Annotated in this window: 50 protein-coding genes, 2 rRNA genes and 2 pseudogenes (2 of these 54 running past the window's edge); 30 read left to right on the top strand and 24 right to left on the bottom strand. The window is 44.8% G+C overall.

Annotation, left to right across the window (positions count from 1 at the left end; all coding sequences use genetic code 11):
* Positions 1 to 393, top strand: the final stretch of a protein-coding gene (locus tag ACOJUO_RS16360) for a GMP reductase (RefSeq protein ID WP_422133070.1). The gene continues 645 nt to the left of window position 1, outside the view; the window shows 393 of its 1,038 coding nt (coding positions 646-1,038); the start codon falls outside the window, past its left edge; the stop codon is at positions 391 to 393.
* Positions 394 to 691: 298 nt separating this feature from the next.
* Here ACOJUO_RS16360 and pflA read toward each other — a convergent pair whose 3' ends face one another.
* Positions 692 to 1,423 carry a pyruvate formate-lyase-activating protein gene (pflA, locus tag ACOJUO_RS16355; RefSeq protein ID WP_422133069.1) on the bottom strand — a complete coding sequence of 244 codons (732 nt, stop codon included), beginning with the start codon at positions 1,421 to 1,423 and terminating at the stop codon, positions 692 to 694.
* A 141-nt stretch (positions 1,424 to 1,564) separates the two neighbouring features.
* Positions 1,565 to 3,847: a formate C-acetyltransferase gene (gene pflB, locus ACOJUO_RS16350; RefSeq protein WP_422137516.1), complete on the bottom strand. Its 2,283-nt coding sequence runs from the start codon at positions 3,845 to 3,847 to the stop codon at positions 1,565 to 1,567.
* An 873-nt stretch (positions 3,848 to 4,720) separates the two neighbouring features.
* On the opposite strand from pflB, the gene ACOJUO_RS16345 reads away from it, so the two are divergent.
* Positions 4,721 to 5,101, top strand: a complete 381-nt coding sequence (locus tag ACOJUO_RS16345; RefSeq protein ID WP_422133067.1) for a hypothetical protein — start codon at positions 4,721 to 4,723, stop codon at positions 5,099 to 5,101.
* A gap of 156 nt (positions 5,102 to 5,257) precedes the next feature.
* On the opposite strand, the gene ACOJUO_RS16340 is transcribed toward ACOJUO_RS16345, so the two are convergent.
* A complete protein-coding gene (locus ACOJUO_RS16340) occupies positions 5,258 to 5,716 on the bottom strand; it encodes a methylglyoxal synthase (protein WP_422133066.1) in 459 nt (152 codons plus the stop codon).
* Between the two features lie 249 nt (positions 5,717 to 5,965).
* On the opposite strand from ACOJUO_RS16340, the gene ACOJUO_RS16335 reads away from it, so the two are divergent.
* Both ACOJUO_RS16335 and mnmC read left to right on the top strand, forming a co-directional pair.
* Positions 5,966 to 6,952 carry a tRNA-dihydrouridine synthase gene (locus ACOJUO_RS16335; protein ID WP_422137515.1) on the top strand — a complete coding sequence of 329 codons (987 nt, stop codon included), beginning with the start codon at positions 5,966 to 5,968 and terminating at the stop codon, positions 6,950 to 6,952.
* Positions 6,949 to 8,961: a bifunctional tRNA (5-methylaminomethyl-2-thiouridine)(34)-methyltransferase MnmD/FAD-dependent 5-carboxymethylaminomethyl-2-thiouridine(34) oxidoreductase MnmC gene (gene mnmC / locus ACOJUO_RS16330; protein WP_422137514.1), complete on the top strand. Its 2,013-nt coding sequence runs from the start codon at positions 6,949 to 6,951 to the stop codon at positions 8,959 to 8,961. Before ACOJUO_RS16335 ends, mnmC begins: the two co-directional genes overlap by 4 nt.
* Positions 8,962 to 9,266: 305 nt before the next feature.
* Here mnmC and msrA read toward each other — a convergent pair whose 3' ends face one another.
* Complete coding sequence (msrA, locus tag ACOJUO_RS16325; protein WP_422137513.1) at positions 9,267 to 9,908, bottom strand: peptide-methionine (S)-S-oxide reductase MsrA; 642 nt, start codon at positions 9,906 to 9,908, stop codon at positions 9,267 to 9,269.
* A 381-nt stretch (positions 9,909 to 10,289) separates the two neighbouring features.
* On the opposite strand from msrA, the gene ACOJUO_RS16320 reads away from it, so the two are divergent.
* Positions 10,290 to 11,582: an ankyrin repeat domain-containing protein gene (locus tag ACOJUO_RS16320; RefSeq protein ID WP_422137512.1), complete on the top strand. Its 1,293-nt coding sequence runs from the start codon at positions 10,290 to 10,292 to the stop codon at positions 11,580 to 11,582.
* 97 nt (positions 11,583 to 11,679) lie between these two features.
* On the opposite strand, the gene ACOJUO_RS16315 is transcribed toward ACOJUO_RS16320, so the two are convergent.
* Together ACOJUO_RS16315 and ACOJUO_RS16310 are read right to left on the bottom strand one after the other, a co-directional pair.
* Positions 11,680 to 12,483: a M23 family metallopeptidase gene (locus ACOJUO_RS16315; RefSeq protein WP_422133060.1), complete on the bottom strand. Its 804-nt coding sequence runs from the start codon at positions 12,481 to 12,483 to the stop codon at positions 11,680 to 11,682.
* Between the two features lie 355 nt (positions 12,484 to 12,838).
* Positions 12,839 to 13,072, bottom strand: coding sequence for a flavodoxin domain-containing protein (locus ACOJUO_RS16310; RefSeq protein WP_422133059.1), 234 nt, complete (start codon positions 13,070 to 13,072; stop codon positions 12,839 to 12,841).
* 200 nt (positions 13,073 to 13,272) lie between these two features.
* Between ACOJUO_RS16310 and ACOJUO_RS16305 the strand changes: the two genes are divergently transcribed.
* A complete protein-coding gene (locus tag ACOJUO_RS16305) occupies positions 13,273 to 14,433 on the top strand; it encodes a glycosyltransferase family 87 protein (RefSeq protein WP_422137511.1) in 1,161 nt (386 codons plus the stop codon).
* A gap of 53 nt (positions 14,434 to 14,486) precedes the next feature.
* On the opposite strand, the gene ACOJUO_RS16300 is transcribed toward ACOJUO_RS16305, so the two are convergent.
* The 11 genes from ACOJUO_RS16300 to ACOJUO_RS16250 form a co-directional block, all read right to left on the bottom strand.
* Positions 14,487 to 15,446 (bottom strand): ABC transporter permease, encoded by a 960-nt coding sequence (locus ACOJUO_RS16300; protein WP_422133057.1) that lies wholly within the window; start codon positions 15,444 to 15,446, stop codon positions 14,487 to 14,489.
* The gene (locus ACOJUO_RS16295) at positions 15,443 to 16,423 is read right to left on the bottom strand and encodes an ABC transporter permease (protein ID WP_422133056.1); all 981 of its coding nucleotides are present in this window, start codon (positions 16,421 to 16,423) and stop codon (positions 15,443 to 15,445) included. Before ACOJUO_RS16295 ends, ACOJUO_RS16300 begins: the two co-directional genes overlap by 4 nt.
* A 128-nt stretch (positions 16,424 to 16,551) precedes the next feature.
* Complete coding sequence (locus ACOJUO_RS16290; RefSeq protein WP_422133055.1) at positions 16,552 to 18,111, bottom strand: ABC transporter substrate-binding protein; 1,560 nt, start codon at positions 18,109 to 18,111, stop codon at positions 16,552 to 16,554.
* A gap of 134 nt (positions 18,112 to 18,245) precedes the next feature.
* Complete coding sequence (locus tag ACOJUO_RS16285; RefSeq protein WP_422133054.1) at positions 18,246 to 19,985, bottom strand: dipeptide ABC transporter ATP-binding protein; 1,740 nt, start codon at positions 19,983 to 19,985, stop codon at positions 18,246 to 18,248.
* A gap of 542 nt (positions 19,986 to 20,527) precedes the next feature.
* Positions 20,528 to 20,959 (bottom strand): L-alanine exporter AlaE, encoded by a 432-nt coding sequence (gene alaE / locus ACOJUO_RS16280; RefSeq protein WP_422133053.1) that lies wholly within the window; start codon positions 20,957 to 20,959, stop codon positions 20,528 to 20,530.
* Between the two features lie 420 nt (positions 20,960 to 21,379).
* On the bottom strand, positions 21,380 to 21,967 hold the full coding sequence (thpR, locus tag ACOJUO_RS16275; protein WP_422133052.1) for an RNA 2',3'-cyclic phosphodiesterase: 588 nt from the start codon (positions 21,965 to 21,967) through the stop codon (positions 21,380 to 21,382).
* Between the two features lie 83 nt (positions 21,968 to 22,050).
* Positions 22,051 to 23,457, bottom strand: coding sequence for an o-succinylbenzoate--CoA ligase (menE, locus tag ACOJUO_RS16270; protein ID WP_422137510.1), 1,407 nt, complete (start codon positions 23,455 to 23,457; stop codon positions 22,051 to 22,053).
* Positions 23,433 to 24,467 (bottom strand): o-succinylbenzoate synthase, encoded by a 1,035-nt coding sequence (gene menC, locus ACOJUO_RS16265; RefSeq protein WP_422137509.1) that lies wholly within the window; start codon positions 24,465 to 24,467, stop codon positions 23,433 to 23,435. The genes menE and menC overlap by 25 nt, the downstream gene beginning before the upstream one ends.
* Before the next feature lie 12 nt (positions 24,468 to 24,479).
* Positions 24,480 to 25,307, bottom strand: coding sequence for a 2-succinyl-6-hydroxy-2,4-cyclohexadiene-1-carboxylate synthase (gene menH, locus ACOJUO_RS16260; protein ID WP_422137508.1), 828 nt, complete (start codon positions 25,305 to 25,307; stop codon positions 24,480 to 24,482).
* Positions 25,304 to 27,046, bottom strand: a complete 1,743-nt coding sequence (gene menD, locus ACOJUO_RS16255) for a 2-succinyl-5-enolpyruvyl-6-hydroxy-3-cyclohexene-1-carboxylic-acid synthase (protein WP_422137507.1) — start codon at positions 27,044 to 27,046, stop codon at positions 25,304 to 25,306. Before menD ends, menH begins: the two co-directional genes overlap by 4 nt.
* A complete protein-coding gene (locus ACOJUO_RS16250) occupies positions 27,021 to 28,439 on the bottom strand; it encodes an isochorismate synthase (protein ID WP_422137506.1) in 1,419 nt (472 codons plus the stop codon). Before ACOJUO_RS16250 ends, menD begins: the two co-directional genes overlap by 26 nt.
* A gap of 146 nt (positions 28,440 to 28,585) precedes the next feature.
* Between ACOJUO_RS16250 and ACOJUO_RS16245 the strand changes: the two genes are divergently transcribed.
* Both ACOJUO_RS16245 and ACOJUO_RS16240 read left to right on the top strand, forming a co-directional pair.
* Positions 28,586 to 28,720, top strand: coding sequence for a hypothetical protein (locus ACOJUO_RS16245; RefSeq protein WP_422137505.1), 135 nt, complete (start codon positions 28,586 to 28,588; stop codon positions 28,718 to 28,720).
* A 286-nt stretch (positions 28,721 to 29,006) separates the two neighbouring features.
* Positions 29,007 to 29,339 carry a hypothetical protein gene (locus tag ACOJUO_RS16240; protein ID WP_422137504.1) on the top strand — a complete coding sequence of 111 codons (333 nt, stop codon included), beginning with the start codon at positions 29,007 to 29,009 and terminating at the stop codon, positions 29,337 to 29,339.
* A gap of 130 nt (positions 29,340 to 29,469) precedes the next feature.
* Here ACOJUO_RS16240 and ACOJUO_RS16235 read toward each other — a convergent pair whose 3' ends face one another.
* Together ACOJUO_RS16235 and putP are read right to left on the bottom strand one after the other, a co-directional pair.
* On the bottom strand, positions 29,470 to 29,697 hold the full coding sequence (locus ACOJUO_RS16235) for a hypothetical protein (protein ID WP_422137503.1): 228 nt from the start codon (positions 29,695 to 29,697) through the stop codon (positions 29,470 to 29,472).
* Positions 29,698 to 29,793: 96 nt separating this feature from the next.
* The gene (putP, locus tag ACOJUO_RS16230) at positions 29,794 to 31,323 is read right to left on the bottom strand and encodes a sodium/proline symporter PutP (RefSeq protein ID WP_422137502.1); all 1,530 of its coding nucleotides are present in this window, start codon (positions 31,321 to 31,323) and stop codon (positions 29,794 to 29,796) included.
* Between the two features lie 280 nt (positions 31,324 to 31,603).
* Here putP and hutI point away from each other — a divergent pair, with 280 nt between their 5' ends.
* From hutI to ACOJUO_RS16155, 15 genes are all read left to right on the top strand, one after another.
* On the top strand, positions 31,604 to 32,845 hold the full coding sequence (gene hutI, locus ACOJUO_RS16225; RefSeq protein WP_422137501.1) for an imidazolonepropionase: 1,242 nt from the start codon (positions 31,604 to 31,606) through the stop codon (positions 32,843 to 32,845).
* Between the two features lie 1,372 nt (positions 32,846 to 34,217).
* The gene (locus tag ACOJUO_RS16220; RefSeq protein ID WP_422137500.1) at positions 34,218 to 35,000 is read left to right on the top strand and encodes an ABC transporter permease; all 783 of its coding nucleotides are present in this window, start codon (positions 34,218 to 34,220) and stop codon (positions 34,998 to 35,000) included.
* A 10-nt stretch (positions 35,001 to 35,010) separates the two neighbouring features.
* Positions 35,011 to 35,709, top strand: a complete 699-nt coding sequence (locus tag ACOJUO_RS16215) for an ABC transporter ATP-binding protein (protein ID WP_422137499.1) — start codon at positions 35,011 to 35,013, stop codon at positions 35,707 to 35,709.
* A 96-nt stretch (positions 35,710 to 35,805) separates the two neighbouring features.
* Complete coding sequence (locus ACOJUO_RS16210; RefSeq protein ID WP_422137498.1) at positions 35,806 to 36,855, top strand: methyltransferase domain-containing protein; 1,050 nt, start codon at positions 35,806 to 35,808, stop codon at positions 36,853 to 36,855.
* Between the two features lie 3 nt (positions 36,856 to 36,858).
* Positions 36,859 to 38,163, top strand: a complete 1,305-nt coding sequence (locus ACOJUO_RS16205) for a glycosyltransferase family 4 protein (RefSeq protein ID WP_422137497.1) — start codon at positions 36,859 to 36,861, stop codon at positions 38,161 to 38,163.
* A gap of 39 nt (positions 38,164 to 38,202) precedes the next feature.
* Positions 38,203 to 38,817: a hypothetical protein gene (locus ACOJUO_RS16200; protein ID WP_422137496.1), complete on the top strand. Its 615-nt coding sequence runs from the start codon at positions 38,203 to 38,205 to the stop codon at positions 38,815 to 38,817.
* A gap of 481 nt (positions 38,818 to 39,298) precedes the next feature.
* A complete protein-coding gene (locus ACOJUO_RS16195) occupies positions 39,299 to 40,465 on the top strand; it encodes a hypothetical protein (RefSeq protein ID WP_422137495.1) in 1,167 nt (388 codons plus the stop codon).
* Positions 40,462 to 41,469 (top strand): GDP-mannose 4,6-dehydratase, encoded by a 1,008-nt coding sequence (locus ACOJUO_RS16190; RefSeq protein WP_422137494.1) that lies wholly within the window; start codon positions 40,462 to 40,464, stop codon positions 41,467 to 41,469. Before ACOJUO_RS16195 ends, ACOJUO_RS16190 begins: the two co-directional genes overlap by 4 nt.
* Before the next feature lie 5 nt (positions 41,470 to 41,474).
* Positions 41,475 to 42,482 (top strand): hypothetical protein, encoded by a 1,008-nt coding sequence (locus ACOJUO_RS16185; protein ID WP_422137493.1) that lies wholly within the window; start codon positions 41,475 to 41,477, stop codon positions 42,480 to 42,482.
* A 2-nt stretch (positions 42,483 to 42,484) separates the two neighbouring features.
* A complete protein-coding gene (locus ACOJUO_RS16180; protein WP_422137492.1) occupies positions 42,485 to 44,647 on the top strand; it encodes a hypothetical protein in 2,163 nt (720 codons plus the stop codon).
* A 146-nt stretch (positions 44,648 to 44,793) separates the two neighbouring features.
* The gene (locus ACOJUO_RS16175; protein ID WP_422137491.1) at positions 44,794 to 45,732 is read left to right on the top strand and encodes a GDP-L-fucose synthase family protein; all 939 of its coding nucleotides are present in this window, start codon (positions 44,794 to 44,796) and stop codon (positions 45,730 to 45,732) included.
* Between the two features lie 119 nt (positions 45,733 to 45,851).
* Entirely contained in the window at positions 45,852 to 46,892 is a 1,041-nt protein-coding gene (locus ACOJUO_RS16170) for a GHMP kinase (RefSeq protein ID WP_422137490.1), read from the top strand.
* Positions 46,889 to 47,479, top strand: a complete 591-nt coding sequence (locus tag ACOJUO_RS16165) for a D-sedoheptulose-7-phosphate isomerase (RefSeq protein WP_422137489.1) — start codon at positions 46,889 to 46,891, stop codon at positions 47,477 to 47,479. Before ACOJUO_RS16170 ends, ACOJUO_RS16165 begins: the two co-directional genes overlap by 4 nt.
* A gap of 5 nt (positions 47,480 to 47,484) precedes the next feature.
* Entirely contained in the window at positions 47,485 to 48,198 is a 714-nt protein-coding gene (locus ACOJUO_RS16160) for a sugar phosphate nucleotidyltransferase (protein ID WP_422137488.1), read from the top strand.
* Between the two features lie 24 nt (positions 48,199 to 48,222).
* A complete protein-coding gene (locus tag ACOJUO_RS16155) occupies positions 48,223 to 49,335 on the top strand; it encodes a glycosyltransferase family 4 protein (RefSeq protein ID WP_422137487.1) in 1,113 nt (370 codons plus the stop codon).
* Positions 49,336 to 49,480: 145 nt separating this feature from the next.
* Here ACOJUO_RS16155 and ACOJUO_RS16150 read toward each other — a convergent pair whose 3' ends face one another.
* Positions 49,481 to 50,086: a hypothetical protein gene (locus tag ACOJUO_RS16150; protein ID WP_422137486.1), complete on the bottom strand. Its 606-nt coding sequence runs from the start codon at positions 50,084 to 50,086 to the stop codon at positions 49,481 to 49,483.
* Positions 50,087 to 50,272: 186 nt separating this feature from the next.
* Here ACOJUO_RS16150 and ACOJUO_RS16145 point away from each other — a divergent pair, with 186 nt between their 5' ends.
* From ACOJUO_RS16145 to ACOJUO_RS16120, 6 genes and pseudogenes are all read left to right on the top strand, one after another.
* Positions 50,273 to 51,241 carry a UDP-glucose 4-epimerase family protein gene (locus ACOJUO_RS16145; protein WP_422137485.1) on the top strand — a complete coding sequence of 323 codons (969 nt, stop codon included), beginning with the start codon at positions 50,273 to 50,275 and terminating at the stop codon, positions 51,239 to 51,241.
* 1 nt (position 51,242) lies between these two features.
* Positions 51,243 to 51,833: a sugar transferase gene (locus tag ACOJUO_RS16140; protein WP_422137484.1), complete on the top strand. Its 591-nt coding sequence runs from the start codon at positions 51,243 to 51,245 to the stop codon at positions 51,831 to 51,833.
* Between the two features lie 679 nt (positions 51,834 to 52,512).
* Positions 52,513 to 52,740: pseudogene (locus tag ACOJUO_RS16135) on the top strand (transposase); the annotation flags it as partial.
* A 94-nt stretch (positions 52,741 to 52,834) separates the two neighbouring features.
* Positions 52,835 to 53,077, top strand: coding sequence for a type II toxin-antitoxin system Phd/YefM family antitoxin (locus ACOJUO_RS16130; protein ID WP_422137483.1), 243 nt, complete (start codon positions 52,835 to 52,837; stop codon positions 53,075 to 53,077).
* Positions 53,074 to 53,337 (top strand): Txe/YoeB family addiction module toxin, encoded by a 264-nt coding sequence (locus ACOJUO_RS16125; protein ID WP_422137482.1) that lies wholly within the window; start codon positions 53,074 to 53,076, stop codon positions 53,335 to 53,337. Before ACOJUO_RS16130 ends, ACOJUO_RS16125 begins: the two co-directional genes overlap by 4 nt.
* 196 nt (positions 53,338 to 53,533) lie before the next feature.
* A pseudogene (locus ACOJUO_RS16120) lies at positions 53,534 to 53,665 on the top strand (transposase family protein); the annotation flags it as partial.
* 318 nt (positions 53,666 to 53,983) lie between these two features.
* Here ACOJUO_RS16120 and ACOJUO_RS16115 read toward each other — a convergent pair.
* Both ACOJUO_RS16115 and ACOJUO_RS16110 read right to left on the bottom strand, forming a co-directional pair.
* Positions 53,984 to 54,205, bottom strand: a complete 222-nt coding sequence (locus ACOJUO_RS16115; protein ID WP_422137481.1) for a hypothetical protein — start codon at positions 54,203 to 54,205, stop codon at positions 53,984 to 53,986.
* Positions 54,206 to 54,458: 253 nt separating this feature from the next.
* Positions 54,459 to 54,770 carry a PIN domain-containing protein gene (locus ACOJUO_RS16110; protein WP_422137480.1) on the bottom strand — a complete coding sequence of 104 codons (312 nt, stop codon included), beginning with the start codon at positions 54,768 to 54,770 and terminating at the stop codon, positions 54,459 to 54,461.
* Positions 54,771 to 55,166: 396 nt separating this feature from the next.
* Between ACOJUO_RS16110 and ACOJUO_RS16105 the strand changes: the two genes are divergently transcribed.
* The gene (locus ACOJUO_RS16105) at positions 55,167 to 55,715 is read left to right on the top strand and encodes a sugar transferase (protein ID WP_422133013.1); all 549 of its coding nucleotides are present in this window, start codon (positions 55,167 to 55,169) and stop codon (positions 55,713 to 55,715) included.
* Between the two features lie 56 nt (positions 55,716 to 55,771).
* Here ACOJUO_RS16105 and rrf read toward each other — a convergent pair.
* Both rrf and ACOJUO_RS16095 read right to left on the bottom strand, forming a co-directional pair.
* Positions 55,772 to 55,887: ribosomal RNA gene (rrf, locus tag ACOJUO_RS16100) — 5S ribosomal RNA — on the bottom strand.
* Positions 55,888 to 56,079: 192 nt separating this feature from the next.
* Positions 56,080 to 57,671, bottom strand: a 23S ribosomal RNA gene (locus ACOJUO_RS16095) (it continues 1,876 nt past the right edge of the window).

Genomic DNA, 57,671 nt, shown 5'->3' with positions numbered 1-57,671 from the left:
ATTATCTCCGACGGTGGTTGTGCCTGTGCAGGTGACGTTTCCAAAGCCTTCGGCGGTGGCGCTGACTTTGTCATGATTGGCGGCATGTTTGCTGGTCACGACGAGTCCGCTGGTGAAGAGGTGGAAGTAGATGGCGAGAAATTCAAACTGTTCTACGGAATGAGTTCCGAGACTGCCATGGACAAGCACTCTGGCGGCGTTGCCAACTATCGCGCCTCTGAAGGTAAAACCGTTAAGGTGCCTTACCGTGGCCCCGTTGAAAATACTGTCCAGGACATCCTGGGTGGCGTTCGCTCAACATGTACTTACGTAGGCGCAGCCACCCTGAAAGAACTGACCAAGCGAACCACCTTTATTCGCGTTCAGGAACAGGAAAACAGAGTCTTTAACTAGCAGCCTGTCGGACTTAAGACTGTCCTACGCGGCAACTGCTCCTGCGTTGCTCTAGCTCCTGCATCCATGCAGTCGTGCGGTTGCAATAAATTGGTCTAAAAATCTCTGTTTCTTCGTCAAATAGCTCGCTATTCTCCTCAGAAACAGAGATTTTTATCCTCAATTTCTTGCAATCCTCGCTACGGACGCTTAAGTCCGACAGGCTGCTAGACTTCTATGGCCTTCCCCCTTTCGGGCAAGGCCACCCCCACCTTATGCTCCTTCTACAACCCCGATCCAATTGCTTGCCGGGAAAGGTTTAGTAGGCCGCCACGATCCCCCTCGAAGTAAACTCATCCCGGATCAGATCAAGCTGCTCTTTAGTAGGAGGAGTCACCTTTTCCAATTCATAAGTGTCGTTCAACAAATTCCATTTATGGACCCCAAGACTGTGATAAGGCAGTATTTCAACCTTCTCAATGTTTTTCATGGGCTCGATAAACTCAGCCAGCATAGCAGCGTACTGAGGGTCGACTGTGTAACCATCGACTACGACATAACGAATCCAGACAGGCTTTTTAATCTCTGCCAGATATTCAGCAAAGTGCCGGGTATGACTGCCGGTGACATAGGTCAGCTTATGATGCATCTCTTCATCCATGTGCTTAATATCCAACAACACCAGGTCGGTATTATTTAACAGACGAGTAACATCATCGTTAATGTGCTTGGCAAAGCCATTGGTATCCAGACAGGTATGAATCCCTTCCTGACGGCACGCTTCAAACAGGTCAGCAACAAATTCAGCCTGTAAAACAGGCTCACCGCCGGTGACGGTCAGGCCCCCTGAAAGAAAGCTTTTAACTTTTTTGATTTCCCGAAATACCTCTTGGTGGCTTTTCAGCTCCCCGCCTTCACGAAGATCCCAGGTGTCCCGGTTGTGGCAATAGCGGCATCGCATCAGACAACCCTGCATAAAGACCACATAACGAATACCCGGACCATCTACGGTTCCAAATGAATCCATAGAGTGAACACGCCCAATTGCCATAACTGACCTCATCTCAAAGATGACAAATAGCGAAAATGCAGACCTGCAGCAAGTCATCCCGGATAACGGATTTTAAGAATAAAAAGCCGTAAAAAGAAGGCCGACACAGAGCCGACCTCTTTCACTCAGCACCCAAAAAGCTTACAGGGTTGATGTAAAGGTCCTGGCAATAACATCTCTCTGTTGCTCAGGAGTCAGAGAGTTGAAACGAACAGCATAGCCAGACACGCGAATCGTTAGCGAAGGGTACTTGTCTGGATTGACCACAGCATCCTCCAACATTTCACGATTCAGAACGTTCACATTCAGGTGCTGACCTCCCTCCCGATCAACTTCATGATGGAAATAACCGTCCATCAGACCGACCAGGTTACGACGACGACCGTCTTCATCTTTACCCAGTGCTTTTGGCACTATTGAAAAGGTGTAAGAAATACCGTCTTTAGCATAAGAGAATGGCAGTTTAGCGACAGAACTCAGAGACGCTATCGCACCAGTTGTGTCACGGCCATGCATTGGGTTGGCACCTGGGCCAAAGGGCTGGCCTGCACGACGACCGTCTGGTGTATTACCGGTCTTCTTGCCATACACAACATTGGAAGTAATGGTCAGGATTGACTGGGTTGGAATGGCATTACGATAAGTTTTGTGTGCAGCCACCTTCTTCATGAAGGTTTCTACCAACTCACAGGCAATCGTATCAACATGCTCTTCGTTGTTACCAAACTTGGGATAATCGCCTTCGATCTCGAAGTCTACCGCCAGACCGTCTTCATCACGAACAGGCCTGACCCTGGCATACTTGATCGCAGACAGAGAGTCGGCAGCAACAGACAAACCGGCAATACCTGTGGCCATCGTACGCACAACATCACGGTCATGAAGAGCCATTTGAGAGGCTTCATAGGAATACTTGTCATGCATATAGTGTATGGCATTCAGAGCCGTCACGTACTGGGTTGCCAGCCAATCCATCAGATGATCCATGCTGGCGTAAACAGCGTCATAATCCAGAACGTCGTCGGTAATTGGAGCTACCTTGGGACCAATCTGAACCTTCAGTTTTTCATCCACACCACCATTGATGGCGTACAGCAATGTTTTGGCCAGGTTGGCACGAGCACCAAAAAACTGCATCTGCTTGCCTACAACCATTGGCGATACACAGCAGGCAATGGCGTAATCATCACTGTCCATATCCGGACGCATCAGGTCATCATTCTCGTACTGAATGGAGCTGGTATCAATGGACACCCTGGCACAGAATTCCTTGAAGCCCTGAGGCAAGCCCTCGGACCAGAGCACCGTGATGTTAGGCTCGGGTGATGGGCCCATGGTGTAAAGAGTATGCAAGAAACGGAAGCTGTTTTTGGTAACCAGTGTGCGACCATCAAGGCCCATACCACCAATAGACTCTGTCGCCCAGATTGGATCGCCGGAGAAAAGCTCATCGTACTCTGGCGTACGCAGGAAACGAACCATACGAAGCTTCATTACAAAGTGGTCGATCAATTCCTGGGCATCAACTTCATTGATCCTGCCTGCCTCCAGGTCACGCTGGATATAAACGTCCAGGAAAGTCGCTGTGCGACCCAGAGACATGGCCGCACCATTCTGGGATTTCACCGCCGCAAGATAACCGAAGTAGGTCCACTGAACTGCCTGCTGAGCCGTTACTGCTGGTTGACTGATATCGCAATCATAACTGGCAGCCATCTCTTTTATCTGCATCAAGGCACGGATCTGCTCCATAATTTCTTCACGCAGTTGAATGGTTTGCTCAAGATTCTCTCCCGATTCCAGCACGGAATCCAGTTCTCCATGCTGTACTTTCTTGTCTGCAACCAGACGATCAATACCGTACAGAGCTATACGACGATAATCTCCTATAATTCGTCCACGACCATAGGCATCTGGCAGACCGGTGATAAGACCGGACTTGCGACAATTGCGAATAGAAGGCGTGTACACATCAAATACACCGGCATTGTGGGTTTTTCGGTATTCAGTGAAGATCTTTTTCACCATGGGGTCCAGAACCTTCCCGTACACTTCACAGGAAGTTTCCACCATGCGGATACCACCATTGGCAATCATACCCCTCTTCAGAGGCTTGTCAGTCTGCAGACCAACGATCTTCTCCAGACCTTTCTGAATATAACCGGCTTCGTGCGAGGTAATTGTTGAAGGCAGGTCATGATCGAAATCGATTGGGGCATGTGTACGGTTTTCTTCCTTGATCCCTTCCATGACATCATCCCAGAGACGCCTGGTAGCTTCAGTGGCGTCGGCGAGGAAATCATCACCCCCTTCATAAGGGGTATAGTTCTTCTGGATGAAATCCCGGACATTGACGTTTTCGGTCCATTCACCCCGGGCAAACCCTGCCCATCCTGCTGGTAGGTCTTTGGCTTGAGTGCTCATTGATAGCAGCTCCTCGTGTTTGAATATCCGTGAAGAACATCCTGTCACACTTACAGAGCGCATCTTCACAGAAAAAATATCAGTCTGGCCAAACAGAAAGGAAATGCATACCTGTGTCGAGCAATACCAGAAGCCACTCACGATCTCTCGGTATAATGACAACCATCTTACAAAGCAGTGCAGTATGACTGCCCTTCTGTTCGATAAAACTGTCGCTCATTGAGTTACAAAATATATTAACTAATTACTTTCTACTATCGTGTCCAATACCTATCAGGACAGCTATCGAACTTTAACCTCCAAGATAACCATTTACTCGACTTACGACTTACACGACCAACTATACGACTGCAAACAACTTGATGACTGACAAGGTAGCACAACCCTGCATAGAGTAAATCGACCAAAATATAACAACAGAATGCAAAGAAAAACAAAATCACCCACACAAGATTCTTTCAAAATTTATCCATATATAGGCTTTGGAACCATATAATCAAATCAACTTTAAAGCAGTTATTTTTTGGAAATAGCCGTTAATTTGAACCCATTTAATTAATTAGTTATTAACATTTTTTCAAAATGCAAAAATATTATTTAAATAAACAACCTTAAAAACCACCGACTGCTATTCTTCCCTCCTAACATCGACGCGCCATAGTAATGATTCCATATCAACATTGGCCACGAGCATGTCCATAAGTTACTAATGCATCGTTAACAAAACGACCCAACTCTCCGTTCCCGGTTCCTAGGTAATGACTTTTTTATTTAGGTATTGTTACCTATACATGGGTTTGTGGAGTTTTAATATCATCAAGTTATAAATAGACAAATTAATCTTTCCGGGACGAATCTCCTCTGGAGACAGTAATGAGCAAATATATTTACGCCACTGTTTATGAGCAATTTACCGGCTTAAAACCGCCCGAGCCAAAATCGCATAAACCTCGTAGAAGAAGGGGCTATGGTCATCCGTACAGAATGCGCTTAAATATGCAGGAATCGGAAGACAATATTCAGGAGTCAACGTCCGGCGACTGCAATCATATCCGCGATGATGAGCTTGATTTTCAGCAAGAGTCAGGCAGACAACCTTTGAATCAACCGTACCGACATCAAAACTATTCACTCACAACCACGCCTCAAAAACCTGTTGAATGTCAAAGTTTCGTTGAAGAGCAGAAGTCGGCTTGCTCTCCGAAAGTGACCTATAAAAAACGTCGTCACTATGAATCAGCTATTGGCAATTAAAGCTTGGATTCGGCTGGCTTAGTAAAGACTTCCAGCTACCCGGAGTTACATTGCAATCAAATTGCCTGTAATATTTTGCGGGCAATTTTTCTGTTGGCTGTTGTTTCGAATTATTGTTTAGTATCACTCTAAATCTGATAAATTTTCATAAATTCATCAAAAGGGTCTGGACTTCAGATAATGCTCATAATCGGGAATCTTTCTTTCGTGACTCTGACTCATCATTTTTGAAGAAAACATAAACTCAGCAGAGCCCTGATTACAGGCCACTGGAATATTCCAGACTGCTGCAATTCTCAGCAACGCTTTCACATCCGGATCATGGGGTTGCGACTCGAAAGGATCCCAGAAGAACACCAACAGATCCAGTTTACTTTCGGAGATCAATGCACCGATCTGCTGATCGCCTCCCAGCGGACCACTGATGAGCTTCCTGATGGGCAGAGACAGCGTCTTTTCCAGAAGACTGCCGGTTGTGCCCGTAGCAAATAACTGATGATTGATCAGCTCATCACGATGACGCAGGGCCCATTCTACCAGCTCTTCCTTCTTTTTATCGTGAGCTACCAGTGCAATGTTCTTTTTTGCTGGCACGACATGTGTTTTATATTCCATCGAGAATATTCCAACCCTGAAAGAAAGATGACTGAAGTATTTAACTGCTGACACTATTGCTGTCAAACAATATCCTTGCAAGTGATCGAAAAAGTCAGGATTAGGGCAAAGAACAGACAGAAATGGAGGGAACAGAGTCTTATAAAAAGACACACGTTATTATTGATCGCCTTCAGAAGATAGCACTTGTAGGTGCAGAAATTTCTGTTAGATTGTCGCGTTTGCCCGAGAGCTATACCCTAATCATTCATGAGCACTATAACCCTGGCCCCCATGGAAGGTGTCGTCGACTATCTGCTACGGGAGCTGCTGACCGAGGCCGGTGGCATTGATCTGTGTGTAACAGAATTTATCCGTATCACCGACACCCGGCTGCCGACACAAACGTTTCACCGGATCTGTCCGGAGCTCAGGCACGGCTGTCGTACACGAAGCGGAACACCTGTACACATTCAGTTTCTTGGCAACAATCCGGAAATGATGGCCCACAACGCGGCCAAGGCTGCCCGACTAGGCGCACTAGGGGTCGACATCAACTTCGGCTGTCCTGCCAAAACGGTAAATCGCCACAAGGGTGGCGCAGTTCTTCTGAAGGAACCTGAGCTTATTCATGAGATTGTCGCAAGAGTTCGTAAAGAGGTTCCTGATGAGGTGCCCGTCACTGCCAAAATGAGACTGGGCTATCTGGATGGTGACCTTGCCCTGGACAATGCCCTGGCCATAGAAAGTGCCGGTGCCAACTCTCTGGTGGTTCATGCCAGAACCAAACTTCAGGGTTATAAGCCTCCTGCCCACTGGCAGGAGCTGGTTCAACTACGAGAGGCCCTATCCATTCCCCTGGTAGCCAATGGCGATATTTTTAATGTTGAGGATGCCCAACGGTGTCGGGAAGTATCCGGCTGCCAGGACATTATGATTGGCCGGGGTATCCTTCGCGATCCTGATCTGCCTGCCGCCATTGTCGCCAGCCAGCATAGCCAGGATCTTGAAGAACGCTGGACTCGCACTCTTTCACTGATCCAGAGGTTTACCGAAAAAGTGGTTTCTGCCCCTGATAATCCAGAGCAGGAGCACCCTTATTTCATCAACAATCCCAGACGCTATCTGGATGGCAGGCTTAAGCAGTGGTTAAGCATAATGAGTAAAAGCTCTGACAACGCCCGTGAACTGTTTGAAAAAGTGAAGCGGGAAACCTGCCTGCAAACCCTCTCCCATATTATCAGGGAAGCCAAATGAGCCGTAAATCTGATTCTGCAATCCTGCCTGTCACCCATGCAGACCTGGAATGGAAAGAAAACGGTCAGCCTGCATCCACTGCATTTGATGACATTTATTTTTCTACCGCTTCGGGCCTCAGGGAAACCCGGCACGTATTTATTGAGGGCAATGATCTGCCAAAGCGCTTCGCCGCTTTGCACCAGAACAAAAGTTTTACGCTTGGAGAAACCGGTTTTGGGACAGGCCTCAACTTTCTCTGTGCCTGGGCCTGTTTCGATGAAGAAGCGCCTCAGTCGGCAAGACTTCATTTTGTATCAACCGAAAAGTATCCCCTGTCCCGTAAAGATCTTCATAAAGCACTCTCCCTGTGGCCAGAACTGGAAAAGTACACGACACCACTGATTGAATGCTACATGCCCGCCATAGAAGGGCATCAGCATTTCAGCTTTGCTGATGGAAGAGTCAAACTGACACTCTGCATCGGCGATGTGCTAAACACACTGCCTGAGCTGGAAGGTCGGGTTGATGCCTGGTTTCTTGATGGCTTCAGCCCCGCGAAAAACCCTCTGATGTGGCAGCCAGAACTGTTCACAGTTATGGCAGCTAAAAGCCATGCAGGCACCACCTACGCAACCTTTACGGCCGCCAGAGCCGTCAGAGACGGACTCAGTCAGGCGGGCTTCAGTGTCGAAAAAAGCGAGGGCTTCGGGCACAAACGGGATATGATCAAAGGCAGGCTGAAACAAACAGCCAAAGATCAGAAGACCAGGCCGATATGGTTTGTGAATCCCGACCAGCGTAATACTGATGGACCAGTTCAGAGTGCCATCGTCGTTGGCGGAGGACTCGCTGGCTGCAGCACAGCAAGAGCATTGGCTGAAAGAGGATGGCAGGTCACTCTGATCGAGCAACATCAGGCTCTGGCCATGGAGGCATCCGGCAATCCTCAGGGTATTCTTTACACCAAGCTCTCGGCCAGTAAAACGCCTCTCAGTCGATTTATCACCCAGGGCTACCTCTACTCCATTCATTTATTGAACACTTTTGCCAGTGTCCAACCGGAGCTCTGGCAACAATCCGGTGTCGTACAGCTGGCTATCAATGAGAAAGTTCGAAAACGTCAACAAGACCTGGCACAACTCTTTCCCACTGACTTTCTCAGGGCCCTCTCCAGCCAGGAGCTATCCGGGATCGCTGGCCTGCCGCTGGATCATGATGGCCTTTACTTCCCGAGTGCAGGATGGGTAAACCCTGCCCTTTTCTGCCAGACTCTGGCGAACCACGACAATATCAAACTATTTTCTGACAGGAGACTAGAGTCTCTTGAATATGGATCTGATGGCTGGAGTTTAACCCTTCAGGCTGACGGCACTTCCCGGATAATGAAGTCCCGTAATGTCATCATTGCCTGTGCCAGAGCGTCCAGCCAATTGCCCGCCCTGAACTTTATTCCACTAAAGAACATCAGAGGGCAAATCACCGAGATAAGCTGTACTGACGACAGTGCCCTGCTAAAAACAACCGTCTGCGGCGAAGGCTATGCAGCTCCTGCCGTCCATGGTCGTCATACCATTGGAGCCACTTTCGACTTTCACAGTGACTCGGCTGAGGTGTTACAAGAAGATCATGAGAAAAACCTGGCCATGCAAAAGAAATGTGCGCCCGGACTCTTCCGGGCATTGGGAGGAGAACAGGCCAACATTTCAGGAGGCAGAGCCAGCTTTCGTTGCACGACGCCTGATTATATGCCTGCTGTGGGTGGGATTGTTGACCAGGAAGACTTTCTGAATGAGTTTGCCATGCTGCGCAAAAACATGAAGCACCCATTCACTCATCCTCCTGAATACCTGAATGGTCTGTATATCAATGCCGGTCATGGCTCCAGAGGATTGATTACAGCACCTCTGTCGGGAGAATTATTGGCTGCAAAGATGAATGGAGAGTGCTCACCTGTCGCTTCTGATCTTCTGGAACATTTGAACCCAACCCGGTTTCTGGTAAGGGCAATGAGTCGAAATCAGATTTAATACCGATCGTGCTTTCTAACTCCCTATTGCACTGAAGATTCGAGCCATTGTTTTAAACAAGTAATAACCGATAGCAAGCATCGGTATAGCGAATCGTCAAAAGGACATCTACTCAGGGCGAAGCCATAAAAGCACATCTATCATTCGACCACAGGTGTTAACAACACCTTGAAGTAATCTTCATACAGTTGCGTCCGGACAGCTCTCCCCTCTGTGAGACTGTCCGGTTTTTTTTGCCCTGTAACTTTTGCCCTGTAACTTTTGCCCTGTAACTATTCACCACCGCAAGGGAAACGCAATTCACTTTATCCATGCAATGAGGGAGGCATGCAGATTCCAGTCCCCCCGATACCACAGTATCCCTGAGGGTTCTTGGCCAGATATTGCTGATGGTAAGGCTCGGCATAGTAAAAGGCCGGAGCATCAACAATTTCCGTAGTAATACTACCTCTACCACTTTCATTCAACGCTGTCTGGTATTGGGCCATGGATTCACGAGCCTTCTCACCCTGCTCATCGGTAGTGGTATAAATCACAGAGCGGTACTGAGTGCCCCGATCATTGCCCTGCCGCATACCCTGGGTAGGATCATGAGACTCCCAAAACAGTTTCAGCAAAGCGTCCAGACTGATAACGCCCGGATCGAAAGCAATCATGACCACCTCCGCATGGCCTGTGCCACCAGTGCACACTTCTTCATAAGTCGGGTTAGGGGTATAACCTCCCGCATACCCTACTGCCGTTGACCAGACACCTTCCTGCTTCCAGAACAGCCTTTCAGCCCCCCAGAAACAGCCCATACCGACATAAATCACCTCCAGAGCACCGGGAAATGGGGGAACAATAGCATGACCATTTACAAAGTGCTCTGCAGGCACTTCAATCGCGCGATCACGCCCTTTCAAAGCGCTTTCCTCACTGGGCAGTTGATGTTTTTCAAACAGCATTCTAATCCCTCCAATTCCTGACAATCATAATGGCTTTATGGAGCCTCAGATCTGAAAATCAATACTGCCGTGGAGCAAAGTTCGCAGAACCAACCTTACTCGAGCACCCTCAGAGCCGGATCAAACCGTACATCGCAGCAGTTTGCCCGCCAGCATGAGCACCTGTCACTCTGCCCACTGCCCCGAAACTGAGCTGACTCATAGAAAGGGAACTTATTCCAGCACTATTGGTCAAAGTACTTATGAACGGCATGTTTTTGCCTGACTCAGAAACTTGAAATTTTCACGGAAAATAAAATGAAAGCAGTATTACACCTTACCGCTAACGGGAATGGCAAATGTTTGATACTTATTCTTTAAAACCTGAAAGAGGTAATACTCATGAATTTAACTCCTCACTGTTTTAATTCGTCTCGAATGGATGAAATGCTTTCTCTTCAGGCCGGACTGGCCGGACTTGCATCAGATGGAACTAATTCCAATGTGACTGCCCAAGGAGATGATAATCCCCTCTGCGGAATATGCCTGGCAAGTCTATTCGGCCCACATACTGTTACGATGCTGCATAAAAATAATCTTTCATACATGCGCGACTCCGAAAAACCTGGCAGGCATTTCTTCCATAATAAGTGTCTGCGTGATTACCGTTCATCTTCTCCTGTATTGGACATTAGATGTCCTTCCTGTCGCACACCTGCCCCTATTGACCAAGACATCTCTTTCTCGCCCGTTGCCCATGCCGTCGAGGTCGGCCGGGAAGAACAAGCACTCGAACTGATCGCCGATGGTGTCGACCCAAACGTTCTTCATTCAGAGGCGGGCATAGCAGCTATTCATATTGCCGCAAAAAACGGTAACCTGGAATTGATCCCTTCACTGCTAAACTCTGGGGCAAATATTAATCTGCAAGATGAAAAAGGGATGACGCCTCTACACCATGCTGTATGTAACAGCAATATTCAGACATTAAAGATAATTCTGGACCTCAAAGCAGATATGAATCTCCAGAACAAAGATGGTGATACAGCTCTTCACATGGCTGCCGAGGATCCTGAAAACCCTGATTTATTTGACACCTTAATCGATAATGGCGCCTCCTTCGATAAAACAGCTACAGATGGCAAAAATGTCATGCACGCAGCTGCACAATCAGGGCATGAGCGGGCACTGAAAAAACTGATAGCCAAACACGCAGATGTTAATGCGGTTGATCTGGATGGATGCACACCTCTTTTCTGTGCAACTTATGATTCTCGCTACTACAATAAGGAAGTTTTGAAGGAAAATGCGCCTGAACTTGCCAGGATACTCCTTTCGGCAGGAGCCAGAATTGACCTTTTTACTAATGCGGGGCATTCCGCTTTTGATGCAATTTCGGACGACCCTCTTTCTCTGGAGTTGCTCAAGGAATTGCTTCCGGCTGGCATGGCTGCCTTTGCCGATGTCAATCTGCCAGTTTGTTCTACTAGAGAAACGCTTCTTTTTTTCGCACTTTTGGCAAAAGATAAAGAAGCGGTTCAAAAACTTATTGCCAGAGGGGCCAAAGCTGATGCCAGCATTCCCGGCTTTGGCACTTTCAGGTTTAAAGCTCTGTTAGAACATCTGGGCGAACAAAAACAGGAATTTATTGAAATTCTTAATCAAGCAGGCAGCACTCAAAGCGAAGACGGCTAATAACAGAGTTTGAAACTATTCATTAGGTATTAGTCAGACTAACCAGGCGACCCTATCAGAAACTCAATAACGCCATGAATCAGAGCATGCAGACCCATCACTGAAGCATCATCAGAGCAGGATCAAGCCGGACATCGAACCAGTTTGCCCGCCAGTCAAGGTGAGCACCTGTCACTCTGCCCGTTGCACCAATAGCACCAATCACATCTCCCCTCTTTACCTTCTGCCCGTCAACCACCTTTAACTGGCTCAGGTGCAGGTAGCTGGTAGTGATGCCGTAACCATGGTCGATAACGATTGTGCCACCGGAAAAGTACAAATCGGACTCGGCCAGCCGGACAATACCATTGGCTGGCGCCATGACCGGAGCCCCCTCGGGACCGGCAATATCGAGTCCAAAATGCGGTCGCCTCGGCTCACCGTTAAACACTCTCTGACTGCCATAGACACCACTGACAGGCCCCTCTGCCGGACGTGTAAAGCCTGCAAAAAAATCTTTCTGGACGGAATCAAACTGTCTGGCTGATTTAACCTGCTGGTTTTCATCGGATATTCGACCCAACACTTTTTCCGCCGGGCTGACGTATTTGCGGGCAATACCATTAATTCGCTGAATTTTATAGTCTCGCTTTGACAACCTGAGTTTCAGTTGCTCTTTTTTACCACCCGGAGCGACCAGCCGTACTGTTTGCAGAAGCCGGGCATCCCGTCCAAACCCGATGATAAATTGGCCCCGTTCCGACACTCTGACGGACCTGTCTTTATAGATGACTTCAGTTCCCGGCTTCACCTGCCCTACATAAAAGCCCCCCTGAATCAGTTTGGACTTAAGGGAAACGACATCCTGGGCCATGGCCAGTGGCAACACCCAAAAGGAAAACAGTAACAGAATTAAACGCATATGGACTCCATGTCTTATAAGCATCACTATTTTATCGCCACCACTTTTCAAACGTTACAGCAAACTGGTAGATTGATATAAGGCTATCCGGCTCAGGAGATCTCATCCAGCCTGCATTACCCGACAAAGTAACTGCAAAACAGGATATGAGATTTTCGATATAAAAAGAATAACAGCAGGTACCCTTCCATGAACATGGATTACATTATTCTGGCTCTGTCGCTTTTTCTCCCCACCGTTTACGGTTTTGCTTTACTAATGTCCCTGGCTTTTGAACCTGAAACCTGATCGTCAGGGTGCTTATGTCCATTTAATTCGCTTGCCAGTTGCTGAACGAGTCGTTCAGCAAACTGCGTTACACGACTCCAGTCTGTAAACTCATGATCTCAAAACGAAAAAAATCAGCATGATGGTGGCCATATCGGATAGAACTGCCAAGCATCAAGGCATCGTACTGCTGCAAACGAATCCCGGTTGTCAGCCCTTCAAGATCAACCAAATCCACGCCGTGACCGGCATGACTCACTATGGAGCGCATCCTTTCGATGATTTTCTGTGTCTGACCTTCCCTGGATGCAAACAGAGTCAAAAAACAGCGGAAAACAAGCCCCTTTCAAATACGCTGCACCCACCAATGGACAGGAAATTTCAGAGAGGAATTCATACAGACCACTGGCAGAAAAGACATTCTCATCGTATGTTGTAATCAGCCTCGGAAAAAACAGATGACTTTCGGCCAATTTGGGAGTTATCCATTTTTTGTCATAACTCAAAAAAGAAAGAGTACTGATGAAGGACATAGCCCTCCTTAAAAATCATCCTGCTGCCCTTTTCGGAATGTTTCTATGGGGGCTGGCCGTGGCCCTGATCTTTGCCAAAGTCGCGCTGGAACCGGGTCAGCACACAGTGCTGGACAGCTACCTGCTGGGCGCTGACCGATGGATCGACCGGGTAAAGCTCTATTCGGGACCGGGAGGATTCATTTATACACCTACTTTTGCCCTACTGTTTGTTCCTGTCACCAAACTGCCTGTTTTTCTCGCTGACCTGCTCTGGCGTTTATTTATCATGGGTCTCTATGCCTGGGCCAGCCTGAGACTGCTGAGACACTTTCAGGAATACTCACAGGAGACACTCTTTAACCGATTTGGATTATTCAGCCTGATTGCCGTTCCCATTGCTTTTTCAGGTTTTCGAAATGGCCAGGTGAATGTGATCCTTATTGCGGCCATGATGCTGGTGATCAGCCAGATCATAGAGAAGCGCTGGAATTCGGCAGCCCTGGTTCTGGCCCTGATCATGAGTCTGAAACCCACCTTTATTGTCTTTTTCCTGCTGGTGACCACTTTGTTCAGACCTTTCTGGCTAAGAGTGCCACTGATGCTGCTGGCATTTCTTGCACTGCCTCTGATATTTGGCGGGCTCGATTACGGACTTGAACAGTACAACAACTTTCTTGAGATGGCCGAGTCTGCAGTTGACCGTGGAGTAACAACACCTAACTGGGCCAGTTTCTTTAACATTCCCATGCAGCTTTTCAACTACTCAGTACCCGAAGCCTTGCAGAACATAATAAAAATCATTCTGGCTGCCACCACCTGGGCCGTTTGTTTTTATGCCATTGTCCGTCATGGCACCAGAAATGGCCTGATCTATTTATTGAGTTTTGCAGCCTGCTATCACGTTATGTTCAACCCCAGAAGCGTCAATACCGATTATATTATTCTTGGTTCCGTTCTGGCCTTCTGGTTTACTGCTGCCGCCTTTCAATGGAGAGATAAAGCACTGACATGGATAATCGGCTTAATCGCCCTGGGTGTACTGTTAGCATTTGATATTTCAAGAACGCTGGTCACAGATACCACCAGCTGGTTCAACCCTTTAATGGCTGCCGTTTTCGCCGGCGTTCTGATCTGGCAATTGAGCAGAAAAAGGGTTTTTGCCCCCTGAGTTCAAAAAAGGAAAAGGCCGCTAAACGGCCTTTTTCCTGAAGAAAATTTGATTTAACCTTTATAAAGTTTGGGATTAAGCACGTCCCTCAGCCAGTCACCCAACAGGTTAATCACCAGAACCAGAGTGACCAGGATCACACCGGGGATGACCGTAATCCACCAGCTGCCAGAAAAAATATACTCAAAGCCGCTGGAGATCAGTGAGCCCAATGAAGGCTCTGACACTGGCATCCCCAGTCCCAGGAAAGAGAGAGCAGCTTCACTGATAATGGCGTTGGCAATCTGAACGGTTGAGATCACCAAAATAGGAGACAGGCAGTTTGGCAGAATATGACGGAACATAATGCGTCCGGAGCCAAAGCCCATGACCCTGGCAGCCTCGACATACTCCTTCTTTTTCTCAGCCAGAACCGACGCACGTATCGTACGTGCGTACTGTGGCCATTCGGCAATACCAATCACCAGAATCAACATCCACATCGCCAGCTTGCTGTATAACTCTGACCCAAAGGATGCCTGGAAAACAGCCAACACGACAATGGCCACCATCATGGTTGAGAAGGACAACTGAATATCCGCCATCCGCATCAGGAAGTTGTCAACCCGCCCCCCGACATAGCCGGCTGTCAAGCCAATCACAATGCCCAGCAGCGCCTGCAGTATCACTGCAAAGAAACCGATGGTAATGGAGATTCTGGCACCATACAGAATGGTACTCAGCATATCCCGGCCCTGAGAGTCTGTTCCCAGAAGGAATCGCTCATCGCCGTCTTCACTCCAGGACGGCGCCATCTCGGAGTCCATAATATCAATGGTCGAAAGATCATAGGGATTCGTCGGAGCGATAACCGGTGCCAGCAGGGCGGCGGCAACCATAACAGCCAATATAAAAGCAGCCACCATGGCCAGACGATCATTGACAAAACTGTACCAGACATTGGACTGACGAATCTTCTGCCAGATAGAAGGCACCTTTTGTGCCTCTGCTTCATTCATGGGCAACTCACTCATTGGCTGCCTCCTGCCAGTTTTACAGTTGGGTTAATAAGGCCATAGATCAGATCGACCAGGGTATTCACCACCACAAAGATGCCGCCAACAACGATCAGATAAGCAACAATCAAGGGTGTATCGACACGGTTTACCGCTTCCAGAAACATGAAGCCCATGCCGGGCCACTGGAAGACGGTCTCCGTCAGAATTGTATAGGCGACCATGGTTCCAATCTGGACCCCCCCTACCGTAATAACAGGCAACATGGTGTTCTTCAAAGCGTGCAGGAAGTAAACACGCGCTTTCTGCAGACCTTTCGCCTTAGCAAACTTCACATACTCACTGTGCAGGGTTTCCACCATCTCGGAACGAATCAAACGAATAAAGAGCGGCAGCATGATGCTGGCCAGAGAAATAGACGGCAGAATCAGATGTAGCCAGCCACTTTTGGTCAGGAAGCCAGTTTCCCAACTGCCGAAAACGTGGGTTAAATCACCCCGTCCATAGGAAGGCAGCCACCCCAGCTCTATGGAAAACAGATAAATACTAAATATAGCGGTCAGGAAAACAGGGACAGAAATACCCAGAATACTGACTCCGAGAATCAATCTGGACAAAAAACTGTTCGGGCGAATAGCACTGTAAACACCTGCGGGAATGGAGATCAAAATAATCAGCAGGGTAGCACTGAATACCAGCTCAAGCGTCGCTGGTAACTTATTCATAATGACTTCCAGGGCGGGCTCTTTAAAGAAGTAAGAGGTTCCCAGGTCTCCCTGAACGGCTTTGGACATAAAGCGCCCATATTGCACCAGGAATGGATCGTTCAGGCCCAGCTCATCACGCAGCACCTCTCTTTCAGCTTCTGATACGGACTGGCCCACCATCTCCCTGAGAGGATCACCCAGATTATCCTGGATGGAAAAACTGATCAGGCTGATGACAAACATCACCACCAGACCCTGCATCAGTCTCCTGAATAAAAATAACAACATAAAAAATCCTGCAGCGTTTTATACTCGCGAAAATGCCGCTCTACTCAGATGACGACACAGACTGACCAGAGAAAATTATCGATCAGAAAAAATAAAAAAAGGGCCAGCATAAACCGGCCCTGTGGGGATTACTTCTCACTAACGACCAGGTCAGCCAGGTATGGGAAGTTCATGATGTTCACCACTTCTTCGGCTTTCACACCTTTACGGGCACCCCAGGCCAGGTTCTCCCAGTGCAGAGGAACGTAAGCCGCTTCCTGATAAAGCTCCTTCTCAACTTCCTGCAGCAGTTTGGCGCGCTTGTCCAGGTTTGTTTCAGTCCCTGCCGCTTTAACCAGCTTATCGATGGACTCGTTGCAGTAGTTACCACTGTTGTACTGACCCCAGCCTGTAGTGTCATCCTTGCAGGCAGTCGTATATTCAGTCATGTTGGCTGAATCTTCGGTATCAGAGTGCCAGCCGATCATCATGATGTCAGCGGCACGCTCATCAAATTCTGGCCAGTACTGCGCCTTGGGCATGGTTTTCAGGTCAACCTTGATGTTAATACGCTCCAACATGCTGGCCACGGTCTGGGCAATCTTGGCATCGTTGATGTAACGGTTATTTGGCGCCATCATGGTGACAGAGAAGCCATCTTCATAGCCTGCTTCTTTCATCAGTTGTTTGGCTTTCTTCAGGTCATAACGTGGTGCCAGCTCATCAACATAGCCAACGTAACCTTCAGGTCCCTGCTGACCGGCAGCCTCGCCAAAGCCCTTCATAATCTTTTTAACAATGCCTTCGTTGTTGACAGCATAAACGATGGCCTGACGAACTCGCTTATCCTTGAATGCTTCAACACGATCCTGGTTCAGCTGGAAAGAGATCAGACGGGAACCGGTCAGAGTGATCAATTCAGCATCGTCTGAACGCTTGATACGCTCATGATCATTAGGTGGTACCGGATAGATAAAGTCCACACCACCGGACAGCAGAGCAGCAACACGTGTCGCATTTTCCTTGATCGGCGTCAGTGTAATCTTGTCCACGTTACCCGGAGACTGTTTGTCCCAATAGCCATCAAAACGCTCATATTCAAGCTTCACGCCCTGCTGACGCTCACTGACGACGTAAGGTCCGGTACCGGAAATGTGACGGGAAGCGAAGCTATCACCGTGCTTGACAATCAGCCCCTTATCACGGCCTTTATCATCTTTACCGCTATAGAACTGGCTGTCCATCGGGAAGATGTAAGTGGCAGAGTTCAGAACCAGTGGATAAGGCTTCCTGGTGACCAGATCAAAGGTGTAGTCGTCGATCACTTTCAGCTCGGCGAAAGGAGCGAAAATGGCTTTGTAGTCCGCACTGTCGACCATACGATCGTAGGTCCACTTGACGTCCCTGGCTGTCAATGTGTTGCCAGAATGGAACTTAACCCCCTTTCTCAGGGTAAAGCGCATGGTCAGGTCATCAATACGCTCCCACTTCTCAGCCAGACGAGGCTCAAAGCTCAAGTCCTGATTCCAGCGAATCAGTGGATCAAAGGACATATGTGCCATCTGCAGGGTACCGCCCGACAGCTGCTCATAAGGGTCCAGAGATACAGGGTCAGCGTCGTAAGCAACCTTCAACGAAGCGGCCTGTACACTCATGGCCAATGTAGAAGCCAGAGCAACTCCAGCCAGTGACTTGATCATTTTTTTCATTATTTTACCCTCTGGGCAGGTCAACAAACGTTTTTATACTTTTGTATGAAACAACTTTTTCTGGAACAAAAAATAAAACTGATTCTGCGCTCATGGCAAAGAACACGGGCTTTAACGCGCTGGCCAATCAGACATCACGCCAGTGCAACGGGTGCCTGTTGTAATTCCTTCAGACCCCGATGGGAGAGATGATCCATTTTCGGCATCAAATCAATCAGATTCCGGGTATATTCGTGCTCGGGCGATTTGAACAGCTTTTCGGTCTCATCCACTTCCACCAGCGTTCCATGCTTCATAACCCCAACCCGGTCGCACATCTGGCGGATCACCGTCAGATCGTGACTGATGAACAGCATGGTCAGGCCCAGCTCTTCCTGCAGATCTTTCAGCAAATTGAGAATCTGCGCCTGAACCGATACATCCAGCGCAGATGTAGGTTCATCACAAATCAGGAAGCGGGGACGGGTCGCCAATGCTCTGGCAATGGAAATACGCTGGCGCTGACCACCGGAAAACTCATGAGGAAACTTGATTCCGGCTCTACTGCCCAGGCCAACATGGTCCAGCAAGTCAGCAGTGATCTGTCGAATCTGCTGCTCAGACTGAGCCAGGCCATGAAAACGAATGGGCTCGGCAATAATATCGTTAACATTCATACGGGCATTCAGACTGGAATAGGGATTCTGGAATACCATCTGAATCTGTCGTCTTAAAGGCTTACGGGCCTTTTCGTTCAGCCGGGTAATATCATTACCTGCGAAAAAGACCTGCCCGGAGTCAGGTTGATAAAGACCCGCAATCACACGGGCAATGGTTGACTTGCCCGAGCCCGATTCACCCACCAGACCAAAGGTTTCACCGTCACGCACTTTGAATGAAACATTATTGGATGCTGTCACATAACGACGGTTCTTTTTCAAGAAAGCTGACTGGGTTTCAAATTTGAGCATGACATTTTCAACGCTCAGAAGATTCTCATCTTTTACAGAGCCAAAGGATTCACGCTGACCCAGCCAGTGATTTTTGACATCAATGCTGCGGCTTTCGACTTTCTCAATGTATTCAACCCGCGGAAAACGATGCAGTTTGACATCGGTTCTTGGCACAGCACTGATCAGACTCTGTGTATAGGGGTGTTCAGGATTTTTCAGAATCTTGCCAGGTTCACCAATCTCTACCAGTTCTCCCATATACATTACGGCAACGCGGTCTGTAACGTTTGCAATGACACCCATATCATGGGTTACCAATACACATCCGACTTCCCGCTCTTTACAGAGTTCACGAATCAAATCAAGAATCTGGTTTTGAATGGAAACATCCAGGGCAGTAGTGGGTTCATCAGCAATAATCAATTCGGGCTCGCCGGCCAAAGCAATTGCAATAACTACCCGTTGACGCATACCACCGGAAAATTGATGGGGATATTGTTTGATTCTGATTTCCGGCTCGGGAATACCCACGGCCTTCAGCAAATCGATTGCTTTAATGAAAGCTTCAGCCGGATTTAATCCGAGATTTTCGATAATGGTTTCGACTAACTGGGTTTCAATCGTCAGAAGCGGGTTTAATGAAGTCATTGGATCTTGAAAAATAAATCCAATTCTTTTGCCACGCACTTTACGAATGGCTTCACCAGAGAGACCTGAAATGATTTCACCATTCAACCTGATTTCACCACCCGCGACGCGACCGGGAGCACTGAGCAAATCAATAATGGCATTACCAACCGTGGACTTACCGGCTCCAGACTCCCCCACGAGGCCCAGAATCTCACCTTTGGCAACTGTAAAAGACATTCCCTTTACAGCCACTGCAACACCGTGACGTGAAGGAAATTCAATACGCAGGTCATTGACCTCCAATAAGGACATGCTCCCCCCCTCAAATTCAATGTGAAAACACAGTCGCTTCTTGATAACCGTTCCGATAAACGAAAAACTTTTAAAAGCTATTGTCCTGCTAATCGTTTATCAGCGGATTCTTTTATTGATGACTGTTTTTTCATCTAATTCTTATTCGTGCTTTGCCAATCCTTTCACTCTTGAATTAAACGGACTTACGGCCATAGAAACAAGAAAGATCCAATCAAAGCTTCGCGACCTGAAAGGTGCACATTCGCCTTTTGGCAAACACTCTATTTATACAGTCGCGCAACGACCAAGGCGGAAATTGTGCGAATCCGGGGTCCACCGGACGACGCTGCAATTGTATAATAAAGAGGCAACCGAGACTGTCCAACTCCGCTATTGGCGGAGTTAAAACAGGCAAACCCATACAACACATTCGGGTAAACTGGAGGGGACTATAACCAGATAGTTAGAAAATAGGAAGCCTCATTAATTAATGACAGCTATTAAAACGGCATAATTTCGGTGATTACTTATATAGCTAAGTACTAATATGAAAAATATTATTAAGCGGTTCTCATACCCCCTGATACAAATCTGTTACGACAAATCTGCATGTAAACACCGTAAGGACGAGCCATCAGCATTAAAGCACCGGTCTGACCCAGACAGGCAGTAATAATCTGTTCCATTGTTGCACCTGTGGCAGCAACCAGAACAACATAAACCGGAATCTGGAAAGAGACAAACGCCACTATATCAAGAACAGTATCTCCAACTTTTCTTGATTTGAAGATATGGCTGTAACTCATTATCCAGTCACGATAGATTCCGTAAGGACGGGCAACCAGCATATTAACCGGAATACTCATCAAACGAGACTGCAGGGATTGTTCAATAGTCAGCCCGGCCACCAGAATCTCAACCAGTAATCCAACAACCAATCCAAAACTGATCAGGGCAAATGTATCTGCCAGTGTTTCGCGTTTAATTGACATATCACTCCCCCTGAATGCAGACAATAGAAAACCTCTGACGTAAGTCACATCAGAAAAAGTCTGAAAAAAATTAATAGGTTGTCAGACACAGGCCGCTTGGTTTCGAGCGGTTAAGACACCTGTTTGACGCGGCATAATTTATACCTGACAAGAACAATTTACAACAGTGAAAAACTTTGTTTTATTATATAAAAACAAGATATATTTTGGTTAATAAATCATTTAACAAAATAATAAGCCAACCTGGCCCATCAGAACCAAAAGTCTTACTAACGAAAAAATTAACTTCTTAATCGAATTTCAAATTTCTGGTGAGTTTTTAATCAAGGCATACAGCGAGACTGGACCAGATAGCAAAAAACCCCACCTTTCAACGAAAGTGCAGGGTTTCAATTTCCTTTGGACTTGTGGAGTTCAGTGTCAGGCTGACTTAGCCAGGGGCAATAGAGGGAATTCTTTCAGTACCGAGTATTGAGTACCTTCAGCCGTGGTTTCGCTCTTCATCAATACCGCTTCATTAACCGTCATGCGGTAACTGGGCATATTGAAAAAATGGCTGTGAGTCACATGATGATGCTGCTTGAAACGAGCCAGTGTGACATGGGGTCGGAAGTTGCGCATTTCACGACGCATTCCGCACATAAGAGCGCCTTCTTCGCAAATTCGGGACAACGCATTCAACTGCTGGCCTGAATGTATATTCAAGGCCAGTGCCCGGGGTCTGTGTGCATCAGGGAAAAATTCGAAACACCCGGTCATACAGTCGAATCCGTGCACATTTGCCAGGGCATCTTCGATATAACTGGAAAACTGCTCAAGACTCTGTTCGCCACATTCACCCAGAAAGCGCAGTGTTATGTGCTGCTGCTGAGGCACCATCCAGCGAAGTTTGTGCTGAAGCACATCACCGGCGCGGTGGCGCGCTTTTTTGTGCAGTATCGCTGCAAGCTCCAGCGGAATCCTGACAGCGATGAATGCACGGATGTTTTTTTGATCTTTTGTTTTCATCAGACACTTCAATTATCACCGCTATTTGCCAGCATTATGCCTTGGTCCGGGTCAGATAGCGACGATAATCAGTTAAAATACGATTAAGGATCTGCTAGCCTGTCAGCTAATGCTTTCAGGGTTTGACGATTGGGCTTGAGACCGGTGGGTATCTGCTCAGCCGGGAGCAAGCGAATCATATCAGGAATCTTGAATCGGCTAATGATGCCTGCAAGCTTTTGTTTTGTAAATACCTCATTCAGAGAGCCCGACTCGGTTTGCACAAATGCAAAAGGCCTCTGCCCATAATCATCATCGCTTACAGATACCACAACCGCCATAATGATGTCGTCAATGCTGAGCAAGGCCTTTTCAATTTCCTCCGGATGGATGTTCTCCCCGCCAGAAATCAACATATTATCTATGCGACCAATAACCATTATTTGATCACCGGAATACCGACCAATGTCGCCTGTGTGATACCAACCTCGCTCATCGACAATCGGAATAATTCTGCCGTCGTCAAAATAGCCCGCAGATAAGGTTTTGCCTCTGACCAGAATCTCTCCGGAAGCAACGATTTGCAGCTCCCGATAAGGTAGAGGCTCACCTGAGGTTACTCCCGAGCGGGTAAATTTCGGGGTTCCGGTACAAACCTGGGCACTCATCTCTGTCATACCATAAGTGGTTAGAATATTAATACCTTTCTCCTGAACCTGAGATACCAGTTCAGGAGACGCAAACCCTCCACCCAAAAGAATGTATTTCAGCTTACTGTTATCCAGCAGATCGGCTCCTCTTACCAACAGTCTGCGCAACTGGGTATTGACCAGAGATACATGGGTGATTCTGTATTCCAACAGCAATTGCTCTAATGACATTTTTTGCGTATCTATCACTATCTCGGCACCTGCGAGCAGGCAACGAACCACAATGCCAAAGCCGCCAACATGGAACAGTGGCAGAGACAACAGCCAGCCGTCATGCTCTGTCAGAGGCGTACAGGATTGAGAGCCTTTGGCACTGTAAACATGATTGGAGAAAGTATGACTGACGGCTTTGGGCACACCGGTAGTGCCTGACGTAGCAATCAGATCAAACAGAGCTTCTGGCTCGATGACCAAACGGGAATCCGCTGCTTCAGGCTGGTCAGAGAAGCTGGGCCATTCCAGGCCCGTTATTGCTCCAAACCCTTCATGAAGGGTCCACTGGGCACCGATCTTCTGGCAATACTGCCTCTTCTGCACGTCCGGCATTTGCGGATTGACCGGGCAAAAGACCCACCGGCCTCTCAGGCAGGCTATGATCATTATGACCGCATCCCATGCACAGGTTATCGGTACCAGAATCCGATCGTCTCTCCTGACACCCTGACTATAAAATGCATCAAGGAGTGTTTCTGCCTTTGCGTCCAGCTCAGCCCGGGATACAGGCTGACCATTCACTCTGGCAGCGACCCTTTGAGGATCTTTGAGTGTCCAGTCTCTCAGAGGGCAGAACGATAACTCCATACATTCTCCATGGCATTGAGTAAATCTAAAGACATTCGTCGACCGTACTCAGGCAACCGGCAAAATCCGGGGTTCTGAAAAGCAGAGAGCGTATCAAGGCCAGGACTTTCCATCGGGTCACACTGCAGACTGAGTTGCTCGATCAGAGTCAACCCCAAAGTACTTTCGAAGGATGAGCTGAAAACGACTCTGGCCTTTTTTTCCCTGGCCCAGTCAGCCAGAGTCAAACATCTGGACACACCACCCACCAGGGTTGGTTTTAATACGACAGCCCTGAGTCCGTCTTCAGCTCTGAGTCTATTCATTTCCGGCAGCATCGTGCCGAGTGCCGACTCCTGCAATGTTTCGTCCAGCGCGTACCCGACACCGGTTTTTTGGAATAATTGCGGAAATTCTTCATAATACTGTGTAGGTTCTTCGATGTAGCTGACTCTGCAGGCTGGCACCTGCCCGGCAAACTCTAAAGCCTCATCGAAAGACCACCGTTGATTGGCATCCAACCTCAGTTTTACATCGTCCGGAATCCGATCAAGAATTTGATTAACCGCATCCACATCCTGCCCAATGCTATTGCCCCCGACCTTTAACTTGAACTCATCGGGCCAGCTCCCGGACCAGTCATCCAGACGTTTGAGCGTCAATGCATCGGCTCCCATTAGCAAGGGTGATTCAGAGACCCTCTCTTGACTCCAATGCTCTTTGCCGAGACTGAACTGAATGCTCTCGATGGCAAAAGCAACCGACGGATATAGAAGACTCTGATCAATCACCCCCCGGGAAAAATAGTATTCTGCCGCTTCTTTCAGCTGCTCCTGAGCTTCAAAGTCAGTTTCCCGGCTAAAACCTGGTAGTGGCGAAGCTTCGCCGTAATGCACCTGCCCATTCTGATCGACCATCTCAAGAATGAGCCCTTCACGGATTGTCAGTGTCATCGTTTTTAACGAAAGAGGCTTGCTCAGTGGTTGTCGATATCGATATAGGTTGCAGGACTGAAAGAGAGCAAGTGTCATAATGAACTCAGATCACAAAAGTAGCTGCCTTGTAACTGCGGCCATAGCTTCTGGCTGCTCCCGGTGGATGTTATGGCCTGCTTCTTTAATCTCATGAACACTATGAACACACCCCATCTCAAGTAGACGATGAGCGACGTCCTGAAATTTCAGGTCACGTTCGCCACAAAAATAATGTGACGCTTCTGAAGAACGATTGAGCACCCCGCAGAACTCTGGCTGCCGGGACAGGCTGAACGCTTCCAGTGCCCATGCCAGAGATTCCCCATTCGTACCGGCTTTGTCGGGAGATAAGCCTTCAATTTGATGACTTGAACAACGATGCCGCATTAGTCGCTCCCGCTCGCGACTGTTCAGGTCCGCAAAGACTGGCTGGTGATACCAGCGCTGCAAAACTTCATTGAGTGGCTCATTGCGAAACTGCTCCGCCCAATCCTGATCATTCTTCCAGCGAGCCTGACGCTCAGCGTTGTCTTCCAAACCAGGATGGGACGACTCCAGCAGCAGCCGGTCAATAGCCTCTCCTGCCTGAGCAAGGTGGCTCATGGCCAGTCGCCCGCCCAGTGAATAGCCCAACACACTGTAATGATCGAGTCCCAATTGATAAAGCGTTCCCAGCAGCAGATCGCTGAACGCTTCAAAAGCATTATCCTGACTGACTTTGACATCACGACTTTTGCCATGCCCGGGTAAATCAACGGCTATCAGATACAGATCAGTTTCCAGGTGTCTGGCGAACTCCTCCCAGTCCCCGGAGTCTCCGAGAAAACCATGCAACAAAACCAGCGGCACACCTTCACGGATACCCCAGGTTCGATAAGCAAGGTTGGTTGCGTTCATGACAACATCTCCAGCTGGCTCAGCGCCTGCTTTATCTGCTCAGCAGCCTGACCGGGTCGCGTCATCACTTCAATGACTGATGCACCCGGCTTTTGCCTCACTTGTTTCAGCAAAGCTGCCAGCGTCTCTCGACTGTCCGGCTGATGGTAGGGCAATCCAAACATTTCCGCGGCCTGACGGGCATTCAAGCCATGAGGGCTGACAAAATATTTCTGCGCGGCTTCGGGTCGATCCTCAACCGGCAACAGGTTGAAAATACCACCGCCATCATTATTGATGACCAACAGAGCAAAGGGTGAATTCAACTGCCTCAGTAATTGCAGGGAATTTAAATCGTGGAGAAATGATAGATCACCGACGACAGCCACCATAAATTTCTTTTCGCCCGCAGCACAACCTGCTGCCGTTGCCACCAATCCATCAATACCACTGGCACCACGGTTAGCATATACCTGCCCGGCCGGAGCAAGGGAGAACATATCCAATAGTCGAATGGGCAAACTGCTTCCAACAAAAAGACAGCTGTCGTCAGACAACAGTTTGGTCAGATACGCCCCCAGCCAACGTTCAGTCAATGACCCCGGGGCCGAGTCCAGCCTGGCTACCAGAGTATGAACCGATTGCGATAACTGTTCGATCTGACCTCCCCATAATGGATCAGAGCCCTGGGTATCAGAAAGTTCAGTCAACATACGACAGCAGTCTGCAACAGGCCCGACCAGTCGATAGGTCTGGCAGTGACCGGTATCCATTCGGCGAAATGCCTGGCCAACCATCCAGAAATGCTGCCAGTCACCGGAAGAAATGAACTTATCCAGTCTCTTTGAAACCAGATGAGCACCCACCTGAAGAATACGATCAGCCTGACTCAACAGCGCTTTTCCGGCTTTGCTGGCCAGAAGCAGATCAGGATGGGAAACAGCCAACGAATGGCCATAAAGCTGAGATTGAATGTCGGCCAGAAGAGGCCAGCCCAATGCCCGGGCCAACCCTGCAACCGTTTCGGCAGACTCTTGCTCATTAATACGGCCCGCTACGATCAAACCTTTGCCCGTCGAAAAATCTGACCAGGCAACAGGACTTTTGTTGAGTGATATATTCATCCCAGTGTCGTAGACAGTGTGAGGCGATCTGGCTGAGCACCAGAACGACAGTCGACTCAGATAACCTGAAAAATCATGGGCCTTGCCTTCCGGATACAAAGGCTCCCGAAACATGCAGTTGATATGCATGGGAAGCCCCTGCTGGCAGGAACGGGCAAAGGCCTGGTCAATACTGGTTAATAGCCAGCTGGGGGGAATATTCTCATCAGCTGTTGGCAACTTAAGAACAGCTCCGGGATAACCGGCATAAATATCCTGCTGCTCAATGGCCTGATTGGCACCGCAGTCAATAAGCTCGGGAGGTCGATCAGCCGTGACTATAACCAGAGGAACACCAGACTGCCTGGCTTCTATGATGGCTGGATAAAGGTTTGCAACCGCTGTCCCGGAAGTTGTGATCACTGCAACGGGTTTCCGCGTACTTTTAGCCAGTCCCAGAGCAAAGAAACCCAAACCGCGTTCGTCAAAATGGACATGCTTTTCAAACTGACTGTATTCTGCTGCCACCAGCGTCAGTGGCGCAGAGCGGGAGCCTGGTGCAATACATACCTGCTCCACACCCAACCGGCTGAGCTCTTCCAGAATCAGTGCTGACCAGAGAAAATTCAGGCTAGGATGTCTGGTGGGAAAGGTCATTAGATCTTCCAATTTGGTTAGATGCATCCAGCACAGGGGCTTCAGGGTCCAGCAGTGACAGAAGGGTTCCGATCTTGCTATCCAGCTCGTGCCACTCATCCTGAGCATCTGAGCCATTGACTATCCCGGCACCTGAAAACACCCTGAGCCGTTTCTCTTCCAGCAAAGCACTGCGAATCGATACCGTGAACTCACTGCGCTTTTTACCGAGCACACCGCAAGCTCCGGCGTAGAGTCCTCTGCTGTAGACTTCACGTTCTTCAATGAAGTGTCTTGCCATCTCCCTGGGTTCACCACCCACCGCAGGCGTAGGATGCAAGAGAGAAAGAAGCTGACTGTCACTGACTTCGTCTTTGAGCACGCCCCTTATTACCTGCCTTAGATGCTGAATCGTTTTTAGTTTGACCACAGAATGACTGCGGTCAAATTCCAGATCACAGCAGATGGATTCCAGACGCCTGCGGATATCATCCAGCACGAGACGATTCTCATGAACGTTCTTAGAGTCATTGAGCAGACACAACTCAAGTTTGAAATCTTCATGGCGACTGCTGCCCCGCCGGGTCGTCCCTGCCAGGGCTTCAGTCTGAACAACGCGATCAACCCGGCGAAACAAACGCTCCGGAGAGCAACCAAAGAAAAGTGAACCCTGATCGGATTCAAAAGCAAAAACGTAAGATCTCGGGTTCGCCAATTGCCAGTGATAGAGTAGCATCCAGGGGTTCAGCTGACCTTCCAGAAGGCTCAATTGTACCTCTCTGGAAAGCACCACTTTTTGCAAGGCTCCTGACTCGAAACCCTCAAGGGCATGCCCAATCAAAGAAGTCCAGTGTGCCTGATCGGGTATGAATTCCGGGTCTCCCAATAAATAGTGAGTACCTACTTCTTCAAGTGCCCAGTTGACTTGTGCAAGATAGCCCAGGGCTCTCTCAATACTGGTGCCCCATAACAGCTCATCATGCCCCGGCAGATGACAGGCCAAAGAACAGCCTTTTCGGGTCTGAACCACTTCGATCACCGGAAAAAAAAATTCGCCATACCCAAATTCAGGCCAGATCATCTTCTGACTGTCCGAAAAAGACAGGTATCCGAGGCAACGCGTTGTTTTATCCAACATTGCGTTCACCTGTTGAAAGCAAGTGTTCACCTCAGCCTGATCTTTGACTTTAAACCGCCAGGCTTTGCCAAGACCCGCTACCTTGTAGTCACTTTCGCGATCCTGCCAGTAGCTTTTTCCCGGTAGTGTCTGACCTGACAGCCAGTTGAATAAATTAATCATGGGAAGGGGCTGTTCTATGCGTACCAGAGTCTGCTCCGGTGCACCGGACAGCCGAAGCTGCCTCAGCCTCTCAGTCAGCTCTGCTACCTGACTTCGGACTTCTTCTATCAACATCCTACTCCCAGGCGCTAAGGCCAAATTCGGATGTTAATTGTACGTATCAGAATCAATCCCTTCAGGATGGTATTTACCGAAGTATCATGCTCTCGTCATTCCCGCGAAGGCGGGTGTCGCAAAACCCTCTCCAGCGAGGGAACGAGTTGACTCCCGTCATTCCCGACTTCATTCTCGTCATTCCCGACTTCATTCTCGTCATTCCCGCGAAGGCGGGAATCCACACTGACTCACCACCAGAACCATCCTGCCCGGTGCCCCCCTGGCCTTGTCATCCCTGAGAAGGCGGAGTCCCACTGTTGGGGCTGGATTCCCGCTTTCGCGGGAATGACGACTTCCTTAACAACTCGTTCCCACGCTGGAGCATGGGAACCAGAGTTTTGCGACAGTCTCCTTCGCGGGAATGACGACCTCAGAGCATGGGAACGATCTGTTGGAGTTTTACGAGACCCTCACTCTGCGTGGGAATGCATACCTCCATCGAAAGCCTCAACAAAAGCATAACCAAAAGCCGAATGAAAATGATATTATAGAACCCGACATAAATACTCTGGAACTGGATCGAGTATGGCAACCAATGGCGAATCTGCCAAAAGATGGCTGGAAGAAAATCAAGATAAGGTTTCTGTTGAACGTATACGACAAATTCGAGATAACATCTCAAACAAACTACAGGATCTCGATGAATCCGACGAGGCCTATCCCGGTCTTCTGGAAGCTCTGGATGTGATGGATAATCATCTGCTTCAGCAAGAAGGTGACTCACCTGCACCAGAAAGCGAATCTGCCAGCCTGGACTTGGGCCCGCTGGTTCCTCAAACCGACCTTCAAACCCCTCAACTCAGCGCCCAAGAGAAAAAGTTGAAGTTTCAGCAGTTGCTGAAAACCGGGAAAGTTTAACGCCCAGACCTTCACAACCTCTGTTATCACAGCTGCCGAAGTTAAAAAACACCTTACACAAGACTGTGGCACCGCACTGATCTCTTTTTGGTGCCACGCTGAAAGCCCTGGCATTTTTTCAATCCAACGCTCAGTATGAAACTTTCAGCCGCTTGCACTCCGCTACCACCAGATCATAACTCCAGACCCGATCTTTGGGAGCAGGTTCTTCATGCTCAATCAACTTGTGACACATCTGCATGGGGTTCAACCCTTTCTTCTTCAGTCGCTCCAGGGTTTGTTTCAACTCGGCATCATGAGGATCAATCTCATCACTCTGCTGATGACGCTTTTTGACAGCCACTTGCAATTGTTTCATGGCATCCTCCCTCTGTGAACTCAGGATTTGTTAATGGAAAAAGACACCTCTTACTCTATACCCGATGGATCAATTCTGCGTACTGCAAAGCAGCAGTTAAGACAATGAAGGTTCTTCATCATCAACACGGGAAACAGAACGAGTCCTGCTCGCCACTTTTTCAAAACGATCTACCATATTCCTCGAGGGCTGACGCCCCAGAAAGCTGAACAAAATACAAGCCACCATAGAAATCACGAACCCTGGTATTATCTCATAAAGATCGAACAGGCCACCGGTTAACGGTTTCCATATCAGCACGGTGACAGCACCAGTAACGACACCCGCCAAGGCTCCCAACCCGGTCATTCTTTTCCAGTAAAGAGACAGCAGCAGGGCCGGACCGAATGCCGCCCCCAGGCCAGCCCAGGCATAAGACACCATTGCAAGAACACTGCTGTCGGGATTCATCGCCAACCAGGTGGCAATCACCGCAATGCCTACAACCGCCAGTCGACCCACCAGCAAAACTTCCCGGGCATCGGCGCCAACTTTGAAAAGATCCCGATAAAAGTCTTCAGCAAAAGCCGTAGAACAGACCAGCAACTGAGAATCGGCAGTGCTCATGATAGCCGCCAGAATGGCTGCCAGTAAGATGCCAGCAATCACCGGATGAAACAGTGTATTCACCATCAACATAAAGATGGCTTCCGGATCATCCAGCTGAATACCGGACCGCTGAGTATAAACAATACCCGCCAGACCCACCATTAAGGCGCCCAGCATACAAATGCCGGTCCAGCTCACAGCAATTCTTCTGGCCAAAGTCAGCTGGTCTGAAGATTGCACCGCCTTAAATCGGGCCAGGATATGAGGTTGACCAAAATAACCCAACCCCCAACCCAGTAAAGAAACAATGGTAATGAGTGAAAGCGCCTGACCTTCACTGGTTGTAAAAAGGTTCAGAAGCTCCGGATTCAGCGCACCGATTTCCACAAACACCTGATCCACCCCGCCACTGACCTCCAATGCTGCAATGGGCACAATCAGCAAAGCGGCTGCCATGAGCAAACCCTGAATCAGATCCGTCCAGCAAACCGCCAGAAAACCTCCAAACAGGGTGTAAGAGATCACCGACAACATTCCAATGACTACTGCCCACTCATAATCAATGCCAAAAACAGATTCAAAAAGCTTGCCCCCGGCCACCAGACCAGAGCTGGTGTAAAACAGGAAGAAAACAAGGATGAAGGCTGCCGATACAGGTTGCAGAAACCCTTTACGATCTTCAAAACGACTGGCGAAATATTCCGGTAAGGTCAGTGAGTCATCGGCAACTACGCTGTATACTCTCAAGCGTCGGGCAACGATCAACCAGTTCAGCCAGGTCCCCCCCAACAAGCCTGCAGCCAACCAAAATGCTTCCAGACCTGCGGCAAAAGCATAGCCCGGCAATCCCAGCAACAACCAGCCACTCATATCCGACGCCCCCGCGCTGAGGGCTGCAGACCATGGACCCAGCGAGCGGCCCCCAAGAAAATAATCTGCCGAACTGAGCGTTCTCTGCCAGGCGATGTAGCCGACCCCCAGCATCACGGTAAAATAAACCAGAAAGGTCAGGATTATCTGCAGGTTTCCTTCGGGCATAATTAATTCCATGATTGTTGTTGGTGTTTTTTTTTAATCAAGGTAGTTCATTTATGAATCTTCGGTAATATTCAGACATTTTTTATAGTCAGATGGATTAATCGACTATTTTTCCCAACTCACCAACCTTAACCACCTACTTAACTCAGATTTCCTTTCGAATTAAGATTATCTGGCTATCCTTATCTCCCATATCCAGTCTTTATGAACTGCCGGCATCTTGATACTGGCTTCTGTCTGGAGCCAACTGTCCTGAGTTCAACCCATGGCAATGCACCCCATGATCCAACTTAAAGACTGCGACCGAGTCTGGATTAACGTCAATCTGGCGACTTTTGATCCTGCCGTATCAGATCCTTATGGCTTGAAACACCATTGTGCCCTGGGTATTCACAGTGGAAAAATCGCACGCATCGAATCCATGTCCGAGGTTACCGCTACGCGACTGCCCTATGACGTGATCGATGGTCATAATGGCTGGCTGACACCCGGCCTCATAGACTGCCATACGCACCTGGTTTTCGGCGGCCATAGAGCTCAGGAATTTGAACTGAGACTGAAAGGCGTGCCCTATGAGCAGATTGCCGCCCAGGGCGGTGGCATTCTTGCCACTGCCAGGGCCACCCGGGTGCGCTCCAAAGAGCAACTGATCAAATCGGCTCTGCCCCGCATCAAGGCATTAACCACTGAAGGCGTTACACTGATCGAGATCAAATCAGGCTATGGCCTGAACCTGACAGATGAAATCAAGATGCTGGAAGTGGCCAAAGAGCTGCGCAATCGCCATTCTGTAAAAATTATCAATACCTTGCTGGTTGCCAATGCATTGCCTCCGGAGTATGCGGGCAGAACCGATGAATACGTCGACATGATCTGCCAACAACTCATCCCGGAATTAGCTGAAAAAAAACTCGCAGAAGCCGTGGATGTAAATTGTGAAAATGTTGCCTTCACCATGACCCACAGAGCCAGAATTTTTCAGGCAGCTATAGACCACGGCCTGCCGACAAAATGCCATACCGAACAGTTCAAAGAAAATGGGGGAGCTTCTCTGGCAGCACAAATGAATGCACTCTCCTGCGATCACCTGCAACATATCTCTGAGCAGGGTATTGCCGATATGGCCGAATCCGGATCTATTGCGGTACTGCTTCCCGGGTCTTACTACTTCATGCGTTCTCAGACTGTCCCCCCCGTGGAACTGCTAAGGCAATATCAAGTCCCGATCGCTCTTGCCACAGATACCAACCCAGGGACGTCGCCACTGGCCTCAATAAGAATGATGATGAATATGGGATGTATCTTTTTTGAACTCACACCCGCAGAAGCTCTGGCAGGGGTCACTGTTAATGCTGCTCGTGCGCTGGGTATTGCCGACCACTATGGCAGCCTCGAAGAGGATAAAGTGGCAGACTTCTGCCTGTGGGATATTGATCATCCCAATGAACTGGCTTACCAACTGGGGCACTGTCCTTTGCGGCAGCGGGTTGTTGATGGGGTGATTACTGATGTTAGTGACTGATGGACTCAAACAGGGAGAGTTCCCACTCACAATTTTGTGGAACTGAAGGAAGCCGAGCAGAAAGATTATGACCCTAGCAGCCTGTCGGACTTAAGACTGTCCTACTGCGGTTGCAATAAATTGGTCTAAAAATCCCTGTTTCTTCGTCAAATAGCTCGCTATTCTCCTCAGAAACAGAGATTTTTATCCTCAATTTCTTGCAATCCTCGCTACGGACGCTTAAGTCCGACAGGCTGCTAGTGAATAGCTATACCAACCAATAGATTCATTACTGAAAAATCTCACACTGAGTGTAAATCCACCTGCCAAAAAGACAACTATGTGCTGACCGTCTGGACTGTTCATCGGCTGACTCGATACGAATGCCCGGAAAGTAAGATTCTTGAGCCAAAAGAAAGCTTACGCCGTGGCTCGCCTACGTAAAGTCAGGAAAAATTTATCCCGGTCTGGATTGATGTCGATATTGCACGGGCAAAAAATCACTTTCTGGTTAACGCACTGTGGGTATCATATGCAATCCCGTTCAAACTAATACGAGAAAAGCTACTCGTAGAGCTCAAATTCGAACGACATCTGTCCGTAATTAAAATGACATCTGAATCAGGACTTGTTGGGAATATCACTGATATATCCCGATACTTTTCGGTAGTAATCATCAGCTCTGACAGGGACAACCGGAGATTATACAGTTATTGCCTTTTAGCGAGAGTTAGTTGCTATTGGCAAGATAGCATTTACCAGGGCATTAGAGATAAAAGACTGGGGACCTGTTTTAGCAAATTATGAGGTCAACTTGTAAAAAAAATCGACACCTTACATAAAAAGCTTTGCTAGACTGTTTCTCCAAGCCATTCAGTCGAAGAGCATCAAGTTGACCGTTCTATATCGTTAAGACTTATAGAGACTAGTGTTTTTATAATCCTGCATGCTTGAAAGTGAGCTTTGCTTACTCGGGCTGTATTGTTTGTCTATTGCCAAAGAAAGACGTTTTTCTGCATTTTTGTGTTGTTTGTCGTTTATTGCCTCACTGTATGTGAGAGGGTGATGTCTTGCACCTAAAGATGATCAACTGAAAAATCCGGAAAAAAATTGGACGGGCGGTAGCCTTTCTTTTAAATTTATCAATCAATTAGTTCTTCGTGAAACAATGAACAGTTAATTATCAAATGAAAACAAGTATGTTGCAAGCCCTGCCTATAGCAAAAAGATCAAATCCATCATAACTTAATGCAAGCTAACTTGTATCCTATACACTTTTAATTTGTCGTTTGCCTTACCGGCTCTGAAAGATTTTTTTATTTCATAAATAAACTTAAATGCCTAATGTAATCCCGTGTTAATAATAACTACACCCTGCTAGAAAAGAGGTCGCATGTTCAAAAATGTTTGTTATGAAGTATCCGAAACTTACCGAAAAAAAAATCTGGTTATTAATCTCGCATGGGATGACATAAAAGTACGTTACGCAAGATCAGTAATAGGTCCTTTCTGGTTAGTAATGACCACAGCGATCAGTGCATTGGGTTTGGGTTATGTCTGGAGCATACTCTTCAATCAAGATAAAGCGACGTTTATTCCAGCACTCTGTATAGGCTTGGTTATCTGGCAGTTTCTTTCGTCGTGTATATTGGAAACACCTAACTGTTTTATAGTAAACGCTCCAATAATCAGGAATACCATTAACCCGATATTGATATATCCTCTGGTGGCAATTATTAGAAATTTGATTATTTTGGCACATAACTTTCTTATTATATTTATTGTGTTTTATCTCTATCCACCGGAGCTGAATTATAACACCTTTCTGATCATTCCTGGCCTCATTTTGGTTATTGGCAACCTGATCTGGATCTCGATAATTCTAGGTTTTTTTGGTGCCAGGTATCGTGATCTCTCGCCAGCCATTACATCTATGATGACCATCCTGTTCTTTCTAAGCCCGGTTATCTACAAACCGGAGCAACTAGGCCTTAGAGCGATGGTTATGTGGTTGAATCCGTTCACATACCTGATCAGTGCAATCCGTGATCCACTTACTGGTAACGCGAGCCCTTTGTTTTCATATGTTGTGATGACGAGCACCTTGTTACTTGGTTTTATGATTACAGCGTTTATGATTGAAAAATACCGATACAGAATTCCATACTGGCTTTAGGTGAGCTTAGATGGCCCATGTCAAGTTAGAAGACGTCTCATTGGAATATCCCCTGTACAATACAGAGAGCACTTCGATAAAACATCACTTGCTGCGTGTGGCTACTGGAGGACGGATAGCTGTTAACTCACGCAAAAATACGGTGGTTAAAGCACTATCTAATATCAACCTGGACATTAAAGATGGTGATCGCGTTGGGATTATTGGCCATAATGGAGCAGGTAAATCGACATTACTTCGATGTATTACAGGAATTTATCAGCCAACATCTGGAACCATAAAGCGTCAAGGATCTGTGGCACCCTTAATGGAAATTGGAGCAGGTATGGAGCCTGAATTATCAGGTTATAACAACATCAAACGTCTATTGGGGCTTCAGGATGTCTCGGATGAATACGCTGAGGCATTAACCGAGAACATTGCAGAATTTTCAGGACTTCAGGACTTCTTGTCATTACCTGTTCGAACCTACTCATCAGGAATGTTAATGCGTTTGATGTTTTCAGTATCAACCGTGAGGACTCCTGATATTTTGGTGATGGATGAGTTTTTTAGTGTAGGTGATGAGTCATTCAGAGAAAAAGCGGAATCTCGAATCATCAAACACATAGACAAATCATTAATATTTATTTTTGCCTCGCACAGTCAATCTCTATTAAAAAAAATGTGCAATAAGATTTTTGAGCTAAAAAACGGTGTCATTTCTTAGTATCACCTTATTGGTAACACAATAAAAGCCAACCATACTGCCTAAAGCATTATTGAAATTCACATTCATCAAGTAAGCTAAGCAAGGAGAAATCAAATGTTTTTCCAAAAAAAAAACCGCAACTATAATTCAGTTTTAGAAATTGAGAATCTAGCTAATCAGATACTTTCGTTGACTAATAAAAAATCACAACCAAACACCAACAAACTGAACGAATTACTTAGAGATGTCAATTTATTAAAGTGGAACACAAAGACTTTCGGTTATGAGCTTGGAAAATTTCTTGAGCCAAACCTTAAATCAATTGAAATGCATGGAGAACCAAGAAAACATAATCTTACTAGTAAGCTAACTACACAGACTGATGTAGAAAGCACTTGGTTCAAGTATTGGTGCAATGAATTAAAGATTGCTCCATTTTATCACAGAAAACTATGGGAATTTGCTTTTGTTCTTCAGGCTCTTTTTGAGCATGAGGTGTTGCTATCTGGGAATAAATGTATGGGTTTTGGATGTGGAGCGGAACCATTAGTATCTTATTTTGCAAGCAAGAATTTATTTGTTATGGCAACTGATCTAGATGAAAGAAGCTCAAAGAAAAAAGGTTGGATTTCAACAAACCAGTATTTATCAAACAAAGAACAAGGCTTTAAAGAGGAACTTGTTGACATAGATTTATATAATAAAAACGTCGAATACAACAATGTTGACATGAATGATATACCAGATTCATTTACTGGTTATGACTTCTGCTGGTCTATCTGTGCATTAGAACACTTAGGGTCAATCAACAACGGTTTGGAATTCATCAAAAACTCTTTAAATGTTTTGAAACCAGGAGGGATTGCGATTCATACCACTGAATATAATTACACTTCAGATCACGAAACAATAGATAATTGGCCGACTGTTTTGTTTAGAAAATGTGACATGAAAAAACTTTCTAAAGATTTAAGCAAACATAAGCACCACCTTTATGATATTGATTTCTCAATCGGAGACATGATTCTTGACAAATTTATCGATATACCTCCATACTCGTCTAAAGCCTACAGTAGCATAAAACAAACAGCACATCTTAAGTTAACAATTGATGGATTCCCTTGTACATGTATCGGTATTATTGTAAAAAAAAGTGAACTTTGAGCAATGAATATCGCAATTGACGGACATAATTTAGGAGCTAAATACGGGACAGGCTTAGCGGCATCGGCTAAGAGCCTTGCCTATAACTTGTCAGAAATGGGACATAATGTATACCCAATATATGCCTTAAGTGGGATTCATAATAATAAGATGTTAATGTCATCTTCATTTTTTCAAAATTTAGCGACTAAGGGAGAATTAGATTCAATAAAAAGTTTAGGTTTCGCTCTCAATACCGCAAAGTACATTATTGGCAACTTCTTCCCTCTTTTTTCGAGACTCAAGCACATTGCTTCATGTTATCCACTAGAATTGGCATCAATGCAAAATATGTTGCCGGAAGAAGTGGCGGGCTACCTAAATGCACCTGTTTTGTATAATTCCTCTTACGCAATCTCTGTGCTTTTTGGAACTGAAACGAGGATAAACAAGCCCAAAAGCATTAACTTAGATATTTTGCATTTAACTATGCCACTACCAATCCATATCAGAGGTATTAAAAAAATAGTGACAGTTCATGACATTATCCCTCTAAAGGTCCCGAAGTCATGTGACATTAATTTGAAGTACTATTACAAGACGCTTATGGTGAGTCTCAAAAAAGCCGATTTGATATTTGCAACATCAACAAACACTAAAAATGATCTAATTGAGGTTTTAAAAATACCTGAAAAGAAGATACACATTACTTACCAAGCAGCAAGAATACCTGATTACATTAATCATTTACCTGACGAGCAACTGACCCCACTTTTAAATTACTACCAACTAAAAAAAAACAAATACTTTATTTTTTATGGTGCCATAGAACCTAAGAAAAACTTATTTAATCTTGTTCAAGCGTTTAGAATTTCAAAGACAGATTTTCCGTTAATAATTATTGGCAAAAATGGCTGGCTTTACGAGGACGTTCTACAATTGCTAGACGAAAACAATAGTTCAAATTTAAGATCTAAGATCAGAAGAATACCTTATCTGCCATTCACACACATTCTTTATTTGCTAAAAGGTGCAAGGTGTCTCATATTTCCGTCAATCTATGAAGGGTTTGGCCTTCCAGTTCTAGAATCAATGACAATTGGTACACCCGTGATTACCAGTAATTCCAGCTCTATAACTGAGATTGCTGGCAATGCGGCATATTTGATTGACCCAAATAGTATTGAAAGTATTAGAAAATCTATTGAATTTATGTCTGCTAATGACAAAATCGTTAGTTCTATGAGTGAAAGAGGATTACTCCAATCAGATAAGTTTTCGCTTAAAAATTATCAAAAAAGATTATCAGAAGGTTACATGATACTGTGATACCAGTAGTTTATTACCTACTTTTTGGGAGATGTCTTTATGTACTGGAAAAAATACACTTGTTTAGCGGATTGCGATATCCAGTATTTGCGTGATACTGTATACAAATTACCCAAAGATGCCCATGTTATAGCTGCTGGAGTTTACAAGGGGGGTGATGTCATGTCCATGTACAACAAAAGACCCGATTTGCATTTTACTGTCTTTGACTCTTTTAAAGGATTAGCTGTACCTAAAGTACAAGATAGTTGCGAAGATCAGTGCTCTGAAGGCGAGTGTAATGCAGGTGGTTTGAATAGTTTTATTCAGGGTTTTAAGGATGTTGGAATTTATGATCATATTAACATCAAAACCAATGAGGTTTGGATCACTGTTGAAAATATTAAAAAGTTTAAAATCGCACCTGTTGATTTTTTATGGTTGGATTTAGATCACTACGAACCAACTTTTGCGATGTTAGAGATATGCAAAAACTTATTAAAGCCAAATTCAATAGTCGCAACACATGATTATGATTTTTTTCGTTGCCCCGGAATAAGAAAAGCTTGTCATGAGGTTTTCCCCAACTGGAAGGTACAACCTAATACAGGAATTGCTCAGGCTAAAATCAAAAAAAAACGGTTTTTTAATGTAAAGCAATTATTAAGAATTTAAAATTCAAATAATAAAAAATAGTCGAACTATTTAAGCTTCTAATAAAAGGTAAGATTTTATCGTTTATTATCAAATAGTGTGAATTATGCATATAATAATCCTTGCTAGAATTCCTCATCGTGTGGGAATTGTAGGTGGCGATGATGATGTTAGCCCCTCCCACTGTTAAAGGATTGTAGTCCCGATTACAAATCAACCAACTAAATAAAGCAATGTGTGGTAGGTAGGAGTCGTGCCACGTTATTCTGAATAACACGTTAAACTAGGGAAAAATCATTAAAGCCCTCGATGCAAATCGGTCTCAATGGCTATAAGGATATCAAACTATAGAGTAATATATAAATTCATTGTCTGATATAAAAAAAGATTTGGATGTTCTGGAAATGGATGCCTTGCTCTTATCTCACAATATGGAATTATTAAAAAAGTTTTGTAATAGTTTTATCAGGCTTGACTGCGGAGTTATAGATACTTCTTATTTATGTTAAAACTTGGAGTCGTTTCATCATTCGATGTAATGTGTGGGAATGCAACCTATGCCAGAGCCATAGTTGATGGAATTAGTAAATTCTATGATGTAGTACCCATAGAAATACCTGTAAGTTTACAAAAAAAACATAACTCAAAAACCATAAAGAAAGTGTTTGATAAATTAGAGCTACTGGATGCTGCCAATCTCCAGCTTGAACTGAGTCTTTTTGGTCCAACTCCAAAATCAGCCACAGTCCTTATCAAAAAATTAATATCATCAAATAAAATAAAATCAATTACGATGCATCGAGTAGAAGAAGAAATGCCAAGCATTATCAAGACGTTGTATCAAAGCTATAAAATAAATGGTTTTAAAAATTTATTTAACAACATATTAATGAGCTATGTACAAAAAAAAATCTATAAAAGCTACAAGGAAATAATAACTACTGCTTATGAAAAAAATGTAGTATTTATTGTCCATACAAAAAGGGAAAAGATGAGAATAATCAGAATACATAGTAAAGCTAGAGTGGTTGTGCACCCGATTTTATGGCCAGAAGATATAAAAACCAAAAAAAATATCAAACTTGACGACAGGTTTAATAACAATAACAAGGTGATAGGCGTTTTTGGTTTTATTTCACACTACAAAAATTTTCTGCAAGTGGTAAGGGTTGCTAAAAATGAGAATTATAATTTGGTGATGGCCGGATCAACTCACCCAACAAATCAAAGCTATGGAAAATTAAATGATAAAAACAATGCAGCGTTATTAGTGTCAAATGAATTATATAATGGAGATAATCGCTACAAAAGTTATTACATTTGTACCGCACCCGATGATGATATCTTTTTAGCATTAATAGAAAATGTTGACTTAGTCGTTATTCCCTATTTGGAAACAGGCCAGTCAGGAAGTGGGATCGCAAGCCTTGCTATTCAATATGGGAAAAAGGTTATATTTTCAGATACAGCTCTAGTTGCGGAGTTGAGCTGCTTTTTAAATAAAAAACCACTATTGTTTGATGTTAATTCTGATGCCAGTATGGCATCTGCCATAAAGGATGCATTGCAATTTCAAAATGAACATGAGATCAAATTTGAAGGTTACAGTTTCTCTACTAACATCAAAACCTATATTAATTCTCTCAGTACAAATGAGGTAGCCATATGACCAGAGTGTTAATCACTGGTGTGACTGGTATGGTTGGTTCTCATCTGCTTGATTATTTAATTGATCAAACAGACTGGACAATATACGGCATGTTACGTTGGAGGTCTTCGTTAGATAATATAAGTCATCATGTAAGACGCATTAATAGTGGTGATCGTATAAATCTGGTATACGCAGACCTCCGGGACAGCATGTCCATAGATCATGCGGTTCAAAGTGCACTACCGGACTACGTATTTCATTTGGCTGCTCAGAGTTATCCAAAAACTTCATTTGATAGCCCATTAGAAACAATGGACACCAATATTCAAGGTACTGAAAGATTGCTGGGTGCGCTGAGAAGACACTGTAAAGAAGCTATCATTCATGTTTGCTCAAGTTCAGAAGTATTTGGGCGTGTGTCGAGTGATAAACTACCTATCAATGAAGAGTGTACGTTTCACCCTGCATCCCCCTACGCTATTTCGAAAGTTGGTACCGATCTCATTGGACGTTATTATGCTGAAGCTTATGGAATGTGCGTGATGACAACCCGAATGTTTACGCATACCGGTCCGAGAAGAGGTGACGTCTTTGCCGAGAGCAGCTTTGCCAAACAAATAGCAATGATTGAAGCCGGTTTGATTGAACCGGTTGTAAAAACTGGAAATTTGGACTCACTAAGAACATGGGCAGATGTAAGAGATGCTGTTCGTGCTTACTACATGATGCTGACCATAAAACCAACACCAGGTGAATATTATAATATCGGTGGAGATTTTACACTTTCAGTAAGAGATATGCTTACAAAGCTTATTGAACTATCGATGTATTCATCCATTGAAGTGAAAACAGACCCAGAAAGATTAAGAGCAATTGATGCAGACCTACAAGTTCCTGACATTAATAAATTCAGAAATCATACTGGATGGCAGCCAACAATAAAATTTGAAAAAACAATGGTAGACTTACTTAACTATTGGCGAGACCAGGTCAAGCTTAAAAAAGACTTCTTAACAAGGTGAAAAAATTGAAGCATATATTGGTGCTAACATCTATACATGGTGAACAGCCTGCTTTAGATGAAATTCGTACTGGTGTTGAAAAGAATAATTGGCAATGTGTTATAGCAGGTGACACGATATCGAAACCAATACAGAGTAGTGATTCATTACTCTTTTACTCTATCATTGATCAGCTATCCAGTAACTTCTCTTATGCAAAGCTTGCCCCAACTAGAAATTATTGTAGAAAGAATCTCGCTTACCTCAAAGCAATGGAAATGGGGGCAGATGTTATCGTTGAAACTGATGATGATAATATACCATATGATGTTTTTTTTAAGGATCGTGAACATACATTTGATATTAAAACAACACATGAAGAAGGCTTTATTAATATTTATAGGTATTTCACAGAAAACCAAAAGATATGGCCGCGTGGCTTTAGCCTTGAAGATATAAAAAGAGATCTCACTGGCTTTAATAGTTTAAATAGTAAAACAAAATATTGCCCTATTCAAAATGGATTGGTTGATGGAGATCCAGATGTGGATGCGATTTATAGGTTGATATTGGATCTTCCATTTGAATTTGAACACAAAAATAGGATAGTAGCATTAAACAAAAATTCTTGGTGTTCTTTTAATACTCAAAACACTACTTTTTTCAAAGACTTTTTCCCACTGATGTACCAACCTGCAACACCACTGTTTCGTGAGGCGGACATCGTGCGTTCAATGGTGATTACACGTATCTTATGGGAAAATGATGCAAATGTTATGTTCCATTCACCTAATGTTGTTCAACAGCGTAACGATCATGACATTATTTTGGATTTGCGTGAAGAAGTTCGCTTATATTCTTTTGCTAAGGAAATTGCTGCCAAACTTGAAAAACTTAATCTCGATTCTGGCTCTGAAGCTTTTTACAAGAACATGGTCAAGTGTTATGAAGTCTTTAAGCCATATGGCATGATTACAGATCAAGAGTTCATGTATTTAGAAGCCTGGTTTAAAGATTTAACCATGAGAAAATAAATATGAGCGCCGATAAAAAAAAATATTCTATTGGTTTTTTAATTCACGACGGATGTTTACGTAATGACTCCCTTGAATTATTCTTTCCTGAAATACAAAATTATTATTGCCATAAAGCCATGGCTCAAAAAAGTCAACTTTATGATATATTTATTATCACTTCAGAAGGTCAGGTACTGAATGAAAATTTAAGGGGTAGGCTTGAAAATGTAACAGTTAACGATTTGAATTTGGATTTTGTATTTTATAATGATAATGACTGCTACTTCGACGTTTTTGCATTATATGCTGTTTGGGTGCCGCAAAGCTTTACAACTTGGATACCGTTTCAACGAATAACGGAATGTTTTTTGAAGTCCTGTACATACGCAAATTTGATACCAAATTATAGTAATACAGATCATATTAATACTGTAGATCCCAGATACTTAGAACTTTTAAAACCAGAAGAAGACCTATATTTGTATACACACAATTCATATAAAAAAAACCTAGAGCCAAAAAAAGATTTTTCACAGATCAAATTATTTTATATAGCGATGTCTGATCCATTGCAAAGACATGGGGGCTTAATCTCGTTGTTGGATAAAACTGATTTTTGTGCATTTTATGGACCAAAAAGAAAATGGTTAGGAATTAAAAGTTATGTATCTTCCTTGCCTTTTGGTGACGAAATTTTTCCTGTGGTAAATGATTGTGGAGTCTATCTTGGCATACACAATCCAACGCATTCTTGGTATGAGTTTTTTACAAATAGAGTGCTTGAAGCTGCGCAGTCAGGCGCCATATTAATTACAAACGATTTCAGCAATTTAAAGCAATTATTTCAAAACTCAATCTTTACTCTTGATCTTACTTTGCCTGACCAAGAAGTTTTTAAAAAAATTAATAAAATCGTAAATTGGATTCAAAAAAACCCAATAGAAGCTAGAAAAATGGCAGTTCAATTTCAAAAGAAATTTACAGACCTCTATTTGAAGGAAGATTATCTTCTAAAGCTTTGCGAAAGAGTGGTCAAGCAAAAGGAAGTATATAGATCAAGACTCTTAAATGTTGCTGGTAATGACATCGTAGATATTTTCTATGCTCATCAAGATAAAAATGTAATGGTTATTGATCAGATAATAAATCAGATCAAGAATCAACACTATCATAAATTGAATTTTGTATTGATTTGCAGGCCTTCTCTTATTGAGAATTTCAATAAGAAACTGACTTATGCTTTTTATGATACATCTATTACATTCAAAGTAAAAAGTTCATTATCTGAAAAAAGGTCAATAGGTCAGAACAATACAGGCTCTATGTTTTTAGAAGCCATACGATATTTTGAAGGGAATTATTTTACTTTTATAGATATTAATTCAAAGTGGCATAAAGACCATATCTTAAGATTATTATGGGAAATCAAGAATCCAAATGATCAATTAGAGTGTGTTTATTCTGATACTTATTATGATTACAACGGTAAAAGCATAGGTTTAAATGTAGTACCAGTACCAACCGATGAAAATTATGAAAAACAAGCTTTAGTACACCCCATGTCAGTATATGACATAATAAGTTTTACATTGTTGCATAATATAATTGATAGACAGGCATGGCCTTCTTTTACAGATTATGAAGTCCGTACAGAAAGAAGATTTTTAAAAGGTGTTCAATTATTCAATAAAAATGTTTTAACCATGTTGAGTGATGATTTAAAAGCAAAACTTAACTCACTAGATGGAGCAGAGCATTTGTTTTTTTTAGTATTGTTGGTTATTAATGAGAAATATCATTCTATAAAATATACTAAATACAATTCATTTGGCTTATATGTAAAAGACGTTCCAAGTCATATAAAAGGTGTTAGTAGTAAAATTAGATACTCTATGTATCCTAATGCTCCTTTGATTAGCACACCTTATTTTAGGGCAGTTCCTTCTATGGCAGGGCAGTTATATAGAACATTATTTTCTTATGACCGGCTATGGAAGCTGTCTACCCGGTACATTACTGTAAATCACAATGTATTAGATGATGAAAGGTTAGAATTTTACCTGCAAAAACAATCAGTTTCAGTAAATCGGCTAAATAGATTATATCGAATTATAAAGCGTATAATATTTGTTCCCAAAAGGAAGGTTTTGCAAAAAATCAAACAATATTTACTTCAACCCTAGCAATAGGTATAAGGCTATTTTCTTTCATATACAAATAACTTAATTAGTTTATCTAAGGTATTAGCTAATTCTTTATTTTAAATATCTCTAATTGGTTGACCTTGAATTTTTAAATATTTTTTTACATGAACTTTAGAAATGCAAATATGAAAAATATTGAAAAAGTTATTGTAACTGGAGCACAAGGCTTAGTTGGCTCTGCATTTGTAAAGCTTCTTGCCAGTGAAGGCTACACAAGCATTATCCCTATCGGGCGCCAGGAATGTGATCTGGTGGATCAAAAACAAACGCTTGAATTTTTCCAAGACCATAAGCCAGACTATATCTTCCACTGTGCAGCAAAAGTCTATGGCATCATGGGCAATATGTGTAACAAAGCCAAATCCTTTTATGAAAACATTATGATCAACACTAATGTAATCCAGGGAGCACATTTGGCTGGTACTAAAAAAATAACCGTTATGGGAACAGGATGCGTCTATCCTTACCCGTCCCCTTCCTTACCATTGAAGGAAGATATAATTTTTAATGGTCGCCCGCACGAAAGTGAAGACAGTTATGCCCAAGCCAAGCGGGCAATGCTTGCAATGTGTGAATCTTATCAAGAGAGTTACGACTTGGATTGGGCATACGTAGTTTCTTGCAATTTATTTGGCCCTAATGACAAGTTTGATGCAGAGTTTGGTCATGTTGTACCTGCGCTAATCAAAAAGTTCTACGATGCAAAAGTACAAGGTAAATGCGCCGAGGTTTGGGGTGATGGCTCAGCAGAGCGTGACTTTCTGTATGTTAAGGATGCAGCAAAAGCAGCTATTGACATTATGCAAAATCTAACAGGCCCGGTTAATATTGGCAGTGGTTCTGTGTATTCAATAAAACAAATTGTTGAACACATTGCTGATATTGCAAACATGCAGAATTCGTATCAATGGGACAAAAATAAACCCAATGGACAGGATTATAGGAGCTATGATTTGTCAAAAATGGAAAGTGTAGGATTTAAGCCAGAATGGAGTCTGAGAAAAGGCCTGGAAGAAACATGGAACTGGTATTGCGAAAATCAGGACCGAGCAAGGAAATCTTAAATATCATGGAATTATAAACTTCCTAAACCCGCTTTTTTTTTTACTGCTGACATAAGTAATAGTCCGTTCTTCTATTATCAATCTATCACGATTGGTATCTTCGTAGTGGTAATGTCGATATGACCAAATTAGTAAGATCGAGAGCACCGTTAAGATTAGGTATAGCCGGTGGAGGAACAGATGTAAGCCCTTATGCAGATGTCCATACCGGTTATATTCTTAATGCCACCATTGAACGTTATGCCTACTGCACCATTGAAGAAATAGAAGATAGTAAAGTCAATTTCGTTGCAACAGATCGAAGCATTGATATATCAATACCGCGAGACTTCTTTCCATTCTGTATGGATGGAACTCTGGATTTGCATAAAGCGGTATATAATCGCACCATCGGTGAATTTAATAACAACCGCCCTATTAATGTAAAAATTACTACCTACTGCGATGCTCCTGTTGGTTCCGGACTTGGTGCTTCATCAACTTTGGTAGTCGCCATGATCAAGTGTTTTGATGAATATTTTGGCATTGGACTTGATGACTATCAAATCGCCCATCTGGCTTTTTCTATAGAGCGAGGCGACTGTAATTTACATGGCGGTCGACAGGATCAATACTCTGCTACCTTTGGTGGTTTCAATTTTATGGAGTTTTATGCAGACAACAGAGTGTTGGTAAATCCATTACGGATCAAAGAATGGATTGTATGCGAACTTGAAGCATCACTAATCCTCTATTATACCGGCAAGTCCAGATTAAGCGGATCGATTATTGATCAACAGGTTGAGAAGATTCAAAGTGGTGAAACAAAATCCATTGAAGCCATGCACAGTATCAAAGAATCTGCGTTGACCATGAAGGAAGCTTTACTTAAAGGTGATTTCAATCAGTTTGTGGACCATTTAAATCTAAGCTGGGAAAGTAAGAAACAGACGGCTCAGTCAATATCCAACCCAATGATTGATTCCGTATTTCAATCAGCCATGGAAGCTGGGGCTCTTGGTGGAAAGATTTCTGGTGCAGGAGGTGGAGGATTTATAATGTTCTTTGTAAAACCTGAACGAAAAAATGCAGTCATTCAAGTGTTAAAGGAAAATGGCGGCTGGACCAGTAACTGCCAGTTTTGTTATGAAGGCTCACAATGCTGGACGATTAATCAATGAGTATCAATTACATTACACATAGCTTGGCTCAACATTACTCCCTGATTGCTCAAATGCAGGATGATGAAACGCTTATCAATTCGCTTAATATGGCAGTTGCTAAAGTCATTCATTGTTTTGAGAATAATCAAAAAGTAATGTTTGCAGGCAATGGTGGCAGCGCTGCTGATGCACAACATATGTCTGCTGAATTTGTATCACGCTTTATGTTTAACCGCCCGGGCCTACCTTCAATCGCGCTGACCACGGATACGTCTGCGTTAACCGCTATTGGTAATGATTATGGGTTTGATGTTATTTTCTCACGTCAAATTGAAGCCGTTGGTAGCTCAGGTGATGTGTTCATTGCCTATTCAACCTCTGGAACATCACCCAATATCCTACAAGCACTTGATGTTGCCCGTACTCGTGATATTAGTTGCATTGGCCTTACGGGTGCCAAGCCAGAAAGTATGGCAATGGTTGAACGATGTGATATTACTTTGCGAGTCCCTCATGATTTAACACCTCGTATTCAGGAGGGACATTTGCTATTAGGACATATTTTATGTGGTGCAGTGGAAGATACGCTGTTCAATAAAGAGTAATCATTATGATTTCTGAAGCAATTATACTCGCTGGGGGCTTAGGTACACGTTTACGATCGGAGATTGGGGATATTCCAAAACCAATGGCTCTGATTTCCGGCAAGCCCTTTCTTGAAATTTTGATTCATAAATTAGAGTCTGGTGGAATAAAGCACATTATCTTGTCATTAGGTTATAAGGCTCAGTCCATCATTGAGCACTTTCAAAACAAACAATTGACCTCTTCACTCTCTTTCGTTGTTGAAGATAAACTATTAGGTACTGGCGGCGCCATTAAGCTGGCTACTAAAAAAATGTCGACAGATTTTGCATTGGTGATGAACGGTGACACTTATCTGGATATAGATATTAATGCCGCTTCTCTATTCTTTGATAAATACAAATCACCGGTTATTTTTGGTTATGATATTGATGATACACACCGTTATGCCCGTATAGAGTCTGAAGGCACTCTGATAACAAAAATTGCTGAGAAATCTGGTACTGGCCCCGGTACTATCAGCGCTGGTGTTTATATACTACCCAAAAAAGCACTGGACCGTTTCCCTTCGGGTAAAGCATTTTCTATTGAATATGATTACTTTGAATCTTTAACCAGAGAAGATAATTTTCGACTGTTCCATTCACAACAATATTTTATCGACATTGGTACACCAGAGACTTACAAGTTGGCACAAGTTGAACTGAGGAATCAACTCCCGGAACTGTTTAAAACCTGAATTGTTTTTTTGATGATAGAGTTTATGAAAGTACTTCATTTTTTTAAAACCTATTATCCTGATAGTTATGGCGGCATTGAAAATCTTATTTTTCAGCTGGCAAGTAACGGTGATAAGCAGGGTATTCAATCAGAGGTATTGTCATTAAGTTCAAATGGGGGTGCACGAAATGAAAGAATTGAGAACCATCTGGCACATCGCTCTAAGCTTGATTTTTATCTGGCGTCGACGGGTTTTTCATATTCTGTGTTCAACGACTTCAGAGAATTGGCTGATAACGCAGATATAATACACTATCATTTTCCCTGGCCATTCATGGATGTTGTTCACTTTTTCAACAGGATAAAAAAACCTACCGTAGTCACTTACCATTCAGACATTGTTAAACAAAAATATCTATATTATCTCTATAAACCATTGATGTATTTATTTCTGAAGAGTGTAGATCGGGTTGTCGCTACCTCTTCAAATTATTTAAAAACCAGCTGTGTGCTAAAAAATATAAAAAAGAAAGTTGACGTTATTCCACTTGGCATAAATGATCATGCTGCCGCACCTGCTCCAACCCTTCTAAAACTCAAGTGGCAACAAACTATCCCCTCGCCTTTTTTCCTTTTTATTGGCTCCTTTCGCTATTACAAAGGCCTCCATATTCTTTTGGAATCCATGAAAGGTGTTGATTTACCGGTTGTGCTTGTTGGCATCGGTAAGCTAGAGAAGGAACTCAAGAGACAAGCACACAGGCTAGATCTGCGAAACATTTATTTTTTAGGAGCATTGTCTGATGAAGATAAATGTGCACTGTTAGAATTATGTTTAGGTGTTGTGTTTCCATCCCATCTTAGGTCAGAGGCTTTTGGCATCACTCTGGTTGAAGGCGCAATGTATGGCAAGCCACTCATCTCAAGCGAAATCGGCACAGGCACTACATATATCAATATTGACAATGAGACAGGTCTTGTCGTACCACCCTCCAATTCCACCGCCTTAAAAGCAGCAATGCTCACTCTCTGGAATAACCCTCAATTAGCTACCCACCTCGGCACTAATGCCAGAGCCCGTTATGAACAGTTTTTTACCGTTGATAAAATGGTGAGGGGTTATGCCGAACTGTACAAAAGTGTATTGGCTCAATAGCAAGATAGGCCTACAAAATAGTTACGACTGCAAACTTGTTCGTCAAACGTTTGTTTTTTTGCTTTACCTGTTTTTTTTCTAATCATAATAGCCCTTTGTTCAAAGGCCGACCGACAGGGCAGACCTCTGATTTGCTATGCAACGTTTAGCTGGGCAGTCTGGACAGGATGAGCTTTAAGGATTCTTTGATTTCCACATTGTCGGCTTTCAGTGCAGCAATCTCTTTGCCTTGCTGATCAAAACGTTTGTCTACCTGATCAAAACGTTTGTCTACCTGTTCAAAACGCTTGTCTACCTGTTCAAAACGCTTGTCTACATCTTCAAAACGTTTGTCTACCTCTTCAAAGCGTTTGTCTACCTGTTCAAAATGTTTGTCTACCTGTTCAAAATGTTTGTCTACCTCTTCAAAGCGTTTGTCTACCTGTTCAAAATGTTTGTCTACCTCTTCAAAGCGTTTGTCTACCTGTTCAAAATGTTTGTCTACCTCTTCAAAACGTTTGTCTACCTGTTCAAAATGTTTGTCTACCTCTTCAAAACGTTTGTCTACCTGATCAAAACGTTTGTCTACCTGTTCAAATCGTTTATCTACCTCTTCAAAACGTTTGTCTACCTGCTCGAAACATTCGTCTATCTGAGCGAACCCTTGATGCATTTCAGCACGGGTTTTACTGGCGTAGCTGACAATCCCCGTCAGGGTGTCTCGGATATGGTCAAGCTCTGTTTCGGGCGTTTGTTTAGCGTTTAAACTCATGCTGTGCTCCTGAAAAGTGAATGAGAGGGACAGCATAGCAGACAAAACAAATCAGTGAGCTGGAAATATGAATAAAAAATTAGAACTGGATTTAGCCATATAACACCATAATGATATGGTACCCACGATCTTTGACAACAGTTAAAAGTAGAGGTTTAACCTAAACTTTATTTAAAAATTTAAATCGTGACTATTTTAATCACTGGTGCCACTGGTTTTATAGGGAAATCACTGGTCAACAAACTCAAAACTATGACGCTACCCTACCGTTGTTGTATCAGAGATCGAACAGCATTTTCTGATTTATCCCCTGAGAAAAATATAGTCATTGTTGGAAATATTGATGGTAAAACTGACTGGCGCTTGCCGTTACGCAATATCAAGATTGTCATCCATCTTGCCGCTCGTGCGCATATTACGGTTGTTTCCTCCAGCGATTCGCGCAATGAATACAAGAAGATAAATACTGACGGTACATTGAACCTCGCTCGACAAGCTGCCAAAGCAGGCGTTCAACGTTTTATTTTTATTAGCACCATAAAAGTCAACGGTGAAACCACATCCGGTTTACCTGCTTTTAACGAGACGTCAAAGCTCACTCCACAAGACCCTTATGCTATTTCAAAATGTGAGGCTGAAATTGGCTTAAAGCGTATTATTAATGAGACAGGTATGGATCTGGTCATTATCCGTTCGCCTCTGGTTTATGGCCCTGGTGTCAAGGCCAATTTTTTCAGCCTGATGAAGCTCGCTGATAGCTCTTTGCCTTTACCTTTTGGCGCTATAAACAACAGCCGAAGTATGCTGTACGTTGGCAATCTGGCTGATTTTATCGTCAGATGCATTGACCATCCGGCAGCAGCAAACCAAACATTTCTGATTTCAGATAATAACGATCTCTCGTTAGCTATGCTCGTGAGGCTATTACGAACTTCACTCGGACGATCTGTTCATTTATTGCCGATTCCTTCCTGTATGCTCCGTGCTGTTGCAATTCTTGTTGGTAAACGAGAGCTGACAAGCAAGCTGATTGGTGATTTACAGGTTGATCCCGCAAAAGCAATCCATCTTTTAGACTGGGAACCCCCTTATTCTGTCGAACAGGGTATTCAGGCCACCGTTGCGGCCTACTCCCAAGGTAAAGATAAAGAATAAAGTGTACCGTTTTTTCGATTGCCTGCTGGCTTCAATAGGTTTGATTCTTGGATCACCTCTGCTTCTGGTGATTTATATTATGGGTCTTTTCGATACTGGCTCTCCTTTGTTCAGCCAAGAGCGAGTTGGGCACTATAAAAAGCCGTTTGTTCTTTTGAAGTTCCGTACCATGCAAGTAGGTACTTTCTCTGTTCCCAGTCATCTTGTCTGCTCGTCATCCATTACACCGCTGGGTCGTTTCCTACGCAAAACCAAGCTGGATGAACTACCACAGCTCTGGAATGTTCTGCTCGGCGATATGAGTCTGGTAGGACCAAGACCAAATCTTTTTAATCAGGAAGAACTGATTGAAGCTCGTGAACAACTAGGGGTTTATGATGTGCGGCCAGGCGTTACCGGGCTTGCACAAGTCAGCCAGATTGATACGTCTACCCCTGAACTTCTTGCCAGAACAGACAGCCAAATGATCCAGACCTTAACGAGGCTGTCGCAAAACTCTGGTTCCCGCCTTCACCCCCGTCATTCCCAACTTCATTCTCGTCATTCCCGATTTCATTCTCGTCATTCCCGCGAAGGCGGGAATCCACACTGACTCACCACCAGAACCATACTGCCCGGTGCTCCCCTGGCCTTGTCATCCCCGAGAAGGCAGAGATCCACCGTTGGCGCTGGATTCCCGCCTTCGCGGGAATGACGAACTCAGAGCATAGGAACGAGCTGTTGGAGTTTTGCGACACCCTCAGAGCGTGGGAACGAGTTGTTAGAGTTTTGCGACGCCCTCCTTCGCGGGAATGACCACCTCAGAGCATGGGAACGAGCTGTTGGAGTTTTGCGACACCCTCTAACCCTCTGGGATTATTTTAAATATATTTTGATGACTGCAACGGGAAGAGGTCAGGGAGATAGAGTGCGCTTTGCAGGGAAAAGTCATGAAAACCCCTGAAATTATTTATCTCTAGATTATATTTTTTTCTTTTCAATGCGTCCATGCTCTTATAACTACACATCAGGATAAGACCCCAGCATGAATGCTCACAATTTGATTTCACAACTCCCTATTATCAGTGACCCACGCTAAGCCACAAGCTCACAGACACCCTTTTTCTGACCATCTGTGCTGACATTGTCGGCGCAGAAGACTGGGACCATCGGCACAAAGCGGTTCCAGAAGTATTTTATTGACTGGATGCTGGCGGTCAAAGGCACTCAAGCTTAAAAAAGGCCTTCGATCATCACTTCTCTTTGGAGAAGCTAAACCAATGGCAGAGTGACACATCGAGAATAGGCTTCACTGGTAACTCGATGTTGCGATGAGAGAAGACGAGTGTCGCATCCGAAGAAATGACGGAGAAGAAATTCTAGCAGGCTTTAGACATATTGCAGTCAATCTACTGAACAACACGAAAACCTTCAAAGCAGGTCTGAAGAGAAAACAAAAGAAAGCAGCTATGAGTACACGCTATCTGGCTGAAGTTCCTGCTGGGCAGGCTCTTTCATGATTTTGCAGTGGCGCGCACTCTTCTCGACTAGGCAGAGTCAAGGAATACGTACTATATTACGTACGTTGATAGTGAAAGAATCAGGAGAAAACCCATGAGCAGATACAGTGCCAGCGAAGCCCGTGCAAATCTGTACAGGCTGATTGATGAAACCGCCCAAAACCATAAACCAGTTCTCATTACCGGCAAACGGAATAATGCCGTAATGGTATCTGAAGAAGACTGGAGTGCTATTCAGGAAACACTTCACCTGCTCAATGTACCAGGTATGCGAGAATCCATCCGTGAAGGATTAGCCAGTGATATTTCAGATTGCAGTGAGGAACCCGGCTGGTGAGTTGGAAATTAATTTACACCCGGCAGGCCCAAAAAGATGCAAAGAAAATCTCAGCAGCAGACCTCAAAAACAAAGTAGAAGACTTGCTGCAAATACTGGCGATCAATCCATATCAAACGCCACCACCCTATGAAAAGCTGATTGGTGATCTGAGTGGAGCATTATCACGGAGAATTAATATCCAGCACCGGCTGGTTTATCAGGTACTTAAAAAAGAGAAGACCGTTAAAATTATCAGGATGTGGACACACTACGAATAGTTGGTCATTGCCTTCAACGGCTTTTCAAGATACTGCTGTTGTTCAGAAACAAATTGATTATCAGACTGATTGATCTGCTGTTCGAGTAGCAGGGAAAAATTATGAACCCCCCTGAAATTATTGCCCTGTAGCTTATATTTTTTTCTTATTAATACGTCTATGGCCTCATACCTGCACAACAGGATAAGGCCTCAGCATGAATGCTCACGATTTGATTTCACAACTCTTTATTATCAGTGACCCTCGCCAAGCTTGGAAAGTCGTTCATAAGCTAACAGACATCCTTTTTCTGACCATCTGTGCTGTCATTGTCGGCGCAGAAGACTGGGGTGAGTGAGTACGATCAGCCCAGAAGTGTTTAATTGGCTGGATGCTGGCGGTCAAAGGCAATCAGGGTAAGCTTGAAAAGGCCTTCGATCATCACTTCTCTTTGGAGAAGCTGGACCAATGGCAGAGTGACACATCGAGAATAGGTCTAGGATTCCCTGGTTGAAATCGTTCGGAGTGATAACAATTGCTGTCGGATCAGAGTATGGTTTACTGGTGATCTGACAGAGAATAACATCACCTTTTCCGACGCTGGCAAGTGTAAGAGCCGGGCGGCGTTTAGTTGACGACAAGTCGGAGAACGGGAAATTGATAGTGACTATTGTTCGTGCTGAAGGCATTCCCATGCTTCATCATCATCTGGCTTATTCCAGTCTGCTGCGAGTGACGGTTCACTTAACGGCACTTCATCATTAACCCGCTGGCCGGGTGACTCCTCAAGTATGGTTATCAATACGTTAGACCCCGAAGGCAACACCAGATTATCTGGCAGTTTGAGGTTGCCCTTACTGTCTACAGTGGCTTTGTATGTCTGAAACATATCCATGCTCCCTGTATCAATGGTTCATCAACGATAGCTTAGCTCTGTAGTGAGGGGAAGCTATTGACACCTGGAAAACGAGGGTATGTTTTAAGAAAAGTGATAAAGGAAGCTTGATGGTGCGATGAGAGAAGATGAGTGTCGAATTCGAAGTAATGCCGGGGCAGAAATTTTGGCAGACTTTAGACAGTCACTCTGCTAAACAGCTCGAAAACGTTCAAAGCAGGCCTGAAGGGAAAGCAAAGGAAAGCTGTTATGAGCACATGCTATCTGGCTGCTGTCCTGGCCAGGCACGTACTTTCATGATTTTACCGTGACTCACGTTTAGGTGGTCAAACCTCAGTTCTCCGCGACCAACATCTTTAATGTTCTTGGTGATGATATGGCTGGCACCGTCAGCCATCGCCAGCTCTACCAGGTGATTATCAGCTTCGTCTGGTAATTTTGGCCGCCAGAGATAATAGATCTCAACCCACTGGGTAATACTTAGCAGCGCGTTGAGCACCTGTTCACGTTCCGACTCAATAGGTAAGCGGTGTTTATTACCCATCCAGGGAAAAATCATGAAAGCCCCTTCAATTATTGGCCTGAAGCTTATATTTGCTTTCTTTTTAATGCGTCTATGGTCTTATATCTACACATCAGGATAAGGCCTCAGCATGAATGTTCACGACTTGATTTCACAACTCTCTATTATCAGTGACCCTCACCAAGCTTGGAAAGTTGGCCATAATCTAAATAATCGTCCTTACTCATGATTCGATCCTGAATGAGAAAATAAACATTATATTGCAAGACAATAGCTCATATCGTCTACAGATTTAAATGCAGACAAGCTGATTGGTGATTTACAGGGTCGATCCTGCAAAGGCAATCCACCTTTTAGGCTGGCAACCGCCCTATCCTGTCGAACAGGGTATTCGGGCTACCGTTTTGGCCTATTCTCCAGGTAAAAAATGAAGTGTATCGTTTCCTCGATTGCCTGCTGGCTCTACTCGGTCTAATTCTCAGCTCGCCTTTACTTCTGGTAATTTATATTATGGGTCTTCTTGATACCGGCTCTCCCCTGTTCAGCCAGGAACGGGTTGGCCGTTATAAAAAGCCGTTTGTGCTTGTGAAGTTCCGTACCATGCAAGTGGATACTTTCTCTGTTGCCAGTCATCTTGTCCCTTCCTCATCCATTACGCCACTGGGTCGATTCCTGCGTAAAACCAAGCTGGATGAACTGCCACAGCTATGGAATGTTCTGGTTGGCGATATGAGTCTGGTAGGTCCACGGCCTAATCTTTTTAATCAGCAAGAGTTGATTGAAGCCCGTGAACAACTCGGGGTGTATAATGTGTTGCCTGGCCTTACCGGACTTGCGCAAGTCAGACAGATTGATATGTCCACCCCTGAACTGCTTGCCAGAACAGACAGCCAGATGATCCGATCCTTAACTCTTCGGGATTATTTTAAATATATTTTGATGACTGCGACGGGGAAAGGTCAGGGAGACCGGGTGCGATGAGTAGTAATAACAAAAACCCCGGTCAATCTCTCAACCGGGGTTCTGCTTTATTCAATGCCTGGCGATGACCTACTCTCACATGGGGAAGCCCCACACTACCATCGGCGATGTGTCGTTTCACTTCCGAGTTCGGGATGGGATCGGGTGGTTCCAACACTCTATGGTCACCAGGCAAAACTGGTCGAGCCGTTGGCTCTCGAGCTGGAAGCTTGAAGCTGGAGGCTTGAAGCTGTTTCTCGAAAGCGGAAGGCTCTGGAATCCAAATCTCGTTTAAGCTGTGTGTCTATTCTTGCTCAACACTCTCGTTCACTGTGTACGGCTTCAAGCTTCAAGCTTCCAGCTTGCTAGATCGCTTTGGCGTTATATGGTCAAGCCTCTCGAGTCATTAGTACGGGTTAGCTCAACGCCTCACAACGCTTACACACCCCGCCTATCAACGTCATAGTCTTTAACGTCTCTTATGGGCCTTACGGCCAGGGAAGTCTCATCTTGAAGGGGGCTTCCCGCTTAGATGCTTTCAGCGGTTATCCCGTCCGAACTTAGCTACCGGGCAATGCGTCTGGCGACACAACCCGAACACCAGTGGTTCGTCCACTCCGGTCCTCTCGTACTAGGAGCAGCTCTCCTCAAACTTCCAACGTCCACGGCAGATAGGGACCGAACTGTCTCACGACGTTCTAAACCCAGCTCGCGTACCACTTTAAATGGCGAACAGCCATACCCTTGGGACCGGCTTCAGCCCCAGGATGTGATGAGCCGACATCGAGGTGCCAAACACCGCCGTCGATGTGAACTCTTGGGCGGTATCAGCCTGTTATCCCCGGAGTACCTTTTATCCGTTGAGCGATGGCCCTTCCATTCAGAACCACCGGATCACTATGACCTACTTTCGTACCTGCTCGAGATGTACCTCTCGCAGTCAAGCTGGCTTGTACCATTACACTAACCGCACGATGTCCGACCGTGCTTAGCCAACCTTCGTGCTCCTCCGTTACTCTTTGGGAGGAGACCGCCCCAGTCAAACTACCCACCACACAATGTCCCCGATCCTGCTAAAGGACCTGGGTTAGAACCTCAATATTGCCAGGGTGGTATTTCAAGGTTGGCTCCATGCAGACTGGCGTCCACACTTCAAAGCCTCCCACCTATCCTACACAAGCAACATCAAGATCCACTGTGAAGCTGTAGTAAAGGTTCACGGGGTCTTTCCGTCTAGCCGCGGATACACTGCATCTTAACAGCGATTTCAATTTCACTGAGTCCTGGGTGGAGACAGCGTGGCCATCGTTACGCCATTCGTGCAGGTCGGAACTTACCCGACAAGGAATTTCGCTACCTTAGGACCGTTATAGTTACGGCCGCCGTTTACCGGGGCTTCGATCAACCGCTTCTCTTGCGATAACAGCATCAATTAACCTTCCGGCACCGGGCAGGCGTCACACCGTATACGTCCACTTACGTGTTAGCACAGTGCTGTGTTTTTAATAAACAGTCGCAGCCACCTGGTATCTTCGACCACCGCCAGCTTACGGAGCAAGTCCGATCACCGGCAGCGGCGCACCTTCTCCCGAAGTTACGGTGCCATTTTGCCTAGTTCCTTCACCCAGGTTCTCTCAAGCGCCTTGGTATTCTCTACCTGACCACCTGTGTCGGTTTCGGGTACGGTCCCTTTTGACCTGATGCTTAGAAGGTTTTCCTGGAAGCCTGGCATCAACCACTTCCCCACCTTGGTGGGTTCGTCATCAGTTCTCGGCTTTGTGAACCCGGATTTGCCTGAGTCCACAGCCTACGACCTTAAACAGGGACAACCATCGCCCTGCTGGCCTAGCCTTCTCCGTCACTCCATCGCAGTCAAAAGGGGTACAGGAATATTAACCTGTTTCCCATCGATTACGTCTTTCGACCTCACCTTAGGGGCCGACTCACCCTGCGCCGATTAGCGTTGCGCAGGAACCC

Origin of the sequence: Endozoicomonas sp. ALC020 (genome assembly GCF_049275935.1) — a bacterium.
Classification (GTDB): domain Bacteria; phylum Pseudomonadota; class Gammaproteobacteria; order Pseudomonadales; family Endozoicomonadaceae; genus Endozoicomonas_A.
Note: the sequence above shows the minus strand (reverse complement) of the source record. Positions and strands in the feature narration are given on the sequence as shown.

Excerpts from the sequence above, each read along its gene's own strand:
- ACOJUO_RS16170 (WP_422137490.1), top strand. The coding sequence starts at position 45,852 with ATGACCAAATTAGTAAGATCGAGAGCACCGTTAAGATTAGGTATAGCC.
- ACOJUO_RS16250 (WP_422137506.1), bottom strand. The coding sequence starts at position 28,439 with ATGTTGATAGAAGAAGTCCGAAGTCAGGTAGCAGAGCTGACTGAGAGG.
- ACOJUO_RS16345 (WP_422133067.1), top strand. The coding sequence starts at position 4,721 with ATGAGCAAATATATTTACGCCACTGTTTATGAGCAATTTACCGGCTTA.
- pflA (WP_422133069.1), bottom strand. The coding sequence starts at position 1,423 with ATGGCAATTGGGCGTGTTCACTCTATGGATTCATTTGGAACCGTAGAT.
- ACOJUO_RS16200 (WP_422137496.1), top strand. The coding sequence starts at position 38,203 with ATGTACTGGAAAAAATACACTTGTTTAGCGGATTGCGATATCCAGTAT.
- ACOJUO_RS16175 (WP_422137491.1), top strand. The coding sequence starts at position 44,794 with ATGAAAAATATTGAAAAAGTTATTGTAACTGGAGCACAAGGCTTAGTT.
- ACOJUO_RS16160 (WP_422137488.1), top strand. The coding sequence starts at position 47,485 with ATGATTTCTGAAGCAATTATACTCGCTGGGGGCTTAGGTACACGTTTA.
- ACOJUO_RS16220 (WP_422137500.1), top strand. The coding sequence starts at position 34,218 with ATGTTCAAAAATGTTTGTTATGAAGTATCCGAAACTTACCGAAAAAAA.
- ACOJUO_RS16315 (WP_422133060.1), bottom strand. The coding sequence starts at position 12,483 with ATGCGTTTAATTCTGTTACTGTTTTCCTTTTGGGTGTTGCCACTGGCC.
- ACOJUO_RS16205 (WP_422137497.1), top strand. The coding sequence starts at position 36,859 with ATGAATATCGCAATTGACGGACATAATTTAGGAGCTAAATACGGGACA.
- msrA (WP_422137513.1), bottom strand. The coding sequence starts at position 9,908 with ATGCTGTTTGAAAAACATCAACTGCCCAGTGAGGAAAGCGCTTTGAAA.
- hutI (WP_422137501.1), top strand. The coding sequence starts at position 31,604 with ATGATCCAACTTAAAGACTGCGACCGAGTCTGGATTAACGTCAATCTG.
- ACOJUO_RS16130 (WP_422137483.1), top strand. The coding sequence starts at position 52,835 with ATGAGCAGATACAGTGCCAGCGAAGCCCGTGCAAATCTGTACAGGCTG.
- menE (WP_422137510.1), bottom strand. The coding sequence starts at position 23,457 with ATGGAGTTATCGTTCTGCCCTCTGAGAGACTGGACACTCAAAGATCCT.
- ACOJUO_RS16305 (WP_422137511.1), top strand. The coding sequence starts at position 13,273 with ATGAAGGACATAGCCCTCCTTAAAAATCATCCTGCTGCCCTTTTCGGA.
- ACOJUO_RS16335 (WP_422137515.1), top strand. The coding sequence starts at position 5,966 with ATGAGCACTATAACCCTGGCCCCCATGGAAGGTGTCGTCGACTATCTG.
- menC (WP_422137509.1), bottom strand. The coding sequence starts at position 24,467 with ATGACACTTGCTCTCTTTCAGTCCTGCAACCTATATCGATATCGACAA.
- ACOJUO_RS16320 (WP_422137512.1), top strand. The coding sequence starts at position 10,290 with ATGAATTTAACTCCTCACTGTTTTAATTCGTCTCGAATGGATGAAATG.
- alaE (WP_422133053.1), bottom strand. The coding sequence starts at position 20,959 with ATGTCAATTAAACGCGAAACACTGGCAGATACATTTGCCCTGATCAGT.
- ACOJUO_RS16165 (WP_422137489.1), top strand. The coding sequence starts at position 46,889 with ATGAGTATCAATTACATTACACATAGCTTGGCTCAACATTACTCCCTG.
- ACOJUO_RS16155 (WP_422137487.1), top strand. The coding sequence starts at position 48,223 with ATGAAAGTACTTCATTTTTTTAAAACCTATTATCCTGATAGTTATGGC.
- ACOJUO_RS16150 (WP_422137486.1), bottom strand. The coding sequence starts at position 50,086 with ATGAGTTTAAACGCTAAACAAACGCCCGAAACAGAGCTTGACCATATC.
- ACOJUO_RS16110 (WP_422137480.1), bottom strand. The coding sequence starts at position 54,770 with ATGATTTTTCCCTGGATGGGTAATAAACACCGCTTACCTATTGAGTCG.
- ACOJUO_RS16300 (WP_422133057.1), bottom strand. The coding sequence starts at position 15,446 with ATGAGTGAGTTGCCCATGAATGAAGCAGAGGCACAAAAGGTGCCTTCT.
- ACOJUO_RS16180 (WP_422137492.1), top strand. The coding sequence starts at position 42,485 with ATGAGCGCCGATAAAAAAAAATATTCTATTGGTTTTTTAATTCACGAC.
- ACOJUO_RS16240 (WP_422137504.1), top strand. The coding sequence starts at position 29,007 with ATGGCAACCAATGGCGAATCTGCCAAAAGATGGCTGGAAGAAAATCAA.
- ACOJUO_RS16190 (WP_422137494.1), top strand. The coding sequence starts at position 40,462 with ATGACCAGAGTGTTAATCACTGGTGTGACTGGTATGGTTGGTTCTCAT.
- pflB (WP_422137516.1), bottom strand. The coding sequence starts at position 3,847 with ATGAGCACTCAAGCCAAAGACCTACCAGCAGGATGGGCAGGGTTTGCC.
- thpR (WP_422133052.1), bottom strand. The coding sequence starts at position 21,967 with ATGAAAACAAAAGATCAAAAAAACATCCGTGCATTCATCGCTGTCAGG.
- ACOJUO_RS16195 (WP_422137495.1), top strand. The coding sequence starts at position 39,299 with ATGTTAAAACTTGGAGTCGTTTCATCATTCGATGTAATGTGTGGGAAT.
- ACOJUO_RS16340 (WP_422133066.1), bottom strand. The coding sequence starts at position 5,716 with ATGGAATATAAAACACATGTCGTGCCAGCAAAAAAGAACATTGCACTG.
- ACOJUO_RS16215 (WP_422137499.1), top strand. The coding sequence starts at position 35,011 with ATGGCCCATGTCAAGTTAGAAGACGTCTCATTGGAATATCCCCTGTAC.
- menH (WP_422137508.1), bottom strand. The coding sequence starts at position 25,307 with ATGAACGCAACCAACCTTGCTTATCGAACCTGGGGTATCCGTGAAGGT.
- ACOJUO_RS16295 (WP_422133056.1), bottom strand. The coding sequence starts at position 16,423 with ATGTTGTTATTTTTATTCAGGAGACTGATGCAGGGTCTGGTGGTGATG.
- mnmC (WP_422137514.1), top strand. The coding sequence starts at position 6,949 with ATGAGCCGTAAATCTGATTCTGCAATCCTGCCTGTCACCCATGCAGAC.
- menD (WP_422137507.1), bottom strand. The coding sequence starts at position 27,046 with ATGACCTTTCCCACCAGACATCCTAGCCTGAATTTTCTCTGGTCAGCA.
- ACOJUO_RS16210 (WP_422137498.1), top strand. The coding sequence starts at position 35,806 with ATGTTTTTCCAAAAAAAAAACCGCAACTATAATTCAGTTTTAGAAATT.
- ACOJUO_RS16115 (WP_422137481.1), bottom strand. The coding sequence starts at position 54,205 with ATGTTTCAGACATACAAAGCCACTGTAGACAGTAAGGGCAACCTCAAA.
- ACOJUO_RS16290 (WP_422133055.1), bottom strand. The coding sequence starts at position 18,111 with ATGAAAAAAATGATCAAGTCACTGGCTGGAGTTGCTCTGGCTTCTACA.
- ACOJUO_RS16235 (WP_422137503.1), bottom strand. The coding sequence starts at position 29,697 with ATGAAACAATTGCAAGTGGCTGTCAAAAAGCGTCATCAGCAGAGTGAT.
- ACOJUO_RS16285 (WP_422133054.1), bottom strand. The coding sequence starts at position 19,985 with ATGTCCTTATTGGAGGTCAATGACCTGCGTATTGAATTTCCTTCACGT.
- putP (WP_422137502.1), bottom strand. The coding sequence starts at position 31,323 with ATGCCCGAAGGAAACCTGCAGATAATCCTGACCTTTCTGGTTTATTTT.